The following is a 54,997-nucleotide window of genomic DNA, read 5'->3' on the forward strand; positions in this document are numbered from 1 at the left end:
CCGGGTCCGGCGTCACCGGCAACGTCGTGACCGACGGCAACGGCAACTCGACGGTCTATCTGAACAAGGGCACCGTCGCCGACGTCCTGAACGCGATCGATCTCGCCACCGGCGTGCAGACCGCATCGATCGCTGCGGGCGCTGCCACCCTCAGCACGGCGACCGGTCAGACCGCGTCTTCGATCGTCGCGGGCGCGCTGAAGATCTCGACTGGCGCCAATTCGGACCTGTCGATCACCGGCTCCGGCAACGCGCTGTCGACGCTCGGTCTCACCGGCTCGACCGGCACCGGCACCGCCTTCACCGCGAGCCGTACAGCTGCGTCGGGCGGCGTCTCCGGCAAGACCTTGACCTTCACCTCCTTCAACGGCGGCACGGCGGTCAACGTCACCTTCGGCGACGGCACCGGCGGCACAGTCAAGACGCTCGATCAGTTGAACGCCAAGCTGCAGGCCAACAATCTGACGGCCACGATCGATGCCAACGGCCTGCTCACGGTATCCGTGATCAACGACTACGCGTCATCGACGATCGGCTCGGTTGCCGCAGGCGGCGCGATCGGCGGCACGATCACGTCGGCCTTGACCTGGACCAACGCGACGACGCCGACTGTCGATGCGGTCGCTCAGGCCACGCGCTCCAACCTGGTTGCGCAGTACAACAACATCATGTCGCAGATCGACACGACCTCGGTCGACTCGTCCTTTAATGGCGTGAACCTGCTCAACGGCGACCAGCTCAAGCTGGTGTTCGACGAGACCGGCAAGTCGAGCCTGAACATCACCGGCGTGACCTTCAACTCGAAGGGCCTGGGCTTGGCCGCGCTGGTGCAGGGCACCGACTTCATCGACAACGCCGCGACCAACCGCGTGCTCACCAGCCTGAATGCGGCCTCGAGCACGCTGCGCTCGGAAGCTTCGACCCTGGGTTCGAATCTCTCGGTGGTGCAGGTTCGTCAGGACTTCAACAAGAACCTGATCAACGTGCTCCAGACCGGCTCGTCCAACCTGACACTGGCCGACACCAACGAGGAAGCGGCCAACAGCCAGGCACTGTCGACCCGCCAGTCGATCGCGGTGTCCGCGCTGTCGCTGGCCAATACCTCGCAGCAGAGCGTGCTCCAGCTGCTCCGCTAATAAGCGGCTGAAATCACGAGACAAAATAGGGCGGCGGGGCTTCGGCCCCGTCGCCTTTTTTGTTGTCTGGACAGCCCGCGAGCCGCTAACCCCGCATTAACCCTGTCCCTTAAGTCGCCGTTAACCATACTTTAAAGGACAGCCCCTAAGACTTAGCCAAAGCCCGCTTTTGAGATCGGCGAGCCCGATTCGTATCCGGTTCAAGAGGAAGACCGCCAATGTCCAACATCGTTCTCTCGGCGTCAGTTCGTCAGAACCTGTTGTCGCTGCAATCAACGGCCGACCTGCTCGCCACGACCCAGTCGCGTCTGTCGACAGGCAAGAAGGTCAATACGGCGCTGGACAATCCGACCAACTTCTTCACCGCGCAGGGGCTGGATAACCGGGCGAGCGACATCAGCAACCTGCTCGACGGCATCAATAATGGTGTGCAGGTGCTGCAGGCCGCCAACACCGGTATCACGTCGCTGTCGAAGCTGATCGACAGCGCCAAGTCGATTGCAAACCAGGCGCTGCAGACCACGGTCGGGTACTCGACCAAATCGAACATCTCGACCACGATTCCCGGCGCGACGCCGGCGGATCTGCGCGGCACCACCAGCTACACCTATGCGACCGCGACCGGCAACGTCGTCACCAACGGTACCGCCGGCGGCACCACGCCGATCACCGGCGCGACCACGCTTGGAGGCATCTCGCAAGCGCTAACCGGCAATGCCGCTCCGGACGGCGCCGGCACCGCCGCCAGCCTTGCGCCGGGCCTCACCCTCCTGGGTACGCCGAGCGCCACCACCATCGCGACCAACGGCGCGCCGTCCGATGGCGATGTGCTGATCGTCGACGGAAAAACCATCACCTTCAGGGCCGGGGCTGCACCTGCGGTTGCCAACGTTCCCGCCGGCTCCGGCAAGAACAACAACGTCGTCACCGACGGCAATGGCAACTCCACTGTTTATCTCGGAACGAACGCCTCGCCGGCCGCAACCGTCCAGGACGTGATGGATGCGATCGATCTCGCAAGCGGGGTGCAGAAGGCTGCGATCGCGGGCGGCACCGCAACGCTGTCGAACTCCTCGGGCACCAACGCCGCCATCGCCGGCGGCCAGCTCACCCTCACCACCGGCACCGGCGCCGATCTCAGCATCACCGGCAAGGCTGACTTCCTCAAGGCGCTTGGTCTGACGACTGCGACCGGCTCCGGCAACGTCAACGTGACCAAGGCGCGTCTCACCAACCCAACGACGCTTGGCACGCTGGTTCAGGACGGCTCGACGCTTAACGTCGACGGCAAGACTGTCACGTTCAAGAATGCGGCGGTTCCCGCTGCCGCGCCGACCGGGTCGACCAAGATCGGCAACATCGTGACGGACAACAACGGCAACTCCGTCGTCTATCTCCAGGGCGCGACCGTTCAGGACTCGCTGAACGCGATCGACCTGGCCTCGGGGGCTGGCGTCGTCAGCGCCGGCGCCGTGGCCGCCGCGAGCGGTTCATCCCTGTCCTCCGTCGTCAACGGCGCGCTCAAGCTCAGCACCGGCACCACGGCGGATCTGTCCATCACCGGCACCGGCAACGCGCTGTCGGCGTTCGGCCTGACCGGTCCCACCGGCACCGGTACGGCCTTCACCGCGGGTCGCTCGCCGGGGGCGGGGAGCATCTCCGGCAAGACGCTGACCTTCACCTCCTTCAACGGCGGCAAGCCGGTGAACGTCACTTTCGGCGACGGCACCAACGGCACTGTCAAGACGCTCGACCAGCTCAACAACCAGCTTCAGGCCAACCATCTAACTGCGACGATCGACGCCAACGGCGTGCTCACGATCACCACCGTCAACGAATATGCGTCCTCGACGCTCGGTTCGGTGATCGCCGGCGGCGTCGTCGGCGGCACGATCACCGGCACGGTTGCCTTCACCACCGCCCAGCCGCCGGTGCAGGACCCCGTCGCGCAGACCGCGCGCTCCAACCTGGTCAACCAGTTCAACAACATCCTGGCGCAGATCGACACCACCTCGCAGGACGCCTCGTTCAATGGCGTCAACCTGCTCAACGGCGATACGCTCAAGCTCGTGTTCAACGAGACGGGCTCTTCCACGCTCAGCATCAACGGCGTGGTGTTCAACGCGGCGGGTCTTGGCCTCAGCAACCTCGTCAACGGCGTCGACTTCATCGACAATGGCGCCACCAACAAGGTGCTGGCCAGCCTGAACGCCGCCTCCAGCACGCTGCGTTCGGAAGGCTCGGCGCTCGGCTCGAATCTCTCGATCGTGCAGGTGCGACAGGACTTCTCCAAGAACCTGATCAACGTGCTGCAGACCGGCTCGTCCAACCTGACGCTGGCCGACACCAATGAGGAAGCGGCCAACAGCCAGGCGCTGTCGACGCGCCAGTCGATTGCGGTCTCCGCGCTGTCGCTGGCCAACCAGTCGCAGCAGAGCGTGCTGCAGCTGCTCCGCTAATCCGGACCACCGCTGGCCGGGAGATCGCGGCGGGGCTAATGCCCCGCCGTTCCTTTGAGGAAGTTCGCTAAGACAAAGTTAGCCGCGATCGACGCCGGAAATGCGAACCAAGTTTACAGCATGCATGCACGAATCTAACTTTGCTCGCGACGAAGAACTCCGCGCCCCGTAGTTATCCGGAGTGCCTGCAATTCGCGCACGTAAGCAAATCTTAAGCGCTGCTGCCTAGGGTTGGGAAACAAATCCTTAAGCCCCGTACACGGGCGAGGTAACTTCCAGGGTGATCAATGTCGAGTTCTGCTGCTTCAGCCTATGCGCGTGTAGCCACGGCCACTGCGTCTCCTCGTGACGTTGAAGCACAGACTCTGCTCAAGGCGGCCAACAAGCTCCAGGACGCGATGAACAGCGCCGATCCGCTCAGCGAGCAGACCATGCAAGCGCTGATGTTCAACCGCAAGCTCTGGACGATCTTCCTGAGCGAAGCGATGCGCGATACCAATCCGCAGCCGCTCGATGTCAGACAGAAGATCGCGAATATCAGCGTGTTCGTGTTGAGCCAGACTGCCGCTCTGCAGCTCGCTCCGAAGTTCGAGCACTTCCGTCCGCTGATCGAGATCAACCGCAACATCGCCGCCGGTCTGTCCGGCAGGTCCTAAGCGGAGACACGCCGTGGCCGACGTCCTGAGCATCCTGTCGAGCTCGTACAAAGCGGCCGGCATGTCGATTCCCAGCAAGACGAAGTACGTCGCGGTCGACCCGACGCTCTATCAGGGCACATGGACCGGCAAATATTCGGACGGCAAGAAGTTCTCGATTACCGTCTCGCAGATCGACGGCTTTCGCGCCCAGGTCCATTACGAGAGCGGCAGTACGTCACAGTACCAGCAGGTGCTGATCAAGGATTCTTCGTTTCGTTTCGGCAACACAAAATTCACGCTAACCCGGGCCGGTCAGGCGCAAGTGAAGAACGTCGTCAACGATCCTGCGACCGGATCAACGTATCTAGACACCGCCGTCGCCAAGCGCGCCACGTGAGCGTCAGGCGCTGAGATCCGTGCTGAGCGGACGCGAGGGCTCGGACTTCATGTCCAGCGCATGGAAATAGGCGCGCCGGCGCAGCATCGCCTCGTCCGGGAACTGGTTCACCACCGTGTCGGTCTTGTCGTTGACGACCTGAAAGACGAAGGACGCGGCCGCCTGGTCGAACACGACCTGGCGCGAGATGTTCTCGTGGCTCGGCAGGTCGTTGCGTATAGGCGCGCTGGTATCGGCTGCGGCCACCGTCTGGCTCACCGGAAGATCGGTCTGCACGGCCTCGTTCGCCGCCGCGCTGGACGTCGTCACGATCTGAACGGGGGCCGGGATCCCCACCGGCCTGATGCTGAAATCTGTACTCATGGCAGCCTCCTGGTTGCCTTACGTGAGTCAAATCCCAACCCCTCTAATCGCGCAAGCATGGAACACCAGGGCTGAACACCCGGTAAGGAAACGTGCCTAACCGCGCGACGCCATCGCCGCGCGGTTTTTCCTAAAATTGTCGGTTGTTCTCGTGCTGCTCAGAGCGAGCGGCTGACCGCCAGCGGCGTGATATGGCGCGGACCGGGCGCTGCGCGGCGCCCGGCAGCCGTATAGGTGTTCGGCACGTTGCGCTTCTGGATCTCGGCGTTGACGCCGCGCACGACGCTTTCGGAAACCGCGTGCGCGGTCGCGAGCACGGTGAGATTGACCTGGAGCATGGCGCGGAATGCATCGTGGTGGCGATGCAGCGTCGAGAGCAGCTCAGGCGCGGACTTCGCGAGCTGCGGCTGGTTGGCCTTCAACTGGCTGACGGCGGCGACGTAATTGCGCGACAGCTCCTGCTTCTTGCCCTCGAGCGTCATCGCCTCACGGACCTTGCCGGCGCGGACGAGCTCGGTCTCGCGCTCGATCAATCCGAGCAGCGCGCTCATCGCATCCATCAGGTCTTCGGCAACCTTGCGCGCCTCGCTGCTGACGGGTGCGCTGCCCGGACGCCGGTGGGCCTCCATCGGCTGACGTGAGGCGTTGAAATGGTTCATCTCGTTTGACCTTATGCCGTGCGGATCGTTTTCGCCTGCTGCAGGATGAGGGTACGGTAGACGTCGCTGGCGACGCCGACGCCGCCGGCCTTGGCGAAGTTCTTGGAATATTGCTCGGTCAGCATCGAGCGCCACACGCCGGTGCCGGGCGTATCGCCGAACGGGCCTTCGCCCTTCAGGCCCGAGGTCATCTGCGCGAACATGCTGTTGAGGAACATCGCTTCGAAGTCGGTGGCGGTCTTCTGCGCCTTGGCCTGTTGCTGCGGCGAGACCTTTTGCAGCGCGGCGGCGAGCTCGAAGTCCGGCCGGCCGTTGCGGCTCTCGACCGAGAAGGCCGAAGTGTTGGCGAGGCGAGGGGTGTTGATCGCGCTGGTCTGCATCACATCACCTCGATATCGGCTTCGATGGCGCCGGCGGCCTTGATCGCCTGCAGGATGCTGATCATGTCACGGGGGCCGATGCCGAGGCCGTTGAGGCCGTCGACGAGCTGCTGGAGCGAGACGCCGTCCTTGACGAGCGCCAGCTTCTTGCCGTCCTCGGTGACGGTGACGCTGCTGCGCGGCGCGACCACCGTGCGGCCGCGCGACAGCGGATTGGGCTGGCTCACCTGCGGGCTCTCGGAGATCGTGACCGTGAGGTTGCCCTGTGCCACCGCGACGGTGGCGACGCGGACGTCGCGGCCCATCACGATGATGCCGCTGCGCTCGTCGATGACGATCTTGGCGGCGAGATCAGGGTCGACCTGGAGCTGCTCGATCTCGGTGAGGAAAGCGACCACGTTGCCCTTGAACTCGGGCGGGATCGACAGCTGCACCGTCGAAGGATCGATCGGTTCGGCAGTCTTGACGCCGAGATAGTCGTTGACCGCGGCCGCGATGCGCTTGGCAGTGGTGAAGTCGGCGTTGCGCAGCGCCAGGCGGACGTTCGGCAGCCGGTTGAGCGCGAACTCGATCTCGCGCTCGATGATGGCGCCGTTGGCGATGCGCCCCACGGTCGGGACGCCGCGCACGATCTTGGCTGCCTCCCCCTCGGCCTGGAAGCCGGAGATCGCGAGCGAGCCCTGCGCCACCGCGTAGACGTTGCCGTCGGCGCCGAGCAGGGGTGTGACCAGCAGGGTGCCGCCCTGGAGATTCTTGGCATCGCCGAGCGCGGAGACGGTGACGTCCATGCGCGTGCCCTGGGTGGCGAAGGCCGGCAGGTTGCCGGTGACCATCACGGCGGCGACGTTGCCGGTGCGGATGGTGGCGCCGCGGATGTTGACGCCCATGCGCTCGAGCATCGCCTGCAGCGACTGCTTGGTGAAGGGGATGTTGTTGAGCGTGTCGCCGGTGCCGTTGAGGCCGACGACGAGGCCGTAGCCGATGAGCTGGTTCTGCCGCACGCCCTCGATATTGGCGAGGTCCTTGATGCGCGAGGTCGCCGCCGCCGACGTGACCGACAGCGAAAGCGCCGACAGCGCGGCGCAGGCCAACCCAACAATCCTCACCCAACGAACGCCTGGCATCTCTGCTCCCCAAAGCCCCTCGGAAAGTGCTCCCAAATCGGACAGGACTTGCACGACACTCCCATGACGAGCTGGTCCGGCGCTTTCCTTGCGAGCGCTGTGCCAATGCGGGGCGGTGAGGGTAGGTGGCTGAATAGGTTGAATAAATCTGTTTCGACCGGTATCAGCACTGGTTCGCTCTGAGGAGCGAAACTGCCGCTTGTCGGCAGATTTTGCCGGGGCGTTTACGCAGCGTTAACCATAAGACAGCGAAGGTGAGGCATCGATCACCCGGATTCTTTCCGATGCGCATCTACGGACCGAACGGCACCACGCTCGGCACGCCGGCCAGTCAGGCCAAGCGGACGGGCTCCGGCAGCTTCGTGCTGCCCGACACCTCATCGGCGCAGGAGACGCGGAGCGCTGCCGCACCGAAGGCGGCCGCCAACATCGATGCGCTGCTGGCGTTGCAGGGTGTCGAGGAGGATCCGGTCGAGCGCCGCAAGCGCTCGGTCGCGCGCGGCAGGACTGCGCTGGACGTGCTCGACGATCTCAAGATGGGCCTGTTGTCCGGCAATCTCGACGCCTCGACCGTGATGCGCCTGCGCGATGCCGCGGCGAACCTTAAATCGTCCTCCGGCGATGCGGGTCTCGATGCGGTGCTCTCCGAGATCGAACTGCGGGTCGAGGTCGAACTGGCGAAGGCCGGGCAGGGGTAATCAGGCAGGCAGATTGTCGTTTGGGGCGAAGCCGCGCTTCGCTTCAAACGCACCTTACGCCGCCTCTTCCTTCAGCTGCGCATCATAGCGGCGCTGGGCGGCGAGCACGTCTTTCAGATTCTGCTCGGCCCAATCGCGTAAGGGATCCACCGCCGCCGCCAGCGTCAGGCCGAGCTGGGTGATCGAATATTCCACCGTCACCGGCACGGTTGCTATGGCACGGCGCCGGATCAGGCCGTCGCGCTCGAGCGACTTGAGAACCTGGCTCAGCATCTTCTGCGAGATGCCTTCAATCGTGCGGCGCAACTGATTGAAGCGCATCGGCTCCTCGCGCAGGAGCAAGAGGATCAGCACCGCCCATTTGTCGCCAACGCGATCGAGGATTTGGCGGGTGGGGCAGTTCGCTGCGTAGACGTCGGGTTTCATCGTCAGTCCTCGGAAATCCATACCGTTGCCTGGGATCCGCGTGTCGGTTGTATGCGATCAGTTACCTCAGCGTAATCAGGTAAGCACAAAGTGCTCTCTTAACACCAGCATTCTTTGCGATATCTAGTCTCCGCTAGTTACCATAGAAGCAAAGGAGCCTTCCATGAAAATCGCAGTTGCCGGGGCCTCTGGCCGGGCCGGTTCGGAGATCACCAAGGAACTGTCCCGCCGCGGCCACACAGTCACGGCCATCGCCCGCAACCCGGAGAAGATCGCGGCCCTGCCGAACGTCACGCCGGCCAAGGGGGATGTGCTGGACCAGGCGGGCCTCGCCAAGCTGTGGGCCGGTCACGACGTCGCCGTGAGTTCCGTGCACTTTCTGGCCAGCGATCCGCTCAAGCTGATCGGTGCGGCGAAGGACTCCAAGGTCGGCCGTTACCTCGTGGTGGGCGGCGCCGGCAGCCTCGAGGTTGCCCCGGGCGTGAAGCTGGTCACGACGCCCAATTTTCCGGCTCAATACAAGGCTGAAGCGGAGGCGGGCTCGGCCTTCCTGGACCTGCTGCGACAGGAAAAGGACCTGAACTGGACCTTCATCTCGCCCTCGGCGCTGTTCGTGGAGGGGGAACGGACGGCCAAGTTCCGGCTCGGGACCGACCAGCTTCTCGCAGATGCGAACGGCAAGAGCTGGATCACCTTCGCCGACTACGCCATTGCGCTTGCCGACGAGATCGAAAGGCCGGCCCACCTGAAGCAGCGCTTCACGGTCGGCTATTGAGGCCGCGAGCCGCCTCCAAGCCCTTAAGGATAAACCTTCCTGTGCAAGGGCTTGGAGGCGAGGACCGGGTGGCGAGGGAAATATTGTCTGTCACGGGAGGCCACTATATAAGGCCCGGCTCAACGGACCCCGGTCCGTCCGCGAGTCGTTACTTAAGAAGATAGGCCTCCCTTGGAAAAGTTGAAAAACTACCGACCGACCGACAAAGAGCCTTTCATGAACGACCGGCAGAAGGAGTACTTCCGTTTGAAGCTCCTCGCCTGGAAGGATGAGATCCTCAAAGAATCCAAGCTCACCCTGCAAGCTCTGCAGGAGGAGAACGTGAACCACCCCGATCTCGCCGATCGGGCCTCGTCCGAAACCGACCGTGCCATCGAACTCCGCGCCCGCGACCGCCAGCGCAAATTGATCGCCAAGATCGATGCCGCGCTCCAGCGTATCGAGGACAACACCTACGGCTATTGCGAGGAAACCGGCGAGCCGATCTCGTTGAAGCGGCTCGAGGCCCGGCCCATCGCGACGCTCTCGGTGGAAGCACAGGAGCGCCACGAGAAACGCGAGAAGGTTTATCGCGACGAATGAGGTCCGAGCCGCAGAGATGCGGCTCTTTTGTTTTTGGACGCGGGGGCGCATTTCGCGCCATGCTCGGCATTTTGCCCGCGGCTTGCCGTCGCGCCCGCCATCGCGACAGCGCGATCGCGAAAAGTGAATCGCGATCAACGGGCTAGACTGGATTGCTCCGAGCTCACGTGAGTTTGGATGAGAAACAGCCTTCACTTCAGGTGCGGGAGGTTTTGCGAGTCGCATCAACGAGATCGACTCTGAAGTTGAGACGCTGATCCAGCTGCATCAAGCATCGCTGCAATCAGGCCTGCGGCGACGTCTCAAGACGGGCATCCCTATAAAGCCTGGAGCAGCTCAATATTTCCTTAACCGCGGGCAACAGGTGCTTGAGCAGGGGCCACCGAACCAATTTGCCGGCCCGTGCAACGAGGGGATGTTGGTCATGAGCACTGTTCTGGTCACCGGCGGGTCGGGCTTCGTCGGCATCCATGTCATCCTCCAACTTCTGGCCGCCGGACACGCCGTGCGGACGACGGTGCGCCGGCCGGAGCGTCAGGCCGATGTGCTCGCCATGCTGCGCGAGGGCGGGGCGGCGGCGCCCGAGAGCATGGCCTTCGTCACCGCCGATCTGTCCCGGGACGACGGCTGGCAGGCGGTGGTCGCGGGCTGCGACTACGTTCTCCACGTGGCGTCCCCGCTCTCGACCACCGTCCCAACGGACGAGAACGAGATGATCATTCCGGCCCGCGACGGAACGCTCCGGGTGCTCCGGGCCGCGCGCGCCGCCGGGGTCAAAAGGGTCGTCATCACCTCGTCGCTCGGCGCCATCGGCTACGGCCATCCGCCGCGCGACAAGCCGTTCGACGAGACCGAATGGACCAATCTCGCCGGTGTCGACGGCCAACCCTATGTCAAGTCCAAGACGCTGGCCGAGCGAGCCGCCTGGGACTTCGTCGCGCGCGAGGGGGATGGGCTGGAGCTGTCGGTGATCAACCCGGCCGCGATTTTCGGGCCCGTGCTGGAGCCGGACTTTTCCGGCTCGATCGAGATCGTCAGATCGTTGCTCGACGGTGCCATGCCGGCCGTGCCGCGGGTCTATTTCGGCGTGGTCGACGTCCGCGACGTCGCCAAGCTGCACCTGCGGGCGATGACGGCGCCGGAGGCGAAAGGCGAGCGTTTCATCGCGGTCTCTGGCGAGACGATGTCGATCCTCGACATCGCGCGCGTGCTGCGGCGGGAACTCGGGCCGCGGGCGCGCCGGGTTCCGCGGCTCCAGGCTCCGGATTGGCTGGTGCGGCTGGCCGCGAACCGGATTCCGCTGCTGCGGGCGGTCGTGCCGATGCTCGGAAAGGTCAGGCATTCCACCAGCGCCAAGGCCAGGTCGCTGCTCGGCTGGCAGGCGCGCTCCAATGAGGAGGCGATCCTTGCGACCGCCGAGAGCCTGATCCGGCTCGGCCTCGTCAAGGGGTGAAGGTGCAACGCCCCCTGCGCTTGTCAGGCCGGAGCGGGGATGCTGAAGTGCCGCCCTGCGACTGCGTAGCGTGGGAGGCGGCGCCGATGGACAAGATTCTCGAAGCCGCAAAGGCGATCGCGCTGGCGCGCCGCAATCATGCCCCGCTCGCGGAGCTGGAGCGGCCCCCTGCGGACGAAGCCGAGGGCTACCAGGTCCAGCGCACCCTGCACGATCTGCTGCTGCCGCATGTCGGCCCGCTCGTCGGCTACAAGATCGGCTGCACCAGCCAAGTGATGCAGGACTATATCGGCATCCCGCACCCCTGCGGCGGCGGCGTGTTCCAGAAGGGCGTCCATGACAGCGGCGCCAAGCTCGCCGCGTCCAGCTATGTCCGGGTCGGCGTCGAATGCGAGATCGCAGTGCGGCTGAAGCGGGACCTTGCCGTCGGCGAGGCGCCGTTCACGGCCGAATGGGTCGGCGAGGCGGTCGAGGCCTACCACCCCGCGATCGAGATCGTCGACGACCGCTACGTGAAATGGGAGACGATGGGCGCGCCGACCTTGATCGCCGACGATTTCTTCGCCGCCGGCTGCGTGCTGGGTCCATCGGTCCCGCGCTCGTCGGTGCCGGACCTGAAGGCGGTCAAGGGCCGCGCCATCGTCAACGGCGAGGAGGTCAGCCACGGCACCGGCGCCGACGTGCTCGGCCATCCCCACAACGCGCTCGCCTGGCTCGCCAACCATCTCGCCGCCGAGGGCAAGGCGCTGCACGCAGGGCAGCTCGTGCTCACCGGCAGCCTGGTCAAGACGTTGTGGCTCAAGGCCGGCGACAAGGTGCGGATGGAGCTGGACGGGCTCGGCGTGGTGGAGGCGGAGTTTACGTGAGGGGCGTTGCGATCTCGTGCCCCGGACGCAGCGCAGCGCCGGCCTGGCGATGCGAAGCATCGTCCAGGGAACGGTGCGCTGCAGAGCCGGGGCCCACGCTGCAATGTCTTGTAACTTTCTCGGTCCCGGCTCTGCGCCGCATCGCTGACGCGCTGCGGCTTGTCCGGGACAGGCGAGAGATGAACGTCCGGCAGACGACAATTTCGTCATTTTCCATCGAGACCGAAGTCGCGGGACAAGCCTTCGCATCCTCGCGGCAGCTTCGCCCGAGCTTTGCAACGTCTCGCCCTCCTGAAGATCAAGAAGGCGCAGGGAAGGCCGGGCGCCGGTGGCACCCGAAGTCCCGCGTGTGCTCAAAAGCGCGCACGGGGTGGACGACAGGTGATGCCGGTCGCCCGGCCTTCCCTGCGCGGATGGTTTTAACGGTGTCCTTCGTGCTCTCCCCGGGGAGCGATGCACTATTGCCCCCGTCGCCTTGCGGCTGATCGATGCGCGCGCCGGTTGGCCGCCACATCACCACATGACTTGACGCACAGACCCCGGGCGTCAGGACCACACGACTTCTCCGTCCGCGCACGTCCTCGCTGGGTCCTCCACGGCTGGCGTGCGCTCACCGTCGGGGCCATGCGAAGACGCTGTCAGCGCCGTGTCGTACCGCGCCTGTCGCTGCTCACGGTTTTCCCGCCCTGCAGCTACCATTCGCGCCAACGCCGTCGCGGCCACCGCATCCCATCCCGCGCTTCGTGACGATCGCGATACGCCCTCTTGTGGAATGGAACAAAACGAGAACATAATGAGGTGGCCGGAGCCTGTCAACTGGAATTTCTAAAATCCGAAAATTCTGAAATTGAAAATTGGTAACGTGTGTGGTACCAAATGATCAGGATCGAAGAATATATCGTCGACGATCATAGCCCTTTCCGCGAGTGGCTTGAGCGACTTGATCCGCAGGCACGTGTGATGATTGCGGTCGCGATCGAGCGGCTTGCGGATGGCAACAAGTCAAACGTCAAGTCCATCGGGGAGGGGGTTGCTGAACTCAAGATCAATCGTGGCCCTGGCTACCGGGTTTATTTCGGCTGGAAGGGCAATTCGCTGGTTATTCTGTTGGGAGGCGGCACCAAGCAGAGACAGCAAAACGATATCGATACGGCGTTACGCCGCTGGCGTGATTACAAGTCAAGAGCACGGTAGGGAGAAGGTGATGCCATTAACTCGGAGTTTTCGCGACACCGTCCGTGCGATGGCGGAGCGCGATCCCGCCTTTCGCGAGGCGCTGTTCCTGGAGGCGATGCAGGGCCTGTTGCAAGGGGACGTCGACTACGGCCGCACGGCATTACGCACTTACATCAATGCCACCATCGGTTTCGATCGGCTCAGCGAGGTGCTGGATCGTCCTCCGAAGAGCCTGATGCGGATGTTCGGACCGCGCGGCAATCCGACGGCCGAGAACCTGATGGCGGTGATCCACGCGCTTCAGAAGGAGACCGGCGTGCATCTGGAGATACGCGCAGTTGCGAATGCTGCGTGAGGGGCAGTCTCTCCACCGTCATTGCGAGGAGCCCTTCGCGACGAAGCTGTCGCAGCGTTGCAATAAGGTCGCCGATCTGCCTCGCAGTACGCAGTTTCCGATACCATCCCGACAAAGGCATCTTGCGCCCGCCGGCAAACGGGTATATGAGCCCCGTCCCATTCAACCTGCGCGTTCAGACATGAGGAGACCAGCTGTGAGTACTTTGTGGCGATCGACACGCTCCGTGCCGACGCTCTCAGTGCGTCCGGCTGACAGCCATCCAATCATGTTGAACGACAATGGCCCAGTCATTGATACAGCGCCGGCAGGAGGCCGAGCGCGCGCGGGTTGAAGCCTACGAGCTTTCGCTGCGGCACGTGTCGCAGCGGACGCGTCCTCCACCGGATTTCCAGAACGCGATCAAAGAGGCCAGGCGTGGCTTCGAGGCGGACGTGCTTCGCGAGGCTTCGGCATGGAAGCCGCAGCTGAAAACTCGCGATGCCGCGCGCCTTCGTCTTGGCGCCGCCCGCTATCTCTTTGCGCGCTATCCTGTCGCCGAGCATCTGGAGCAGATCTGGATCGACAGCACGGGACTGAGCCGCGACGAGATCATGTTGCGTAAGCGATGGTATGTCGTGGCGGCCGGCGGCGGTTCGCTCTACGGCGCCGGTGCGAGTGCGTGGCTGTCTCGCAAGGAGGTTCATGCATTCCTCAATCCCTTGGGGAACGTCGGCTTCGAGGCTGCGATGTGGCAGGCGATCGCGCGAACCTATGCGAGCGATCCCGGCGTTGCGATGCAGATCGCGCGCTCCAGGATCGCTCAGACGCGCCGCGCGGAGCATGGCTTCTGGCGTGAGGTGGTGCGCTTCTTCTGCGCGCATCCAACCACTGTCGAGGAGATGGACGATCTCCATGATTACCTCGCAGCTTGCCACCGGCGCGATCCGGCGTTCAGCCTCAAGGGGCGCTCGCTGGCCTCGCTCGGCCGGCTAATGCGCGAATGGCATCACGATCTCGAAGCGATCGCTCGCATCGAGGCTGCACGCCATCGCGCGGAGGCTGCGCAAAACCGTGAGCGTGGGGCGACAGAAGGCCCCATCGATGAGAGTTGGCCCGGCGCGGTAATCGCGGATTGGTCATGGAGCCCGTCGTCCAAGGTTCGAGGCAAGCGGGAGGAGTACGTCGTGGTCCAATTGCGTACCGCGGCCGACCTCGTGGCTGAGACGCGGAGCATGCGCCACTGCGTCGCCAGCTACGCTTCCAAGTGCATCGCCGGGCATGCGTCGATCTGGTCGCTGCGCCGCCGCGCTGCGGGTGCTCCAGATCGGTTGCTGACCATTGAGCTTGATCGACGCGCTCGGGCGGTCCAGGTCCGTGGGTTCGCAAACCGTTTACCGCATCCCGAGGAGTGCAAGATCCTCGAGCGGTGGGCGCAAGCACGCGGGATCGAACTGCTCTAGAAGAAGCCTGCGCCGCTTTGGCGGCGCAGGCAAAACACATGCGGCCTCCGGCAGGGGAGCTACCGGAGGCCGCGTCGTACATCGTCGTTCGCGCCTAGGTTTCGCGAGCACGATGTGGGAGCTCGGGAGAAGGTTAGAAGGGCAGCAGCACGTCCATGACCTGCTGGCCGTAGCGCGGCTGCTGCACGTCGGTGATCTGGCCGCGGCCACCATAGGCGATGCGGGCCTGGGCGATCTTGGTGGAATCGATGGTGTTGTCGCTCTGGATGTCCTCGGGGCGCACGATGCCGGCGACGATCAGCTCGCGAATTTCGAAGTTGACGCGGATCTCCTGCTTGCCTTCGACGACCAAATTGCCGTTCGGCAGCACCTGGGTCACCACGGCGGCGACGTTGGTCTGCAGGGCTTCCTTGCGGTCGACGCTGCCTTTGCCCTCGCTCGACGAGGTCGAGTCGGCGGTCAGGACGCGGCCCGGCAGGATCTTGTTGGCCTGGGTTATGGTGCTGGCGCCGATGAAGTTGGTGATTCCCGAATCTTCCTTGTTGGTGCGGCTGCGCGAGGTGTCGTTCTCGATGTTGGCTTTGTCGGTGATGTTCACGGTCACGGTCAGGAGATCGCCGACCTGGCGGGCGCGCTGGTCCTTGAAGAAGGCGCGGCTGCCGTTGCGCCACAGCGAGTTCGGATTGTAGGAGGCGACCTCGGGCTTGGGCATCGGCATCTGCACCGGCTTGTAGCCGGGCTGCGTCGTCGGATTGTCGATGGCCGAGAGCTTCGGCTGCTCGCCGATTTGCGACAGGCGGTCGATCGAGGAGCAGCCGCCCAGCGCGCAAGAAGCCAGCAGCAGGCCAGAGATTGCGATGCGACGAAGGCGGGAGGCCGAACTGAACGTGGACATGAATCTACTCTGACTTGGCTGGAGCTTGCGAGAGGCGAACTTGCGGAATCCGGGCTTGGGCGATCTCGGCCGTGGGCGTCTGGATCAGGCTCTGCGCTAGGGCAGCGGCCGCCGGCACGTTGTCGCGCTTGACCGACGAGGTCTGCTCGACCGCCGGCGCCATCGGCGCGGACTGGCTGGCGCCCTGGACCGTGACCTGGCCGCGGCCGGTGACGATTCCGGTCAGCGTGCGCTTGGACTGCAGATTGAGCACGCTGACGGTGTCGCCCTCGGCGCCGCTCTCGATCGCCTTGCCGCGCGTGGTGAGATAGAGGCCGGGCACCTGGTAGATGATGGTGACGGCCTGATCGCGCACCACGAAGTCCGGCCTGACGAGGTCGGCGGCGCGGATCGGCGTGCCCGCGCGCATTCCTCGACGCAGCTGCATGCCGATGCTGCGGTCGCGCGAGGCAGGCTCGCCGGCGACCTCGGCCTTCGGCCGGCGCTCCAACGACAGGTCGGAGGATTTCAGAAGCTCGGCACGGTCGATGTCGCGGGTCAGCACGGCCACCTCCACCGTCTCGATCGCGGTGCCGGTGAAGCGCAGCTTGGTCGGCGCGGCGTTGCCGTCGTTGGCGATCTCGAAGGCGATGTCGAAACGGCCGCTGCGGGCATCATAGCGGGTTGCGACCGGCTGCAGCGCGCCGCTGTTGGAGGCCTCCAGCCGCATCTCGGCGACGCTGCGGTCGAACGTGATGGTGATGTTGGCGGCCTCTCCGAGGCCGAAGCGGCGCTCGAGCGCCGCGGCGACCGCGTTTTCGATATCCTTGCTCGCGAGCGTGCGGGCGAGGCGGGTGACCTGGACCTCCTTGATGTCCCCGGTCATGACGCCGATCACCTGCTTGGCCCGCAGCACCGACAGCACCTGGCCGACGGTCAGCGTGCCGGTGGTTCCGAGATCGGGCGAGCGGTAGACCGGGATCGGCGCGGCCGATCCGGCGTTGTCGATGAGATCGCCGATCCGCACCACGTCCGAGGTCACCGTGACGCTTGCGCGCAGCGTCGGCGCCGCGATGAAGTCGTCGGCGGCCGCTGCCGGCAAGGCCAGCGCGAGAAGGGTGGAGATGGTGGCGAGGGTGGCGCGGATCATGGTCATCACCTCAGCGGAACAGCGCCGTGGTCGATTGCATCATCTGATCGGCGGCGCTGATCACCTTGGCGTTCATCTCGTAAGCGCGCTGGGCGGCGATCAGGTCGCTCATCTCCGAGACGACGTCGACGTTGGCCTGCTCGAGGCTGCCTTGCGTGATCTTGCCGTAGCCCTCGGAGTTCGCGGTGCCGTCCTGCGGCGCGCCGGACGAGGGCGTCTCGGTGAACTGGTTGTTGCCGACCGGCTGCAGGCCCGCCTTGTTGATGAAGCGCGTGATGCCGATCTGGCCGACGATCGAGGAGGTCGACGAGCCCGGCAGCGTCACCGATACCTGGCCCTGCTCGCTCACGCTGATGCCCGAGGCGTTGTTCGGGATGGTGATGGTGGGCTGCACCGGGTTGCCCTGCGCGGTGACGACGCGGCCCTGATTGTCCATCTGGAAGGTGCCGTCGCGGGTGTACTGGAAGCTGCCGTCGGGCATCAGGATCTTGAAGAAGCCCTCGCCCGAGATGGCGAGATCGAGGTCGTTGCCGGTCTGCGACAGCGTGCCTTGCGTCATGCTGCGCGGCGTGCCGACGGTCTTGACGCCGCCGCCGATGTCGACGCCGACCGGCAGGATGGTGCCCTGGTCCGACGACTGGGCGCCGACGCGGCGGACGTGCTCGTAGATCAGGTCCTGGAATGCCGCGGTCTGCTTCTTGAAGCCGGTGGTGCGGAGGTTGGCGATATTGTTGGAGATCACCTGAACGTTGAGTTCCTGCGCCGCCATTCCGGTCGCTGCGGTGTGAAGCGCCTGCATCTCAGTTCTCTCCTAATCAGGCCGGAACGTCGGCGAGCTTGTCGATCGCCGATTTGTGGAGGTCGCTCTGCTGCTGCAGCAGGTTGGCGATCGCGGTGTAGCTGCGCATCACCTCGACCATGCGGGTCATCTCGCCGACCGCATTCACGTTCGACTTCTCGATGTAGCCCTGTTGCAAGGTGGACTTGGTGTCGGCCTGCTGGTTTGCCGAGCCGGCGGCATAGAGATTGGCGCCGAGCTTGGTCAGCTTGGCCGGATCGTCGAACGAGACCATGCGGATCTTGCCGCGGATCGAGTCGGTCTTCGCCGTACCCTCGAGCACCGTGACGGTGCCGTCGGGCGCGACGTTGATGTCGTGGTCGGTCGGCTGGAAGGTGATCGGGCCGGCATTGCCGAGCACGAGATTGCCGTCGGCGGTGACGAGCTGGCCGGTGCTGTTGAGCGAGAATTTGCCATCGCGGGTATAGAGCTCGCCGCCATTGGCCTGCACCGCGAAATAGGCGCCGCCGTTGATCGCAATGTCGAGCGGATTGTTGGTCGGCTCCATCGGCCCCTGGCCGATGTCGCGGAAGGTGCCGCGGTCCTGGACATAGGAGACCTGGCGGTCGCGGCCGATGAAATTGTCCTCACGCGCGTTCGAGTTGAGATATTCCTCGAACAGCGAATGGTCGGCCTTGAAGCCGTTGGTGTTGGCATTGGCGACGTTGTTGGCGATGACATCCATCTGCCGCTCCAACGTCATCTGCCGTGACAAGCCGATCAGAAGCGCGTTCTGCATCGGAAATCTCCCCTGAGCGGATCTGCCATTTCGCTCTCCCAAGCGCCTTGGCGGACCCCGTGACCGAGACCGTCGGGCTCTCCCAAACCCTGCGGTCTCGGCCCTTTCTCAGCGAAAGCCGTGCCAATTGAAAAAATCACGTTTTTTCAATATCTTGCCCGTTTTCGAGAGGCGCGAGCGGGCGGCAGAAAGGTTCTGTTAGCCATGTTTGCCCGGCAGATTTTTCCTAGCAGAGGCCCAATCGAAAGATTCCGTTAACCATTATTACCGTAGCGTTTGCGCATCAGAGGAGCGCATTGCGCTGGGGCATTCGTATCGCGTCATTGTCTGCCAGGAGGCTTCGCTCTTTCGACCCCTTTGAGAGATGAACGGGCGCGGCAACCATGGCAGAGAACGAGGAAGGCGGCGCAGCCGCTGATGGCGCGGAAGCCGCTCCGCCGAAGAACAAGCTCAAGCTCATCATCATGGTCGTCGGCGTGCTCGCCGTGCTCGGCGGCGGTGCAGCGACCTGGTTCTTCTTCTTCCGTCAAGGCGAGAACGAGCACCATGCCGAGGCCGCACCGCCGCCGAAGCCGCCGGCCTTCGTCGACGTCCCGGACATGACGGTCAACCTTGCCGGCGCGCCGGGCGAGCGCGTGCAATATCTGCGGCTGAAGATCGTGCTGGAACTGAAGGAAGAGAAGCAGATCGAGGCGATCAAGCCGACGATGCCGCGCGTCACCGACATCTTCCAGACCTATGTGCGCGAGCTGCGCCCGTCCGACCTCAACGGTTCGGCCGGCATCTTCCGCCTCAAGGAGGAGCTGACCAAGCGCGTCAACGCGGCGGTCGCCCCGATCCAGGTCAGCGCCGTGCTGTTCAAGGAAGTCGTGGTCCAGTGAGCATGACGGACTAGGGATCATGGCGGGCAACGACCAAGTCGACCAGGATGCAATTGCCGCCCAGTGGGAGGCCTCGCTCGATTCCGAGGATCCCGCCGAGGCGGCAAAGGCTGCTGCCGAGAACGAGCTATCGGAGACCATGGCCCTGCAATGGGCCGCCATGGTCGAGGACGGCAGCCGCGATCTCGGCACTGGCAAGAACTCCGGCGAGCGGGTGCTGTCCCAGGAGGAGATCGACAATCTCCTCGGCTTCACCGTCGGCGACGTCACGCTCGACGACCATTCCGGCATCCGCGCGATCATCGATTCGGCGATGGTCTCCTACGAGCGTTTGCCGATGCTCGAAATCGTCTTCGACCGCCTGGTGCGGTTGATGACGACCTCCCTGCGCAATTTCACCTCCGACAACGTCGAAGTCTCGCTCGACCGCATCACCTCGGTGCGCTTTGGCGACTACATGAACTCGATCCCGCTGCCCGCCGTCCTCACCGTGTTCAAGGCCGAGGAGTGGGAGAATTTCGGCATGGCGACGGTCGATTCCAACCTGATCTATTCGATGATCGACGTGCTGCTCGGCGGCCGCCGCGGCACCAGCCAGCTGCGCATCGAGGGAAGGCCCTACACCACGATCGAGACCGAGCTGGTCAAGCGGCTGGTCGAGGTGGTGCTGGCCGACGCCGAGCAGGCGTTCCGGCCGCTGTCGCCGGTGACCTTCACGATCGACCGGCTCGAAACCAATCCGCGTTTCGCCGCGATCAGCCGTCCCGCCAACGCCGCGATCCTGGTGCGCCTGCGCATCGACATGGAAGACCGCGGCGGCAACATCGAGCTGCTGCTGCCTTACGCGACCATCGAGCCGATCCGGGGCGTCCTGCTCCAGATGTTCATGGGCGAAAAGTTCGGCCGCGACCCGGTCTGGGAGGGCCATTTCGCCACCGAGATCGTGCAGGCCGAGATCGCCGTCGACGCCGTGCTCTACGAGGCCGACATTCCGCTCAAGCAGCTGATGCGGCTCAAGGTCGGCGACACGCTGCCGCTCGACATGCGCGCCGACGCCAACGTCACCGTGCGTTGCGGCGACGTCACGCTGACCGAGGGGCGGATGGGGCGGGTCGGCGACCGCGTCGCGATCCGCGTGACGAAACCCTTGCGCAAGCCAAGTACGACACTTGCGATGTTCGAGAAGGTGGACGAGCAGAACAAGATGATGGAGGCCCCATGAACCACTCCCTGGGAATGGCGATCGAGACGCTGGTGGCTATCCTGCTGATGCTGACGATCGTCTACTGCGTCATGCTCAACAGGCGCCTGACGCGGCTGAAGGCGGACGAGCATTCGCTGAAGGCCGTCATCGCCGAGCTGATCACTGCGACCGAGATCGCCGAGCGCGCGATCGGCGGGCTGAAGCTCGCCGTGCGCGACGTCAACGAGAACCTCGGCAGCCAGCTCGCCGCCGCGACGCAGATGTCGGACCAGCTCTACAAGCAGCTCGGCGAGGCCGACAACGTGGTGCGGCGCCTGTCCAAGATCGCGATCGCCGCGCGCCCAGTCACCAATCCGGAGACGGTCGCCGCGCCCACAGCCGCCAAGCCGTCGACCGCGAAGGCGGTGGCGGCCGCCGCCGAAGCCTTCTCCGAGCGCCGACGATCCAAGGGTCTTGCCGCATGAAGCCTTGGTATGAAGTCCTTTCGTAACATCCGCGTCATTCCGGTCGTCCTGGTCGCCGTCGCGGGCCTCGCCACGCTGAAGGTGGCGGGCCTCGCGATCAATGGCGGCTATGTCTTCGACTACAAGCCGAACCAGACCAAGAAATCGTGGGCGCAGGAGAACCTGAACTTCCCCGGCCGCGAGGAGCCGGAAATCATCACCGGTTCGACCCATGGCGCGCCGAAGGAGGCGCCGAAGCCTGCCGCGCCCGAGACCAAGCCCGAGGGCACCGTGGTCAAGGTGGAGGAAGGCCAGCCGCAGGTCTCGGCCTCCGAGCGCGCGATCCTGGAAAGGTTGCAGGCGAGGCGGCAGGAGATCGAGGCCCGCCAGCGCGAGATCGACATCCGCGAAAGCCTGCTCAAATCGGCCGAGAAGCGCATCGAGACCAAGGTCGAGGAGATGAAGGCGGTGGAAACCCGCATCTCCGCAACGCAGGCCGAGCAGAAGGCCGCCGAAGCCCAGCGCATGAAGGGCCTCGTGACCATGTACGAGGGCATGAAGCCCAAGGACGCCGCGCGGGTGTTCGACCGGCTCGAGATGGGCGTGCTGATCGAGATCGCCTCGGCCATCGCGCCGCGCAAGATGTCGGACATCCTGGGACTGATGTCCTCCGAGGCCGCCGAGCGGCTGACAGTCGAGATGGCCCGCCGCGCCAATGGCGGCGGCGATCAGTCCGCCTCGGCCGGCGATCTGCCCAAGATCGACGGCAAGCCGACGCAAAAGCCGAATTGAGGTCTCGACGCGAAGCGCGCTTTCGATCCGCGCGCGCCTCGCGCGGCGGTTCGACTGGAGCCCAGCGAAACGCCTCGTGCGCTTAATTCGCGAAGGCCTGTTGCACCCTGTGAACAGGCGGGCGCAACTGCTGCTCCACCCGAGCGAGGATATTGACCTGCTGCTTGATCAGCGCCGCCTTCGAGACGCGGGTCACGAGCTGCAGGGTGCTGTGGCAACAGGGGCACTCATATGTCTTCAGGGCATATCCTCTGGCGATCGGAACGATCGCGACGACTGCTCTTGCCCTGCTACACACAATGCAACCGGCTTCTCCGCTCATTGATTACCCCCCAGAGCCAACCAATGCGATTTGCATCGCCGAGAATCACATTTGATTCAGAGTCGCGCGCGCACCGCAACGAGCCGAAGGTTGTGAGTGCGCGCGCTCAGCAACTCGTCAACGTGGAAAATCAGCCTCCCGTGGCGGATGCAGCCGAGGCAGGCGGCATCCTCCGGGACTGCGATGAGTTGACGCGCGCAGGTGTGAAGTGGCGTACAGTGGAGCTCAAGGCGCCGTCCTACGCTTCGGCCATTCGCGGTCGGCAGCGCAGGAGGAGGCCATGAACTACTCGTCCGCAGCAGAACGCGTCATCGAGGCCGTCAACCGGCTGCTCTTAGCGGCGATGACATTCGCATGGACGTCCGCGCTGAGCCACCAGCATGCGGCGCCGCCGGAAGGCGAGGCCGGCAACGATGATGAATCTTCTCTTGGCGAAGCGAGCTCCTCGGCGCCCGATGGCGTCGGGAAGCAACACTGAAGACGCCATCGGCGCGGGGGCGTTACACGATCAGATCGTGCAAGCCGTGGCCGTGAGCTGCAACTGGCCCATGAGGCGGATCAACATCGGGCGGAGATGGTTCAGGCGTGAACGACAGTTCGGACCCCGCGAGTCCTCCTGCGTGGTCGTGATGACCGGCAAGGTCTGTGAGACGATCCGGCATCACGCTGTGCTGTGAGCCCTGCGAAGCATCATCCTTGAACCGGAATGAGTCGCCGAGCTGCTGCGTCTCGCTTGCAAGCGAGTGGCCGGCGCCTCCGGTCGACGACTTCGAAAGGCTTGGGTTGAGCGCCGTGTCCGCCGTTTCATCGCCGGTACGTCCGTGAGCATGAGCCGCCTGGTCGGCGCTTTCCTGGGGCGAGACGCCGTGATGTCCAGCATCGTTCCCCAGCGCAAGCCCGCGGCCGGCGTGCTGTTCGGCGGCAATATGATCAAAACTCAGCGCGGCGATGGCAATGTCAGCCATCTGGCCACTTTCAATCGCGCCATTCTTGCCAGCCGCCGCGGCTGTGTCGAAGTCCGTGAAGTGGAAGACAAAGCTGGCCTGCGTCGGTGCGGCGACGGATTGCAACGTGGTAGACGGTCCGCTGGCCGAAGGTGCTACCGCATCAGTGTGGGACGTTTCGGTCGGTTGCGTCGGATCCGAACTGGAGAGGCTGGAATATTCAGATCGTCCGATCTGATCCCAGGTTGAATCCAGGTTGTAGGTCGGTTGGCTTGACTGGATTTCCGGACTCCCGTCCGCGAGGAGCGTGCCGTCGCCGCTTCCGGAATCGGACGAGATCTCGGAGGTGGTCGTCATTGCCGCAGCCGCATCACTCTGCAGGGGTGCGGTGAGGTCGATGAGTTCGCTGGCAGCCGTCATCACAGGTGCGGCCGCCGGCGCCAGGATGAAGTCCGAGGCGTCGATGGTTGCAATCCCCTGTAGATGGATTTCGACCAGACTGGAATCGCCGATGTGCAGGGTCTGGTCCGTTGGATTGACGTACACGACGGTTTCGTTCGCCGCACTGTCATAGAGCCAGGCGATCGTATGTGCCGGCACCGTCGTGCTGGTGGAGCTCAACGCCAGGATGGCAAACCCAAGCGCGCCAAGAGCGGTCAGGTCGATCTTGTCGGATCCCGAGGCGAAGTCGGTGATGGTATCGAACTGGCCTGCGTTGGAATCGGCGACGAACAAATATGCGAAACGGTCGTTCCCGTTGCTGCCGGTGAGTTGGTCCGCACCAAATCCACCAGTTATGGTGTCGCTGCCGTTGTTGCCGTTGATCGTATCGTTTCCCGAGCCGCCGTAGATGACGTCATCGCCGTCGTTGCCTTTGATCGTGTCATTGCCGGAGCCGCTGTAGAGAACGTCCGCTTTGCCGGTCCCGTTGACCGTATCGCTGCCGGCCCCGGCATAGATGACCTGCCCTATGTCGCCGCCGCCGGCAATGGTTTCGCTGCCCGGCGTTCCGTACACGTTCGGGGGATCGGTTATCACGATGGATCCGGTAGCCAGGTTGTCAAAATCGTTTGGATCTGCATCGCTGGCGCCATGAATGGCGACGGTCACCGTCTGCTGCGTACCGTCGATTGAGGTTACCGTGAATGTGTCGGTCAAGGTGTCGCCGACATCGAGCGCCTGAACCACGCTGTTGTTGTTGTCAAGGGTGTAAGTCCATACGCCGGCTGCGGTCATCGTGAAAGTGCCATATCCGCCGTTACTCGCCGTCGGCGAAGGGACCGCGGTGAACGTATTCGGCGCGTTGTCGACGTCCGTATCGGTCAGCGTGCCGGTCGCGATGGGAGCGCCGGGCGAGAAGGTTCCTGCCTCGGTCACCGAGCCGGTCGTGGTGCCGGAAATCACGGCTGCGTCGTTGCTGCCGAAGATGGTGATCGTCACCGTCTGCGGCGTGCCGTCGAGGCTAGTGACAGTGAAGCTGTCGGTGAGTGTATCGCCGACATTGAGCGCCTGCACCGCGCCGCTCGCATTGTCGAGTGTGTAGGTCCACACGCCGGCCGCGGTGATCGTATAGGCACCATAAGCGGCCGTGCTCGCCTTGGGCGAACTCACTGCTATGAAAGTATTGGATGCATTGTCGACGTCGGCGGCAACGAGCGTGCCCGTTGCGCGCGGCGCGCCGGGCGTCGAGTTGGCAACGCCTCCGGCCTCAGTCACCGATCCGGCGGTTGTGCCGGAAATCACGGCAGCATCGTTGCTGCCGCGGATGGTGATCGTCACCACTTGGGCCGTTCCGTCCAGAGTGGTCACCGTAAAGCTGTCGGTCAGTGTCTCGCCGGCATTGAGCGCCTGCACCGCGCTGTTGGCGTTGTCGAGCGTGTAGGTCCACACGCCCGCTACCGTCATGGTGAACGTGCCGTAGCCGGAAGCGCTCGCCGTTGGCGAGACGACTGCCGTGAATGCATTTGCGGCCGTGTCGACGTCGGTGTCGGTGAGGGTGCCGGTCGCGACAGGCGTGCCGGGGTTCGCATTGGCGACGGCGCCAGCCTCGATGACGGCGCCGGTCGTGTCGCCGGAGATGACCGCTGCATCACTGGCTCCCTGGATGGTGATCGTCACCACCTGGGGGGTGCCTCCGATCGTGGTCACCGTGAAGCTGTCGATCAGCGTTTCTCCGGCATTGAGCCTCTGCACAGCCGGGTTGGCATCGTCCAGAGTGTAGGTCCAGACGCCGGACGCCGTCATGGTGAAGGTGCCGTAGCCACCGGCGCTCGCTGTTGGCGAGCTCACCGGGGTGAACGTATTGGGCGGATCGTCGACGTCCGTGTCCGTGAGGGTGCCGGTCGCAACCGGCATGCCAGGCGTTCCGTTGGCGGTGCCGCCAGCCTCGATAGTGGACCCAGCCGTGGTGCCGGAGATGATTGCGGCGTCGTTGACACCGTTGATGGCGATCGTGAAGGTCTGGCTGACAGAGGTAACTCCGTTGGAGGCGGTGATAACGAAGCTGTCGGTCGTGGGCGCCTTCAGTGCGTTGATTGCGGCATCGTCAGGCTCGAACCTGTAGGCGCCGGTCGTGCTGTTGACGTAGAGCACCCCATAGGGGCTCGTCTTCCACAAATCGTATGTCACTCCGCCCAGGACTGTATTGCCGGAATTCGCCCCGACGACGCCAAAGCTCAGCTTGCCGCCACCGGTGCCGCTGCTGGCACTGAAGGTTCCTGTTGTTGCAGCGAATGTATCAAACACCACCGTGTCGAGCTCGGTTGGCCCAGCTCCGGTGCTGAGACTCGGTGGTACCGGTTCAAGAGGCGCCGGAGTGATGAATGGCAGCGTACTCGGCGTAATCTGCAGCGCAGGCGCATCCGGCTGAATGAAATTGATCGGCTGCAGTGACTGGGATTTGACGAAGGGAGGCGTGCTTGAACCATGCGGCCCCTGTCCTTCGAGATTGGCGAGCACGTCCTGTTGCGCGGCACGCAACTCGTCCATTCGGGCGGACGTGTTCGTGACCTGATTGACACTGATGGTGGAGCCCACCTTCTTGAGCACGATCGTCTCGCCGGGATCTTCGACGATGATACGCCGGGGGATCCGCTCCTTGGTCACGAGCTCGAATGCGCCATGCGCAAGGTCCTTGTAAGTGATGGAATCGTCATCCAGGAGCGTGACGTCCGGGTCCGCGGCTTCGGCATTTCGTCCGAGCGAGAAAGTCAATGCTGCAAGCGTCAGCATTCCTGAGCCGCCCGCGTGACTCCGGGCACGAATGCCTGCAACTGGCGTATTCAGCTGGAGAGGCCGGGTTTCTGCCAGCCGGCCTTGTGAGGAAGTGTAGCTTCCTCGGGCCACGTCGAACAGGGCTGCAGGTGGTTCGCCCTTGAACACGAATGCGCTCAGCGAGACGCGAGCGCCGCAGGAGATGTTGAAGAAAGTACCGTCGATGAGGCGAACTGTGATCTGTCCGTCGGCATCGGTCTCTATCACGTCAGTCCGGTAGACAGGCGCGCCAGCTACGGCATGTGTGGCGATGCCGCTGGCTCGCGTGAGCGTGCCGCAACCGATCACTGTCTGAATATGGCCGATGATTTGGACGGGCAAGGCCATTGCGGGCCCGGTACCAACCTGGATGTCGGATGCTGACATGGCTCGACCTCGCCTGGGTGATCGATACAGGCTCGGCGTGCTGTCATGGTTTTTCGGGTGGCCCTCGCCAAGGGACAAATATCCAGGGCGCTGGCAGCCGAAGGCTTGCCCGCCGAAATCATCAAGCTATCGAGAAGATGCATTGCACGGCGACGGTGACGCGTACCGTCATTCGCGCATTCCTCCCGCCAAAGTGATTAAATTGACAAACGAGACGTATTTAATTTGTAGCATTTACGTAGTGCCGCGATAAATTAGGCGTGTTAACCAAATTAAACAAGAATTATATTTGCTGTGGCTGTGCGTCGGGGTTCAAAAAATGAGCCGCCGACGGCGGCAGGATCTCTCGAGAAAGGGGGGATCATGTGCAGATCTAAGATAGCCGCTATGGCGGCGGGCCTGGTCCTGGCGCTTTTGAATTTCTTGCCGAGTGCGGCTCAAGCGCAAGTCGATTCCGCCGGGCCCGCCGTCGCCAGCTCGTCTTCCAAACCGATTGGGAAGGTGGTGGTGGCCACAGGCTCCGTCACGATCCAACATGCGGGCGCAGTGATCGTTCAAGCGAATGTCTCGAGTGAGCCCGGTCGGGCCAAGACGGGTGATCCCGTATATCTTGGTGACGTGGTGGTGACCGGAGACGACAGCCGAGTCGGAATAAACTTCAGCGACGGCAGCTCGTTCAATCTATCGAGCAACGCCCGCATTGTGCTGGATCAGTATGTGTATGAGCCGGCCGGCAAGTCCAATGCGACCCTGTTCAGCCTCGCCAAGGGAACGTTCACCTTCGTTGCGGGCAATGTTGCGAAGACCGGCGACATGAAGGTCGATACGCCCGTCGCCACGTTGGGGATCCGGGGGACGACACCGCACATCGAGATTTCGGATGATGGATCAGTCAAATTCTCGACGTTGATCGAAGAGGGCCAAAGCAAGCTCCTGAAGAAGCCGCCGGCAGGCGCGGCGCCGGAGTCCGATCGAAGCGCCAATCGCAAGCTCATTATCTGCCGGGGGTGCTGAGACGTTTGCCGGCCGAAGTCGCCGTGATGCCGGCGTAAGGGCCGGCCCGGCAGAGAGCAGGATGAGTGCTTCGTTCGCTGGGATTTGACGCCTGGTGTGAAAATGACCGCACGAGCCAGTGTCATCAGGGCAGTGATGCTCATTCTCGTCCTCGGACTGTTCGGTTCGTCGGGCTTGGCGCAGACGCCGAAGAAGGGCAGCTCACTCAAGAATATCGAACTGTGTAACGGGTCAGATCGCGTCTCGCCCGAAGCTCGGATCGATGCCTGCACGGCGTTTATCGATGCTGCCGAGGGAAGCGCAAACGGCTTCGCCGTCGCCCACAACAACAGGGGCAATGCCCGTAGCGCCAAAGCCGACTACGGAGGCGCGATCAAGGATTTTCTTGAAGCGACCCGGCTCAACCCGAATTATGCGAAAGCCTTCAACAACCTCGGCGTGGCCTATCTGAGGACGGGCTCGCACGACCTCGCTCTTGGCGCTTTTCAGCAGGCGCTGAAGCTCAACCCCGACTATGCCACGGCTTTTGCCAACCGTGCGGCAGCGTACCTGAAGAGAAATGCGTACGACCGCGCCGCGCAGGACTATGACGAAGCAATTCGCCTCGATCCGAAGCTGGAGGCGGCGTGGAGCGGACGCTGTTGGGCCCGAGCCGTCCTCGGCGCCTTGCAGGCTGCGATGGAGGACTGCGACATGGTGCTTCGATCGGGAGCGGGCAACGCCGCGACATACGATTCGCGAGCCCTGATATATCTGAAAATGGGACAACTCTCCGCGGCTGTCGACGACTACAACGCGGCGCTACGGTACGCGCCCAAGCTGGCGAGCGCGCTGTACGGTCGCGGGGTAGCCCGATTCAAGCTGGGCGACACAGATGGCGGCAATAGCGATATCTCGGCGGCCATAAGGATCGAGGCCGGGATCGCCGAAGACTTTGTCCGCTATGGGGTGCCGCAAAGGGACTGACCAGCCGCGACGGCGCCGTCGTGCAGCCGTTAACAACTGCTTAACCGCCTGCGTCTCAAATTCAAACTGGCGGATCGGTCCCCCGCTCGATCGGGCACGGGCGCGCTGTTCCAAGCGCAAATCAAGATATAGCATTAACAAGTCCTTAATTGGCGAGACACTACAGTCGACGGCACCGCCGGCGCCGTGCCGGCATGACCGCCGAACCGGAAGAAATGCCGCCAATGGCGCGAGAGGCTGCCGCTGGATTTGTGTCGCGAGCCCGCGCGTCTGCGCGGAGCTTGTCGCGCCATGTCCGCGCGGCGGCCTTGCTGGCGGCCTGTCTCCTGCTTGGCCTTGCGACGCCCGGCTGGGCGGCCGATCCGATCAGGGGCGAGGCGACGTTTTCAGCCGGTGGCGGCTTTGCCCGGCTCGTCATCAAGCTCGGCGAGGACGTTCCCTCCGAGGTGACGACCGCGGGCTCGATCCTCGTCATCCGCTTCGACCGACCCGTCGATGTTCCCGTCGACCGCATTCCGGAAGGCGCGCCCGACTACGTCAACTCCGCCCGCCGCGACCCTGACGGCGGCGCCATCCGCCTGTCGCTGGCGCGGCGCGTCACCGTCAACACCATGAACGCCGGCGAGCGCACCTTCATCGACCTGCTGCCCGACGGCTGGAAGGGGCCGCCGCCGAGCCTGCCCATGGACGTGGTCAAGGAGCTTGCCGAGCGGGCACGCGCCGCCGAGCGTGCGTTGCGCGCCCAGCGCGCCGCCGCGGAGGCCAAGAAGCGTCCGCCGATCCGCGTGCGCGCCTCGGTGCAGCCGACTTTCGTGCGCTTCGTGTTCGAGATGCCCGACGGGGTCGGCGTCTCCTCCGTGCTCAATGAGCAGAAACTGACGCTCGTCTTCAACGCCAATCTCAATTTCGATTTGGCGGACGCGGTCCTCGCCGCGCCGCCGAACGTCGCCTCGATCAAGCAGAAGTCCGATATCGACCAGACCAATGTCGAGATCGCGCTGATCGGCGATTCCGACGTGCATTCGTTCCGCGACGAGAAGAACTACGTCGTCGACGTCTCCTTCCAGCCCGACAAAGGCAAGTCGGCGGCAACGCCCGAGGCGACGATCGCGCAGATGAAGCCGGCCGTTCGCGGGCCGGCAGCTAGCCCTGCGCCCGCACCGGAAAAGCCCGCCGCCGGGAAGAAGGACGCCCATCGCGAGATCCCGCCGCCGACCTCCGAGACGATCGCGCGCGAAGCCAAGATCGACATCAAGCCCGAGGTGAAGGTGGAAGCGCCCGCCGCGCTGCCGCCCGCCGAAGCGCCGAAACCGGCAGTACCTCCCGCGGCCGAAGCGGCGCAACCTCCGGAAGGGCCCAAGGAGGCCCCCAAGGAAGCTGCGAAGCCGGCGCCGCCTGCGCCGGCGGCTGCTTCTGTCGAAGCGCCCAAGGAGATGGCAAAGGAACCGGTCAAGGATGCCGCCAAGGATTCGGCCAAAGATTCCGTAAAGGCTGCGCCGGCCGATGCGCCGGTCGCGCCAACGATTGCCAGCGTCGATGCGCGCCGCGACAGCGACGGCTTGCGCGTGACGTTCCCGCTTCAGATCGTAACGCCGGCGGCGGCGTTCCGCCGCGGCGACACCGTGTGGCTGGTGTTCGATACGCCCAAGCCCGTCGATGTCGAGGCGATCCGCACCAAGGGCGGCGCGATGATCGGCGAGGTCGGCCGCGTCCTGCTCGACAAGGGGCAGGCGGTGCGCATTCGTCTCACGCGCCCGCTGGTCTATTCGCTGACGAGCGAGGAGGTCGGCAAGGAGACCAACTGGATGTTGACGCTCGCCGACAAGATCCAGGCATCGCCGCTGCCGCTGATGATGTCGCGCAACATCACCGATCCCGCGCTCGCCAACATCGCGATCCCCTTCGCCAATCCGGGCCTGCTGCACAAGCTCACCGATCCCGATGCCGGCGACACGCTCTATGTCATCACCGCGCAGCGGCCGGTGCGCGGCTTCATCAAGCGGCAGGACCTCGTCGATCTCTCGCTGCTGGAATCCGCGCACGGCATCGCGATCCGGCCGAACTCCGATGAGGTCGGCGTCGAGGTCGGCTCCGACAAGGTGATTCTCGGCAAGAAGGGTGGCTTGACGCTGTCGCCGGTCGACATCTCGGCCGAACGGGCGCCGACCGCGGTGCGCCCGATCTTCAGTCCCGAAGGCTGGCGCAAGGGCCAGTCGGAAAACTTCATGGAGCGCCAGAGCGAGCTGATGACGGCGATCTCGGCGGTCGAGCCCGCGCTGCGTTCGCTGCCGCGGCTCGATCTTGCGCAATTCTACATGTCGCGCGCCATGTATCACGAGGCCAAGGCCGTGACCGACGTGATGCTGAGCGATCCCCTCAACAAGGAGGAGAGCGGCGCGCTGATCATGCATGCGATCGCCAGCATCCTGATCGGCCGGCCGGCGCAGGGATTGAAGGATCTCGCCAGTCCTGCGATCGGGAACAGCCACGATTCCCAGCTCTGGAAGGCGCTCGCCTATGCGCGCCAGGGCAAATGGGCCGATGCGCGCGAGAAGTTCAAGAACGTCGAATTCGCCATCGCCTCGCTGCCGCTCGACATCCAGCGCATCGTGACGATGGACGCGATGCGCGCATCGCTCGAGGTGAAGGACTATGCCGGCGCCTCCAAGCGCCGCAGCGAGATCGAGGTGGTCGGGGTCCCGCCCGAGGCTGCGCCAGGCTTCGCCGTGCTGCGCGGCCGGCTCGCCGAGGCGCTCGGCCACGACAAGGACGCGCTCGACGATTACAAGTTCGCGGTCGCCTCGAACGACCGTCCGGCTGCGGCCGAGGCCAAGCAGCTCGAAGTCGCGCTGCGTCAGAAGCGCGACGAGATCGGCAAGGAAGAGGCGCTGCGCGAGCTCGAGACGCTGTCGATGACCTGGCGTGGCGACGCGATCGAGGTCAAGACGCTGCAGATGCTGTCGCGCCTCTATGCGGAGAACGGGCGCTACCGCGATGCGCTCACCGCCGCGCGCACCGCGACCAGGCTGCAGCCGAACGCCGAAGCCTCGCGTCAGGCCCAGGATCTCGCCTCCGAGCTGTTCGCGCAGATCTTCCTCGGGCCGAAGGGCGACGAGCTGCCGCCGGTCGAGGCGCTCGGGATGTTCTACGAATTCCGCGAGCTGACGCCGATCGGCCGCCGCGGCGACGAGCTGATCCGCCGGCTCGCCGACCGTCTCGCCTCGATCGATCTGCTCGATCAGGCCGCCGAGCTCCTGCAATACCAGGTCGATCATCGCCTCGAAGGCGCGGCGCGCGCCCAGGTCGCCGCGCGCCTTGCCATGATCTATCTCGCCAACCGCAAGCCCGACATGGCCATCACCGCGCTGCGGGCAAGCCGAATCAGCGATCTCTCCGGCGAGCTCAGGCAGCAGCGCCTGCTGCTGGAGGCGCGCGCGCAGAGCGACGTCGGCCGTCACGATCTCGCGCTCGACATCGTCTCCAACGTCGCCGGGCGGGAAGTGCTCCGCCTGCGCTCCGACATCTTCTGGGCGGCGCGGCGCTGGCGCGAGTCCGCCGAGCAGATCGAGCTCTATTACGGCGAGCGCTTCCGCGACTTCAAGCCGCTCAATGCGGTCGAGAAGAGCGACATCATCCGTGCCGCCGTCGGCTACGCACTGGCCGACGACTCCATCGGCCTGTCGCGCTTTCGCGAGAAATACGCCCCGCTGATGAGCGAGAGCGCCGACCGTCTCGCCTTCGACATTGCGAGCAAGCCGGCTGCAGCGTCGAGCGCCGAATTCGCCGAGATCGCCAAGCTCGCTGCCAGCGTCGACACGCTCGACGGCTTCCTGCGCGAGATGAAGCAGCGCTTCCCCGCCGCCACCGCGCGCGCACCTAGCGCGCCGCCGGCCAAGGACGCCAGCGACCACACCGGCTCCTTGCCCACGATTCCGGTCGTGCGGCAGATCAAGATGACGCGATAGGGCTTGGTGCCGCCACATGCTCCGTTATTGCGAGCGGAGCGACTTGTCCGCCGGAGCCTTGGCGAAGGCGGAAGCAATCCAGACTCTTTCCGCGGAGGCAGTCTGGATTGCTTCATCGCAAGGGCTCCTTGCTGATCTAGCCGCGGCCGCTCCGTGGGCTGTGAGGGCAAGCCACCGGCTGGGTCCGCCGTCATTGCGAGCGCAGCGAAGCAATCCAGGAAATTATCCGCGGAGGCGGTCTGGATTGCTTCGTCGCAAGGGCTCCTCGCAATGACGGGGAGAGGGCGGTGGGTATTAAGAGGGAGCGGAGAGGATGCGTCTGCGATGCGATCCCCGAGCCCGGCCGTCACCCTCCGTAACTCTGCACCAGGCTCCCCGCCACCAGCGACCAGCCGTCGACCAGCACGAAGAAGATCAGCTTGAACGGCAGCGAGATCGTCGCCGGCGGCAGCATCATCATGCCCATCGACATCAGCACGGAGGCGACGACGAGGTCGATGATCAGGAAGGGCAGGAACAACAAGAAGCCGATCTCGAAGGCGCGCTTCAGCTCGGAGATCATGAAGGCAGGGACGAGAATGCGCAGTGCGAGATCGTCGGGCGTGGCCGGCGGCGGCTCGCCGGAGATATCCAGGAACAGCTTCAGGTCCTTCTCGCGCACGTTCTTCTGCATGAAGCCGCGCAAGGGCACGGAGGCGCGCTGGAGCGCATCCTCGACACCGATCTGGTTGGCGACGAGCGGGCGGATGCCCTCGTCATAGGATTTCTGCAGCACCGGGCCCATCACGAAGAAGGTGAGGAACATCGCGAGCGCGATGATCACCGAGTTCGGCGGGGCGGTCGCGGTGCCCATCGCGGTGCGCAGCAGCGACAGCACCACCACGATGCGCGTGAACGACGTCATCATGATCAGGATCGACGGCGCGATCGAGAGCACCGTGAGCAGTGCGATCAGCTGGATCGCGCGCTCCGTGACGCCGCCGCCACCGGCGCCGCCGCCGAGATTGATGCTGATGTCCTGGGCATGCGAGGGCATCGCGAGCGAAGCCGCACCGACCAGGACAGACAGGAAAAGAACTCTACGCGGAAGGACCGGCAACCTCACGAAGACGGCTTCGGACGGCCGAGCAGGGAGGCCATCTCGTCTTCGAGATTTTCAAAGCTGGTCTTTTCCGCGGCCGGCTTCGCCGGCGCGGCGGGCGGTGCCGGCGGCTCGCTGCGAGCGGCGCGCGGTGAAGCGGGCGGCGGCTCCGGCGCAACCGGAGGGGCGACCGTTTCCGCGGCCGGGCGGCGCAGGGCAGCCTCCAAACGCTGCGCCATTTCGGCGAGATTCTGCTCGGCGCTCGAGGGCGCGGCAGCCGGTGCCGGCGGCGGAACGGGCTGCGGCGCAGGCGGAGGAGGCGGTGGTGCGGCGGCGCGCTCGGCCCGCACCGGCGGCATCTTCATCGGCTCACTGCCGCGCGGCGGACGCGGCATCAGCGGCGGCTCGCCACGGGCGATGCGCGGCGGCAGCGGCTCGGGTCGGGGTTCGCGCTCGGGACGTGGCGCGATCGGCTCCGGCGGAAAGCCCCCCAGGGCCGGCTCGCTGCGGCGTTCGGCCAGCGCAGGCGCAGGCCGGCGCACTTCGTCGGCGAAGGAGGGGCGCGCGGGCCGCGGCGGCGGTTCGGGCATTTGCGGCTCGGGATGATCGAGCAGCTCGGGCCGCGGCGCCTCGTCGGCCCAGCCGCCGGCATCGGGCAGGGGAGCAAGACGCGGCGGTTCGGCGGCATTCGGACGTTGCGGGATCTGGTCGCGGCTGGGCGCGGCGCGAACGATGTTGGGCTCGACGACGATGTCGGTCGGGCCGCCGATCATCAGCAGATGCTCGACATTGTCGCGCCGGACCAGCACCAGCCGGCGCCGGCCGTCGACCGCGGCGGCGTCGATCACGGCGAGGCGGGGCATCCGGCCGCGCTGGGTGTTGGCACCGATGCGGCTACCGGCGAATCGGCGAACCAGCCATGCAGCGACCCCGATCAACGCCAGAACGACGATGAACGCGACGATGAAGGTGATAGGGCTGCCTTGCATACTTGTCCCCGACAAATGGCGCTTTTCTCGTGCCCATGGTCAGTCGAGCCGACCACAGGCGGACGATGCCCCAAACTGCGATTTCTTAACGTTCCACGGCAAGTTTTGCCGTCCCCAGCTCTTAATAACCCATGAATCGCCCGATCCAAAACGACTTCTTGCCCTGTGCACGTCTCGCCAAGCGGTTGGGGTTAATGCCACTTTTCGCGCCGTCGATTCGCGGGGCGCTGGAAACGGCTTCGGCCGGGGACATGCATCGCGCGCCGTTCTTAACCAGCTGTTAACCATACAGGCGGCAAATTCTGCCTAGCGGCGGTCCCTGGGATCCGCCCGGGCGGAGGGAACCGCGACGATGTCCATCAACGACCTTCCGGTGCTGTCGGCGCTTCGCACCAAGATGCAGTGGCATCAGGAGCGCCAGCGCGTCCTGTCCGAGAACGTCTCCAATTCCGACACGCCGAAATTCCGGCCGCGCGACCTGGTGGAACCCAAGCTCGACAAGGCCGGCGCCGTCACGGGGTCCATGGGGCCTTTGGCCCTGACCCGGACCAGCGCCTCGCACTTGACGCCGTCGGGGGCGGCTTCCGCCTTCGACCAGAACAGGAACGTCGGTTTCGAGACCCGCCCTGCGGGCAATGCCGTCAATCTCGAGGAGGAGATGATGAAGGCCGCCAGCAACCAGATGGATTACGCCGCGGCGACCTCGCTCTATTCGAAGAGCCTGCGCCTGCTCAAGACCGCAATCGGCAAAGGTTAGGCCTGAAGGAGGCGGATCATGGCAAATGACAGCAGCGACTTCGCCCGTTCCATGGCAATCGCGACCTCGGGCCTGCGTGCGCAGGCCGGCCGCATGCGGGTGATCTCGGAGAACATCGCGAATGCGGATTCGACGGCGCAGACCGCCGGCGGCGATCCCTACCGGCGCAAGGTGCCGACCTTCTCCTCCGCGCTGGACCGCACGCTCGACGCGCAGGTCGTCACCCTCGGCAGGATCAAGCCCGACCAGTCCGCCTTCCGCGTCAGATACGAACCGAACAATCCGGCGGCGGATGCGAGCGGCAACGTCAAATATCCCAACGTGAACTCGGTGGTCGAGATGACCGACATGCGCGACGCGCAGCGGTCCTACGAAGCCAACCTCAACATCATCAGTGCGACGCGCCGGATGATCCAGCGCACGCTCGACATCCTCAAGAGCTGAACAGGACATTTGAGCCATGGCATCACCGACAATCGCCGCCAATGCTTACGCCAACCTCGCCCGCGTGCTGGAGAACAGCGGCGCCGGCAAGGGCAGCGAACCGAGCGGGCAATCCTTCGCCGCGCTGCTGAAGGACGCCGTCGGCAGCGTCATGGAATCCGGCCGCAAGTCCGACGCGCAGACGGTGGCAATGGCCGCCGGCAAGGCCAACGTGATGGACGTGGTCACGGCGGTCGCCGACACCGATGTCGCGGTGTCCACGCTGGTCTCGGTCCGCGACCGCGTCATCGCGGCCTATGAAGACATCATGAAGATGCCGATCTGAGCGGGGAGTGGCGAATGGCGAATGGAGCAGCTTCCATTCGCCATTCGCAACTCGCCATTCGCTTTCTTGACGCGGCGGCAACCAACAGTGAGCAGCAAGCAATGACTGGACCCGAGACCCTCGACGTCGCGCGCGATGCGATCTGGACCATCGTGATCGTGTCGTCACCGCTGATGGTGGTCGGCCTCGTGGTCGGCGTCATCGTGTCGCTGTTCCAGGCACTGACGCAGATCCAGGAGCAGACGCTGATCTACGTGCCGAAGATCCTCGCCATCTTTGCCACGATGCTGCTGGCGCTGCCGTTCATGGCCGACTCGCTCCACGCCCACATGCTGCGGATCTCGTCGCGAATCATCGGTGGCTGAGGCACAATGCGTCGTGCGGTGGATTTGACATTCGCCCTGGGGGCTCCACGAGTCGCGTTGGCGAATGTCAAATCCAATAGCCGCACGACTATGGATATTTGCGAATGCCTCTTTGGCTCCAACATTCGCAAAAGTGCCTGCCGCGATGGCATGCGAATGTTGGAGCCGAGGCATTCGGCTATGCGCATCGACGTCTCGCTGCTGCCGGCGCTCGCCGCTTCCTTCATGCTCGCCTTCGCCCGGGTCGGCGCGATGGTGATGCTGCTGCCCGGCCTCGGCGAGACCAACATCCCGACGCGGATCAAGCTGTCGATCGCGCTGCTGCTCACGCTCATCATCCTGCCGCTGCATCGCAACGCCTATCAGGTCGACATGGGCTCGCTGGCGCCGCTGCTGGTCTTGATGCTGCATGAGATCGCGATCGGCATCGTCTTGGGCGCGACCGCGCGTGTGACGTTGTCGGCGCTCCAGGTTGCGGGATCCGTGATCGCGCAGCAGATGGGGCTCGGGTTCGTCACTTCGGTCGATCCGACGCAGGGTCAGCAGGGCGTGCTGGTCGGCAATTTCCTGACCATGCTGGGCGTGACGTTGCTGTTTGCCACCGACAGCCACCATCTGGTGATCGCAGCGCTGAACGACAGCTACACGATCTTCTCGCCGGGCGAGACCGTGTCGAGCGGCGACATCGCTTCGCTCGCGACGCGCGCCTTCGCCGCCGCGTTCCGCCTCGGCCTGCAGCTCTCGGGTCCGTTCCTGGTGTTCGGCCTCGTTTTCAACATCGGACTGGGCGTGCTGGCGCGGCTGATGCCGCAGATGCAGGTCTATTTCGTCGGCGTGCCGCTGTCGATCTTCGCGGGCTTTCTGGTGCTCGCCGTGGTGCTCACCGCGATGATGGGCACCTTTCTCGACTATTTCATCGGTGTCATGCACCAGATGATGCCGCTCAAGTGACGGGGATCGATCGATGGCGGAAGACAACGATCCCGAAAGTCAAACAGAAGACCCGACGCAAAAGCGCCTCGACGATGCGCTTCAACGCGGCGACGTCGCCAAGAGCCAGGAGATCAACACCTGGTTCATGATGGCAGGCGGCACGCTCGTCGTCTCCACCTTCTCGGGCTCGGTCGGCAGCGGGCTGCTGACGCCGATGCGCAACCTGCTCGCCAATTCCAGGATGATCAAGACCGACGGCAAGGCGCTGCTCGCGCTGACGCAGCAGATCGAGCTCGCCGTGCTTGCCGCGGTCGGCGTGCCCCTGTTGATGCTGGTGCTGGCGGCCATCGCCGGCAACATGCTGCAGCACCGGCTGGTGTGGTCGGCCGAGTCCCTGAAGCCCAAATTCAACAAGATTTCGCCCGGCGCCGGCTTCAAACGCATCTTCGGCAAGCAGGCGGCCGCCAATTTTCTCAAAGGCATCGGCAAGCTGGCCGCTCTCAGCGTGGTCATGACCATGATCCTGTGGCCGGAGCGGCACCGCATGGAGGCGATGGTCAGGCTCGATCCGGCCGCCATGCTTGGCGCCAGCACCAGCATGACCATCCATCTGCTCGGCGCGGTGGTCGCCGCGCTCGCGATCGTCGCCATCGCCGATTACTTCTTCCAGTACCGCAGCTGGTTCCAGCGGCAGAAGATGTCGCTCCAGGAGATCAAGGAAGAATTCAAGCAGTCGGAAGGCGACCCCCACATCAAGGGCAAGATCCGGCAATTGCGGCAGCAGCGCGCCAAGAAGCGCATGATGGCGGCGGTTCCCAAGGCCTCCGTGATCATCACCAACCCGACCCACTATTCGGTGGCGCTGTCCTACGAGCGCGGCATGACCGCACCGATCTGCGTCGCCAAGGGCGTCGACAATCTCGCCTTCAAGATCCGGGAGATCGCGCGCGAGCACGACATCCCGATCGTGGAGAACGTGCCGCTGGCCCGCGCGCTCTACGCGACCGTGGACATCGACCAGGAAATCCCGACCGAGCACTACCATGCCGTCGCCGAAGTCATCGGTTACGTCATGCGCCTGAAGCGCGGATTCAGTGCCGGGCGGGGATAAGATGCCCGAAAAGTACCGGAAATGGCCGTAATCTGGGAATCAGCTTACCTTTCGCCGCTGCTGCCCTTGCACCTCAGGGTCCGATTCAGGCAGGGAGGACCCCACGCGCCCGGTGGCGCGTTGATTCTCTGCCGACAGGCTGCGCCAGCTCGAGAATGACCGCCGAGACCGACCACGACCTCACACGCGAGCCCGTTGCGGCGCACGAGCCGTCGCCGCGCTCGGGCAGCATTGCGCTGGTGCTGCTCGTGGCCGCCGGCCTCATCGCCGTGGCCGTCGGGCTGATGACGCTGGGGCGCGTGCAGGCGCAGCCCTATATCCTCGGCATCCTCGCGGTGCTGGCGATGGTCGGCCTGTTCAACCTGTTCGCCTTCGCCGCCGGCATCATCCGCTTCGCCGACCGCAATCTCGACGATCCCATCATCGGCCGCATCTCCGATCACGCCTTCGACGGGCTCGCGGTCACCGACGCGCGCGGACACGTGGTCTATTCCAATGCCGCCTATCTGACGCTGACCGGCGCCACCGGCCCGCAGGACGTGCGCCCCGTCGAGCGCGTCTTCATCGGCAACCCCGACGTCTCGGAAGCGGTGTTCCGCCTGCTCAAGGCCGCCCGCGAGGGCAAGCGGCAGCAGGAAGAGGTGCGTATCTCCGGCCATGACGGCAACCAGGGCCGCTGGCTGCGCATGCGGGTGCGCCCGCTCGGCACCGGCAAGCGCGAGGCGAAATACGCGGTGTGGTCGATCGCCGACATCACCCGCGACCGCGAGCGCCAGGAGGACGTGTTCCAGGAGCTCCAGCACGCGATCGAATATCTCGATCACGCCCCGTGCGGCTTCTTCTCGGTCAACCCGGCCGGCGAGCTCGCCTATGTCAACGCGACGTTGGCGAACTGGCTCGACTACGACCTCGCCGAGATCGGCTCGGGCGGCCTGAAGCTCACCGACATCGTCTCCGGCGACGGCGCTTCGCTCTTGACCTCGATCGTGGCGGTGCCGGGTGAGGTGAAGACCGAGGTGTTCGACATCGACCTGCGCATGCGCACCGGCAAGACCATGCCGGTGCGGCTCTATCACAAGCTCGCCTTCGGCGCCGACGGCGCGCCGGGGCCCTCGCGCACGCTCGTGATCAGCCGCGCCCGCGACGAGCGCAGCGACCCCGATCGTGCCGCCGAAGTGCGGTTCATGCGCTTCTTCGACCACACGCCGATGGCGATCGCGACCGTCGATCGCGCCGGCAACGTGGTGCGCGCCAATGCCCGCTACGCCAAGCTCAGTCAGGCGCTGGGGCTGGACACCTCCTCCAAGTCGATCTTCCGCGCGGTCAATTCGCGCGACCGCCACCTCTTGATTGCGGCCATCAACCAGGCCGCCGAAGGCAAGGCCGACATCGCCCCGGTCGAGGTGGCGCTGGAAGGGACCAGGGAACGCTGGGGCCAGTTCTTCGTGACCCCGGTCGATGCGGCCGAGACCGAGGCGGAAGCCGCCATCGTGCACATGCTCGAGACCACCGAGCGGCGCGCGCTGGAGAACCAGATCAACCAGTCGCAGAAGATGGAGACGGTCGGCCAGCTCGCCGGCGGCATCGCCCACGACTTCAACAACGTGCTGTCCGCCATTATGATGGCGAACGACTTCCTGCTGAACGCGCACAAGCCGACCGACCCGTCGTTCCAGGACATCATGCAGATCAAGCAGAACGCAACGCGCGCCGCCACGCTGGTGCGGCAGCTGCTGGCGTTCTCGCGCCGACAGACGCTGCGGCCGCAGGTGCTCGATCTCGGCGACGCCCTGTCCGATCTCACCATGCTGCTGCGCCGGCTGATCGGCGAGAAGGTCAAGCTCGACCTCGTGCACGGTCGCGACCTCTGGCCGGTGAAGGTCGACGTCTCCCAGTTCGAGCAGGTGATCGTCAATCTTGCGGTGAACGCGCGCGACGCCATGCCCGACGGCGGCAAGCTGATCATCCGCACCGCCAACGTCACCAGCGAGGACGCGGGCAAGCTCGCCTACAAGGGCATGCCGGCTGCAGATTATGTGCGGATCGAGGTCGCCGACACCGGCACCGGCATCCCGGCCGACATCCGCGACAAGATTTTCGAACCGTTCTTCTCGACGAAAGAGGTCGGGAAGGGCACCGGCCTCGGGCTCTCTACCGTCTACGGCATCGTCAAGCAGACTGGCGGTTTCATCTATGTCGATTCCGAGCCGGGGCAGGGCACCTCGTTCCACATCTTCCTGCCACGCCACATCGCCGAACCGGAGGTGCAGGTCGAGCAACCAGCTGCGGCCAGCGCGACCAGCGGTGCCGCGAAGGAAGCCGCGCCCGCCGCGGCGGCAGAGGCCAAGCCGCGCACCGATCTCACCGGGCAGGGCACCATCCTGCTGGTCGAGGACGAGGAGGGCCTGCGCGCGCTGAACGCTCGCGGCCTGCGCTCGCGCGGCTACACCGTGGTCGAGGCCGAGAACGGCGTCGAGGCCATGGAGGTGCTGGACGAGCAGAGCGGCGCGATCGATCTCGTCGTTTCCGACGTCGTGATGCCGGAAATGGACGGGCCGACGCTGCTCAAGGCCATGCGCGAGAAGAACCCCGACATCAAGTTCATCTTCGTCTCCGGCTATGCCGAGGATGCCTTCGAGAAGAGCCTGCCGGAAGGCCAGCAGTTCGACTTCCTGCCAAAGCCCTTCACGCTCAGCCAGCTGGTGGCGGCGGTGAAGGAGACGATGACGAAGCAGGGGTGAGGTACAAGCGGCGCTGCGCCGTTCCCGCGCCTCCAATGACAAGGAAAAAGCGGAATTCTTGCCCCAAACCCACCGGTAACGGGCGACCGCGGTTGCCCGCGCACCTTCGCCAAACCCCCGCCAAATATGGGCTTTTGCCACATCCCCGCGACTGAGGGCCGCAGCCATGGGTTCCGAAACCGGCTTCACTTTTCGGGAAGTCTGACCATCTTAGGGGCACGTCCCCATGCCGGGGATTTGGGAAACGCACATGACTTTCTCGCAACGATCCCGCACTCTCTTCAAGACGATCGCCGTCGTGCTGGCGCTTGCGCTGCCGACCGCGCTGGCGATCTCGTCCGCCGACGCGCGCGTCGGTGGCGGCATGTCGTCGGGTTCGCGCGGCTCGCGCACCTATTCGGCGCCGCCGTCGACCACGACCGCGCCGGGCTCGACCTCGCAGTTCAACCGGACCTACACCCAGCCGGGTGCAGGCATGAACTCGGCCGCTTCCGCGCCCGCGCGCGGCGGCCTGTTCGGCCGCGCCGGCGGGTTCATGGGCGGCCTTGCGGCCGGCTTCCTCGGCGCCGGCCTGCTCGGCATGCTGTTCGGTGGTGGCCTGTTCGGCGGCCTCGGCGGCCTGTCCTCGATCCTCGGCCTGATCATCCAGATCGCGCTGGTGGTGCTCGTGGTCCGGCTGGCGATGTCGTGGTGGCAGCGTCGTCACGCCCCGCGGGCGGCTTACGCCAATGCTGACGCCGGCGCAGCGCCCGGACCGCAGACGAACTATCGCAGCGGTCTTGGTGGTGGCCTTGGCGGTGGACTCGGTGGCTTCGGTTTCGGCGCCAACAACGCGCCGCTCGAGATCAAGCCAGATGACTATGAGGCGTTCGAGCGTCTGCTCGGCGAGATCCAGGCGGCCTGGTCGAACGAGGACGTGGCCAAGCTGCATACGCTCGCGACGCCCGAGATGGTCTCCTACTTCGAGCAGGACCTCGCCCAGAACCGCGCCCGCAACGTGGTCAACAAGGTCACGAATGTGAAGCTGTTGCAGGGCGACCTCGCGGAAGCCTGGCGCGAAGGCGAGACCGACTACGCCACGGTGGCGCTGCGCTTTGCGCTCACCGACAAGACGGTGGATCGCAACACCGGCGCGATCGTCGCCGGCAGCGAGCAGCCGGGCGAGGCGACCGAGATCTGGACCTTCGCCCGCCGGCCGGGCACCGGTTGGGAACTCTCGGCGATCCAGCAGACCAACTGATCGCCCGCCACGTGAGAAACCAGGGCGTCGTGCTTTCCGCACGGCGCCTTTTTCTTTGAGTGTCTCGCCTCGCTCATCGGAATAAGCGGGCGCGCGTCGGGTTGAGATGAGGCGGCCGACAACAATTGTGACGGGAGGACAACATGATCCGCATCGAGAGATCTGCGACAATCTTAGGCCTCGCACTCGCGATGGCCTTGCTGGCGCCGCCATCAGCGCAGGCGCAGTCGACCGACATGACGTTCTTCGTGACCTCCACTGGCCTCGGTAAGGGCGCCGACCTCGGTGGCCTCGAGGGCGCGGACGCGCACTGTCAGAAGCTTGCACAAGCCGCCGGCGCCGGCACCAAGACCTGGCGCGCCTATCTCTCGACGCAGGCCGCCGACGGCAAGCCGGCCATCAACGCCAAGGATCGCATCGGCAAGGGACCATGGCAGAACGCCAAGGGCACGGTGATCGCCAAGGATGTCGCCGAGCTGCACGGCGCGAACAATCTCACCAAGCAGACCGCGCTCAGCGAGAAGGGTGAGGTCATCAACGGCCGTGGCGACACGCCGAACCGGCATGACATCCTCACGGGATCGCAGCCCGACGGCACCGCCTTCGCCGCGGGCGACGACAAGACCTGCAAGAACTGGACATCGAGCACGCAAGGCGCCGCGGTCGTCGGTCATTCCGATCGGCAGGGCCTACGCGATGATGAGCCTTCGAAGTCATGGAACAGCTCCCACACCTCGCGCGGTCCCGACGGCGGCTGCTCGCAGGCCGATCTGAAGAGCACCGGCGGCGACGGGCTGCTGTACTGCTTCGCTTCGAATTGAGAGAGGCGTAACTCTCTCACCCGTCATTGCGAGGAGCTCTTGCGACGAAGCAATCCAGACTATTTCCGCAGAGGCAGTCTGGATTGCTTCCGCCTTCGCCGAAGGCTTCGGCGGACAAGTCGCTTTCGCTCGCAATGACGGAGTATCTTGAACCGCCGTTCCGCCTCACGCTGACGGAACCTCCGGCCGCATGCTACATTGGTCCGGTCGCCTTCACGCTCACGGACCTCTCCCATGAAATACGAGCTCTATTACTGGCCCGAGATCCAGGGCCGCGGCGAATATGTGCGATTGGCCCTGGAGGAGGCGGGTGCCGCTTACGTCGATGTTGCGCGCGGGCCGCGCGGGACGGCTGCGATGATGAAGATGATGGACGCGCAGCAGGGCACGCCGCCCTTTGCGCCGCCATTCCTGAAAGCGGGCAAGCTCGTCATCGGCCAGACCGCCAACATCCTGCTCTATCTCGGCGCCCGCCATGGGCTTGCGCCGAAGACGGAAGCCGGCAGACTCTGGGTGCACCAGCTCCAGCTCACGATCACGGACTTTGTCGTCGAGATCCACGATACGCATCATCCGCTCGGGCCCTCGCTTTATTATGAGGACCAGAAGGCGCCGGCGAAGAAGCGCACGGCCGAGTTCTGGGACGAGCGGGTGCCGAAATATCTCGGCTATTTCGAGCAGCTTCTCGTCGCAAACGGCGGCACCTATGTCACCGGTCGCCGCCCGACCTATGTCGACCTCTCGCTGTTCCAGATCGTCGAGGGCCTGCGTTATGCCTTCCCCAAACGCATGAAGGCGTTCGAGAACAATGTCCCGGGCCTCGTCGGCCTGCACGGTCGCATCGCCGCGCGGCCCAACATCGAGGCCTATCTCGCAAGCGAGCGCCGCATTCCCTTCAACGAGCAGGGCATCTTCCGCCGCTATCGCGAGCTGGATCGATAGCCGGTTTGGTGCAGGACGCCAGGCGCGTTCACCAGACGCCGGGGATGAGGCGATAGCGCACCCGCGCCGCATAATCGGTATAGCCCGGCAGGCCCTCGCGCAACGTGCGCTCCTCGATCGGGATGCGGACCGCGAACAGGGCGATGAAGAGCGGCATCATCGCAAGTCCCCACCACGACCCCAGCAGCAACGGCACGCCGGTGAAGAACAGGACCATGCCGCTATACATGGGATGGCGGACATAGGCGTAGGGACCGGTCGAGATCACGTGCTGCGCGCGCTCGGTTTGCAGCTTGACCACGGGCGCGGCGAACGAGTTCTCGCGGAAGACCCACATGACGAACAGTGTCGAGGCCAGGAACAGCCCGAGGCCGAGCGCCTGCAACGCGGTCGGAATGTCGGAGGATCGAACGCGGCGGTCGAGCCCCATCACGGCAAGCCAGGCCAGCATGGTGACGACGAAGAGGACGATGAACATCTTGTCGGCCGCGGGCTGATCCTTTTGCAGCACCGGCCGCAGGCGTTCGGCGAGCAGCGCCGGATCGATCCGGTAGAGCCACCAGCCGCAGAGCGGGCCGAGGAGGGCGGAGGTGGCGAGGAACGCCCACGCCGACGGCCAATGCAGCGTCCCGGCGGACGCAAACAGCAGCGCGCCCATGCCGACGACGAACACCGTGTTCTGCAACAGCAGCCGTGCGATCATGCGCAGGTCCTAAGGTGAACGGCGCGCGATCCTGGTCCAGCTATCCGGCAAAGATGCGGCCGGACACGCCAAAAGCCCGATCGACCGGATCGGGCGCTTCGGCTTTGGCAAGCCTGATCAGGCGAGCTGATCGATCCGCGTGCCCTGACCCGGCGGCAGCGGCGCCGGCGGCTGCGGCTTGAAGGTCGGATCCTCGTCCTTGACCTTGGTCTGATCGTCCTGCGGCTTGGTCGTGTCGTAGTTCGGAACCACGATCGCGATCGGCGGGGGCGCAACGGTGGAAACCTTCATCCGCAAATCCTCACACATGGAAACAACCGAGCCTGCCCTGCGAGGAGCGAAATTTCCTTCAAGCCAATCGCTAAAATGCGAGGGAATTGGTGCGGTGTGGGCCCTCTATGCGGGGCGCGACGCAGCTGACCACGTACTCCGTCATTGCGAGCGGAGCGAAGCAATCCAGAGATCTCTCCACGGAGACAGTCTGGATTACTTCGTCGCGAGGGCTCCTCGCAATGACTGGGAGAGGCCCTCGTCGTCTCGGTTTGCACCGCGCGGACGAGACACATGTCCGTAGCGAAAAAGGAGCTCCGCCCTATTCGTCCTTGCCGCGGGTGATCGCGATCGACGCTTCCGTCTTGGTGCGGGTGCATTCCATGTTGAGCCGCCGGTAGCGCATGGTGACCTTGTCGCCGCGGAGCAGACCCATCCGCTTCAGGCAGCGCGTCGCGCCCGTCGTGGTGTCGTCCTTGGTCACGGTGAAGACGATCGCCGCCGTCGATCCGACCAGGGCATAGAACTCCGGCTTCGGCTTGCGGTCGCCCTTGGCATAGAGCTCGATGGAATATTTGTCGCCGCGGCAGCCGACCGACAGCTCCTTGGCCGCCGGGTGCGTGAGATAGACGACGTTGGCGGCGCGGAAATTCACCTTGAGACGGTCGATCTGGTTCGCCAGCTCCTTGGCGCTGTCGTCGCAGCGATCGGCGCGGGCAGGCGAAGCGAGAGCAACAAGGCCGGTGATGGCGGCGGCGACCAGAATCGCGCCGCGGACGTTCAAGTTCAATGTCATGATGAAAAGCCCCTTAGGGCGCGCATTCAAGCGTCGGCGGACGCGAAGCGCAAGGGTGGGGTTTTCCTTGTTGGCAGGCGCGTGATATAAAGAGCACATGAGCAAGGAGCAGGTAAAAGCGATATTGGACCGCGTTCTGACCTGGCCGCCCGAACGCCAGGAGGACGCAGCGAAGATGCTGATGCTCATGGAGTCGCAGGACGAGAGCGTCTATCGGCTGACCGACGAGCAGGTCGAGGAGGTTCGCCGCCGTCGGTCGGATCCGGATGCGCAGCGGCTCACGCTCGACGAGTTCAAGGAGCGCCTCAAGCAGCGCCTCGGCGAATGAAGGTCGTCATTCACGAGTCGGCGGCTCGTGATCTCGATGAGATTATTGACTGGATTTCCCGGGACAATCCCATCGCAGCGGCCCGCGTAGTCGGCCGCATCCTCGCGAAGATCGAGCGTCTTGCCGCGTCAGGCCTTCCCAACATCGGTCGTCCGGGTCTGCTTGAAGGGACGCGGGAGCTTGTAGAGGCTCCCTACATCATCGTCTACGCGGTCGATCAATCAGACCAGGTGATCGAGGTGCTGGCCGTCCTGCACGGGGCGAAGGATCAAAGTCTAGGCCTCCCCATGAGCCGAACGGGCTTTCGGGGCGCTTCCCTTTGCGGCAAAAAAGCTTAGAACGCTTCTATGCTGAGAGGCCCGCCAGGGCCACAAAACCCCGAGATTTGCCCCATGAACGCTCCCACCGCCTTCCCCGACCAGTCCAAGCCCGTTCCGCCCTACAAGCACACCCCGCTGTTCCCGCTGGGCAAGGACGAGACGCCCTACAAGAAGATTTCGTCCGAAGGCGTCAGGGTCGAGAAGGTGCTCGGCAAGGACATGCTGGTGGTGTCGCGCGAGGCGCTGCGGGCGCTGTCGGAGGCGGCCTTTGGCGACATCAACCATTACCTGCGCCCCGGCCACCTGAAGCAACTGCGCTCGATCCTGGAGGACAGCGAGGCCAGCCCGAACGACAAGTTCGTCGCGCTGGACTTCCTCAAGAACGCCAATATCGCGGCGGGCGGCGTGCTGCCGATGTGTCAGGACACCGGCACCGCGATCATCATGGGCAAGAAGGGCTGCAACGTCATCACCGACGGCGACGACGAGGCGGCGCTGTCGGAAGGCGCGCGCGATGCTTACCTGCGCCGCAATCTGCGCTACTCGCAGGTCGCGCCGCTCTCGATGTTTGAAGAGAAGAACACCGCCAACAACATGCCGGCGCAGTGCGAGATCTACGCCGAGGGCGACGACGCCTACAAGTTCATGTTCATGGCCAAGGGCGGCGGCTCCGCCAACAAGAGCTTCCTGTTCCAGGCCACGCCCTCGGTGCTGACCAAGGACCGGCTGCTCGCGTTCCTCAAGGAAAAGATCCTCACGCTCGGCACCGCCGCGTGCCCGCCCTATCACCTCGCCATCGTGATCGGTGGCACCTCGGCCGAGCTGTGCATGAAGACGGTGAAGCTTGCCTCCGCGCGCTATCTCGATGCGCTGCCGACGCACGGCTCGCCCGACGGCAACGCCTTCCGCGACCTCGAGATGGAGAAGGAAATCCACAAGATGACGCAATCGCTCGGCGTCGGTGCGCAGTTCGGCGGCAAGTACTTCTGCCACGACGTGCGCGTGATCCGCATGCCGCGCCACGGCGCCTCGCTCCCGATCGGGCTCGGCGTGTCCTGCTCGGCCGACCGCCAGGTGCTCGGCAAGATCACCAGGGACGGCGTCTATCTCGAGGAGCTCGAGCACAATCCGGCGCAATACCTGCCGCAGGTCGAGCAGTCGCTCGGCGGCGAGGTCGTCAAGATCGACCTCAACCAGCCGATGAAGGACATTCTGGCGACGTTCTCGAAATATCCGATCAGGACGCGGGTCTCGATGACCGGCACCATGATCGTCGCGCGCGACAGCGCGCATGCCAAGCTGCGCGAGCGGCTGGAGAAGGGCGAGCCGCTGCCGGACTACTTCAAGAACCATCCGGTTTACTACGCCGGTCCCGCCAAGACGCCCGAAGGCTACGCCTCCGGCGCGTTCGGTCCGACCACCGCGGGCCGCATGGATTCCTTCGTCGACCAGTTCCAGGCCGCCGGCGGCTCCATGGTGATGGTGGCCAAGGGCAACCGCGCGCCGGCCGTGCGCGAGGCCTGCAGGAAATACGGCGGCTTTTATCTCGGCTCGATCGGCGGCGCCGCGGCGAACCTCGCCGAGCACTGCATCAAGAAGGTCGAGGTGCTCGAATATCCCGAGCTCGGCATGGAAGCGATCTGGCGCATCGAGGTCGTCGATTTCCCGGCGTTCATCATCATCGACGACAAGGGCAACGACTTCTTCAAGGAGCTGAATTTGGGCTGAGACCGTCATGGCCGGGCTTGACCCGGCCATCCATCGCGCTTCGAAGAAGATGGATACGCGGGTCAAGCCCGCGTATGACGATTTGAGCTGGCGGCGAAGTCTCGATGCGCGTCAGCTGCAATTGGTGACCTGGTTGGAGCACAGCGCGCGCCACCAGCCGCGCACGCCGTCGTGGCTCTCGACCAGGCCCCAGAGCCCGCTGCAGGCGAAGATGCGCTTCGGGCCGCCGTCGGTGTCGAGCGCACCGCCGAGCTCGCGCTGGGCCGGCATCCATTTGGCATCGATGAAGGGCGCCTGAAACAGCCCGCCCGCCCGTGTAGCGCCATTGGCGTAACTCGCGCCGACCTTGTTCGAGGCGACCCAGCCGCGTCCGGCATAGGGCTTCGGCGCGTTGCGCGGATATCGCTTCTCGTCCTCGTAATCCTTGCCCGGCGGCTTCGCGCCTTCGATCAGGAACCAGCCGTCCCTGAAACCGATGATGCGGAATTCGGTGAGCCAGCCGCCCTCGGGCGTGTTCTCAGCGCCGCCGAGCTTGAGCCGGTAGGGCGGTGGCAAGGTGCCGAGCACGCGCGCTTTCACCGAGGGCTCGGCACGCACGTTGAGACCGTTCGGATCCTTGTCGATCGACCAGGCGCCGAGATCGCAGGGCTCGGTGCCGGCAGGCAGCGTCGAGCGCTTGGCGGCCACCTCGGCGTGCAGCTTGGCGAAATCATTGTCGTCGTCGGGATCCGGCCCGGTGCGTGGCTTGATCTCGGCCGACACCGCACGCGTCGCGTCCGGCGTCAGCGTGACGACCAGGACCTGACGCGCGGCGAACACGCTGGCCGGCGTCTTCGGATCGTTCGACGTCGCCGGATAGACCGCGAGATAGCCGGTCGCACCTTCGGTGCGGTAGGCGAGGCCGGCGACATAGCCCGCCGGCACCATGGCGAGCGCGCTTGCGCGCCACGCCGGTTCGGTGTCATCCGCGCGCGCCGCTTGTGTCGCAACACATAGGATCGTTGCCGCGAGGAGGCGGAGCACGCGCATCGGTGCAGCTCGGGCTTTATGCGCGCGCGCCCGCGAACGGGAAGCTGCCCATCGGGCCGATGCCCATCTCGCCGCTGATGCTGTCGCCGGAGACCGTGCCGGTGAATTCGAGCGTGAGCGGCATCGGCTTGTCGATCGAGACCTTCCAGGAGACGTTGTCGCCGGAGGCGATGCCGTCGAAGATCTCGGCGGTATTGCCTGCCGCGCCCAGCGTGCCCGTGAGCGTGCCGTCCGCGGCCTTCAGGCTCAGCATCGCCTGCTGTTCGCCCATCGGCGTCGTCATGGTCAGATTCCAGTTGCCGTCTACGGCCATTCCCGTCTCCCGAACAAATCTCGGCGGTCCGCGACGATCCGCGGCCGTCCCGAGCGAGCCTATAGCGCAACTCGCAGGTCCTGCCTAACCCTGCGATCGGGCCATCAGGCGCGGGCGGCGGCGCGCCGGCGGCTGGTGACGATGAGCCGCAGCACCACATACTGCACGGCGAAGGCCAGGATCTTGGCGCCGCCCGCGACCACCGTGATGTAGAACGCCCACAGCTTCAGATCGCCGGTGGCGGCGACCGCGATCATCCCGGCGCCGATCACGAACATCAGCGCCGCCCAGGCATAGCCCGCGGCCGTCACATATTCCGGAACGGTCTCGGCGACGATTGGCGGCATGTAGCGCAGCATCCAGCCGCGCTTGAGCATGATGAGGCCGATCGCGAAATGCGCGATCGAGGGTTTGGCCAGCATGAAGCGCGGATCGTGGGTCAGGAGCGTGATCGCGCCCAGCACGACGACGAGCGCAAGGCTCGCATAGGTCATGTAGTTGAGCGCCTGCCCCTTGAGGCGGGCGTAGATCACCTGCGCGATTGCAGCGGCGATCGCCACCGATGTCGCCAGGATGATGCTGTCGGTGATGAGATAGATGGCCAGGAAGATGATGGCGGAGAGGAAGTCGGAGGCGAGGCGGGCGAATACGTCCTTCATCGTCGATCCTGTTCAGCGGGCGTCTGGGAGGGCGCGGGCGGGCGTACCGTACTTGATCTGGCGATACTCGGGATACCACTTTGTGAAGTAGATCGCACTGTTGCGGGCGGCAAAGGCCACCGCAAGGCTGGACCAGAGCGGCAGGCCGGGGACGTACAGCAGCACGAGATTGGCAGCCGCCATCAACAATGCGGCGGCGGTCCAGGCGCCGGTGATGATGTAATTGGCGCGAAGAAAGCCGGGCATCGCCGCGGTCTCGGCCGGCACCGCTTCAAGCGCATATTGCAGCGTGAAGGGACGGCGGAGCAGCATCGAGCCCAGCGAGATGACGAAGATTCCGACATCGACCGACAGCTTGACCCCGAGGGTGCCGAGCGCGGGGTCGATCAGCGCGAGGTAAAGGCCGATTGCGGCGAATACAATCGCGGAGCCCGCGGCCAGGATCTTCACCGAGCGGCCACGCGCGACATCAATCGCGACGGTCGCGAGGCAGATCGCCGATGCCGCAAACACGCTGAGCACGGCCGACGTGACCAGCATCAGGAAGGCGAAGGCGCCGTAGGGCGCGAGGATCAGGAAAATCGCCATGGGCCGCCTCGGTCGGGTCAATCTTTACAATGTAAAGATAAGTAGCGCGCCGGCGATGCCAGGTCAAGCAAGATCTTTACAGCATCAAAATGACGTAGGTGACCTCCAAAATGCGAAGCGCAGCAACAGCTTGGTCCAATGCCTCCTCGGCCAATTCGGCCCAGGGCAGGAGCGGCAGTGCAGCGGCAGCCAACAGACCGAGGCAGAGCAGGATGCCGCCGTCGAACACGGTATGGCGGCTTCGTCGCAGCCGGATCATCTGGAACGCGAGTGCGGTACCGGTCAGGGCGAGGAGGACAAGAGCGCCTGCACTGATCGAGGGCATGTACATCGAAAACTCCTTTTTCGTCGCGCCGGGTTCGCGCCAAGTGGCGCGCCTCGAGGGCTACGCTGCGCCGACCCAATTGCCGTGGAAGCCGTCGGGCACGCGGTGGCCGAGCTGCACCAAGGCGGCGGGACCGGCTTCGATGTCGGTGGCATTGAACACGGCGAGATCGCTGCGGTTCTCCCGCGCGCGCCAGACCACGGCGAGCAGCCAGCCGTCGCCTTCGGCGGCATCCTTGGATCGCTCGACGAAAACGGGCTCGGAGATGGTGTCGCCGGCCGGCAGCAGGTATTGGCCGAGCCGCCTGCCGTTGCCGTCGACGTGGACGATGCCCGAAAGCGCGCCGAACATCGGCAGCTTCGGATTGGCGCAGGCGTACCAGCCGTGACGGCTCTTCAGCCCGGCGCGGCGATCGTCGATGCGCGGGAATTCGCCGGTGAGATCGTCGAGGTAGGTCTGCTGGAAGCGGTCGGTATTCCCGGCGAGATCGAAGGTCCAGCGGCAGTGGCGGGCGCGCGATTTCTCGGGATCGGTGGGTCGGCCGTCCGGATGCGGAAACAGCGGCGCTTCCTCGAACTGCATGACGTCGGCGACGATGCGGCTCTCGTCCTCCCACGCATTCATGACATGGAAGACGTAGCAGGCTTCGGCACGAAACCAGACGATGTCCTTGGCCGTGCCGCTGCGCTTCATCACCCCGACATAGGCGCCCTTGTCCGGCTCCCAGGCATAGGGCGGTCGTCCGCTCATCGCGCGCTCCATGCTGCCTGATATCGGCAGGATCGGAAACAGCACATGGTTCGCGGTGACGATGAAGTCGTGCACCATGCTGGCATAGGGCGCCTCGAACCGCTCGAAGCGCGTCGCCTTGCCGGAGGCGTCGATAGACCCGTAGGAGAGGGCTGGCGTCAGCGGGCCCGCCGCGTTGTAGCCGAAGAACACCAGTTCGCCGGTGACGGGATCGATCTTCGGATGCGCGGTGAAACTGCCGGCGACGCGGCCCTGGTAGTTGTGATAGCCGCGCGTCGCCAGCGTGCCCGGCTCGATCTCCGTCGGCAGATGCGCTTCTTCCAGCGCCAGCAGCTTGCCGGCGTGGAAGATGATGTTGGTGTTGGCGACACCGCCATCGGTCAGATTTGCCGGCGCATCCGGCAGCTTGCGGCCGAAGCCGCCGAACAGCGCGCGGCCGGCGTCGTGCTCGGCGAGCCATTTCGGCGTGCGGACCCAGCGGTTGCGGTAGCTGGCGCGGCCGTTCTCGAGATGAAAGGCGTGCAGCATCCCGTCGCCGACGAACCAGTGCGCGCCGGGCGAATCGAACTGCGGATTGGGGCCGTTGCGGTAAAGCGTGCCGTTCAGCTCGCGCGGCAATTCGCCGACGATCGTCAGGAAGGGCGCATCGGCCTCGAACGGGATCGGCGCGATATTGTTGCGGCGCTCGGCCATGGCGTCCTGCTGCACGGCGAATCCTCCCCTATCTTTACATCGTAAAGATTGGATAAACCCGATCGCAACTTTCGTCAAGTGAAATCTTTACACTGTCAATATTGCGTCATATAGCTTGCAAATGGCCAAGATCGACACCAAGGGCGAAGCGGCGCGAAGCCCGCGAGCCCCGAGAAAAACCACCGCGACCGCGCCACCGCGCACCTCGCGTCGGGCGAGAAGCGCCAAGACCGAGACGCCGTATCATCACGGCGCGCTGCGCGAAGCGCTGCTCCAGGCCGCCGAACGGGTGCTGGAGCGCGACGGGCTTGCCGGCCTGACATTGCGCGCGGTGGCCCGCGAGGCCGGCGTCTCGCATGCCGCGCCGACCCATCATTTCGGCGACCTGACGGGCCTGCTCAGCGAGCTCGCAGCCGTCGGCTTCCGCCAGTTCAACGTGGCAATGGCCGCTTCCTGCGATGCCGCCACCACGCCGCTCGAAGCCGCGCTGGCGCGGCCGAAAGCCTACGTCGCCTATGCGCAGGCCCACCCCGGCATGTACGGCATCATGTTCCGCACCGAGCGGCTGGATTATTCGAGGCCGTCGCTGCACGAGGCGGCCGAGGCGTCTTTCGCCGGACTTGCCAATGCGGTCGGCATGATGCGGCAGGAGCAGATCAGCGGCGATTCGCTGACGCTGAACCAGGGCGCCGCGATCGCGCGGGCCTGGTCCCTGGTGCACGGCTTCACCATGCTGCTGCTCGACGGACGGCTGAAGGATATCCTCGCGCGGCTGCCGGAGGGAACGACCGCCGAGCGGCTGCTCGAGGCCATGCTGACGGCGCCTGTGACGGCGAAGCTACCCGGCTGCTGAACCGCGAAGGCTAGCGCATGGTCGCGAGTTCAACGGCGCGGCCGCGCGTGCCGACGATCTTGACCTCGTCCTTGCCGCAAGAGAAGCCGCGGGCGAGATCGTCGGCGGCCTTGCGCGCGAGCTCGTTGGCGTTCGGGTTGGCGATCGCATCGACATAGGCGACGTGGCAGACCGGGCCCGGCGGCAGCCGGGTCACGACCAGCATGGCCTTGGTGCTCGGCCGCCCCTGCTTGTCGGGACCGGAATTGTCGGCGATATGCCAGCGCTGGATGATCGCAAACGGCTTTGCGCCGGCCGCGCGCCATTCGATGGTGGTCTCGGATGAATTGAACGGTGCGAACCAGGCTGCTGCCGCCGGTTCCTCGCTTGCTGCCTTGCGGCTGCGCCCGACCGACACGATCTCGCGAAGATCGTCCTCGGCGACCAGCACCAGCAGGCCGCCCTTGCCCGGACAAACCCGCGTGCTGCTGCCGTCGAGCGCGCTGGGCTTGCCGATCTGCCGGCAATCCTTTGCAGCTGTCGAGGTGTAGCTGCTGCCCACGGATTGAGCGTCGGCGCTGCTCAGGCCTATGCAAGTCATCAGCACGGCGAAGCCTATAGTTGTGATACGTTTCATGACAGGCTTTGATGGACTGGGAACTTCGTCCCATCAGACGTCTTGATTGTGGGCAAGGTTCAAACAGGGTTGGGATATACCTGACAGCAGCGCGGAATCGTTCTACAAGAGCGGCTTCGCTTCAAGCCGTGCGGCCTCGTTCGCGTTCTCATTCTTCAGATCATGCCAGCTACCTCGAACAAACCTTATCGCGTCGGCCGCTCCAAGACCGGGCTCGGCCTCTTCGCCACCAAGCCGATCAAGAAGGGGACCCGGATCATCCGCTATTTCGGACCGATCTTGGACTCGCGGATTCCCGAACATGACGAGATCGAGAACAAATATCTGTTCGAGCTCAACGGCCGCTGGACCATCGACGGCTCGGTGCGCAAGAACCTCGCGCGCTACATCAACCATTCCTGCCGCCCCAATGCGGAATCGGACGTCCGGCCGCGCGAGCGCAAGGTCTATATCCGCGCCATCAAGAACATCGAGCCGGGCGACGAGATCAACTACGATTACGGCACCGACTATTTCAAAGCGTACTTGAAACCGATCGGCTGCAAGTGCGATTTCTGCGAGAAGAGGCGCAAGAAGC

General features: G+C 64.8%; 57 protein-coding genes (1 of these 57 cut by a window edge). 35 read left to right on the forward strand and 22 right to left on the reverse strand.

Annotated features, from left to right (window positions below; translation table 11 throughout):
* The 4 genes from HZZ13_RS29495 to HZZ13_RS29510 form a co-directional block, all read left to right on the forward strand.
* Positions 1-1,136, forward strand: a 1,136-nt coding sequence (locus HZZ13_RS29495; protein ID WP_197963024.1) for a DUF1522 domain-containing protein, incomplete at its 5' end; no start/stop codon positions are given.
* A gap of 218 nt (positions 1,137-1,354) precedes the next feature.
* A complete protein-coding gene (locus tag HZZ13_RS29500; RefSeq protein ID WP_197963025.1) occupies positions 1,355-3,595 on the forward strand; it encodes a DUF1522 domain-containing protein in 2,241 nt (746 codons plus the stop codon).
* A gap of 287 nt (positions 3,596-3,882) precedes the next feature.
* Entirely contained in the window at positions 3,883-4,251 is a 369-nt protein-coding gene (flaF, locus tag HZZ13_RS29505; RefSeq protein WP_197963026.1) for a flagellar biosynthesis regulator FlaF, read from the forward strand.
* A 13-nt stretch (positions 4,252-4,264) separates the two neighbouring features.
* Positions 4,265-4,630 (forward strand): hypothetical protein, encoded by a 366-nt coding sequence (locus HZZ13_RS29510; RefSeq protein ID WP_197963027.1) that lies wholly within the window; start codon positions 4,265-4,267, stop codon positions 4,628-4,630.
* A gap of 3 nt (positions 4,631-4,633) precedes the next feature.
* Here HZZ13_RS29510 and HZZ13_RS29515 read toward each other — a convergent pair whose 3' ends face one another.
* The 4 genes from HZZ13_RS29515 to HZZ13_RS29530 all read right to left on the reverse strand — a co-directional run bounded on the left by HZZ13_RS29515 (position 4,634) and on the right by HZZ13_RS29530 (position 7,156).
* Entirely contained in the window at positions 4,634-4,993 is a 360-nt protein-coding gene (locus tag HZZ13_RS29515; protein WP_197963028.1) for a hypothetical protein, read from the reverse strand.
* A 158-nt stretch (positions 4,994-5,151) separates the two neighbouring features.
* Entirely contained in the window at positions 5,152-5,652 is a 501-nt protein-coding gene (locus HZZ13_RS29520) for a hypothetical protein (protein WP_197963029.1), read from the reverse strand.
* Between the two features lie 11 nt (positions 5,653-5,663).
* Complete coding sequence (gene flgJ / locus HZZ13_RS29525) at positions 5,664-6,032, reverse strand: flagellar assembly peptidoglycan hydrolase FlgJ (RefSeq protein ID WP_197963030.1); 369 nt, start codon at positions 6,030-6,032, stop codon at positions 5,664-5,666.
* Complete coding sequence (locus HZZ13_RS29530; RefSeq protein ID WP_197963031.1) at positions 6,032-7,156, reverse strand: flagellar basal body P-ring protein FlgI; 1,125 nt, start codon at positions 7,154-7,156, stop codon at positions 6,032-6,034. Before HZZ13_RS29530 ends, flgJ begins: the two co-directional genes overlap by 1 nt.
* A 284-nt stretch (positions 7,157-7,440) precedes the next feature.
* On the opposite strand from HZZ13_RS29530, the gene HZZ13_RS29535 reads away from it, so the two are divergent.
* Positions 7,441-7,854, forward strand: coding sequence for a flagellar assembly protein FliX (locus HZZ13_RS29535; protein ID WP_197963032.1), 414 nt, complete (start codon positions 7,441-7,443; stop codon positions 7,852-7,854).
* 54 nt (positions 7,855-7,908) lie between these two features.
* Here HZZ13_RS29535 and HZZ13_RS29540 read toward each other — a convergent pair whose 3' ends face one another.
* Complete coding sequence (locus HZZ13_RS29540) at positions 7,909-8,280, reverse strand: winged helix-turn-helix transcriptional regulator (RefSeq protein ID WP_025037390.1); 372 nt, start codon at positions 8,278-8,280, stop codon at positions 7,909-7,911.
* A gap of 163 nt (positions 8,281-8,443) precedes the next feature.
* Here HZZ13_RS29540 and HZZ13_RS29545 point away from each other — a divergent pair, with 163 nt between their 5' ends.
* From HZZ13_RS29545 to HZZ13_RS29575, 7 genes are all read left to right on the forward strand, one after another.
* Positions 8,444-9,055, forward strand: coding sequence for an NAD(P)-dependent oxidoreductase (locus tag HZZ13_RS29545; protein WP_197963033.1), 612 nt, complete (start codon positions 8,444-8,446; stop codon positions 9,053-9,055).
* Between the two features lie 216 nt (positions 9,056-9,271).
* Entirely contained in the window at positions 9,272-9,637 is a 366-nt protein-coding gene (dksA, locus tag HZZ13_RS29550) for an RNA polymerase-binding protein DksA (RefSeq protein ID WP_085966600.1), read from the forward strand.
* A 424-nt stretch (positions 9,638-10,061) separates the two neighbouring features.
* Positions 10,062-11,090, forward strand: coding sequence for an SDR family oxidoreductase (locus HZZ13_RS29555; protein WP_197963034.1), 1,029 nt, complete (start codon positions 10,062-10,064; stop codon positions 11,088-11,090).
* An 86-nt stretch (positions 11,091-11,176) separates the two neighbouring features.
* Positions 11,177-11,956 (forward strand): 2-keto-4-pentenoate hydratase, encoded by a 780-nt coding sequence (locus HZZ13_RS29560; RefSeq protein WP_197963035.1) that lies wholly within the window; start codon positions 11,177-11,179, stop codon positions 11,954-11,956.
* An 876-nt stretch (positions 11,957-12,832) separates the two neighbouring features.
* Complete coding sequence (locus HZZ13_RS29565; protein WP_197963036.1) at positions 12,833-13,150, forward strand: type II toxin-antitoxin system RelE/ParE family toxin; 318 nt, start codon at positions 12,833-12,835, stop codon at positions 13,148-13,150.
* 10 nt (positions 13,151-13,160) lie between these two features.
* A complete protein-coding gene (locus HZZ13_RS29570) occupies positions 13,161-13,487 on the forward strand; it encodes a helix-turn-helix domain-containing transcriptional regulator (protein WP_197963037.1) in 327 nt (108 codons plus the stop codon).
* Between the two features lie 281 nt (positions 13,488-13,768).
* The gene (locus tag HZZ13_RS29575) at positions 13,769-14,929 is read left to right on the forward strand and encodes a PcfJ domain-containing protein (RefSeq protein ID WP_197963038.1); all 1,161 of its coding nucleotides are present in this window, start codon (positions 13,769-13,771) and stop codon (positions 14,927-14,929) included.
* Positions 14,930-15,062: 133 nt separating this feature from the next.
* Here HZZ13_RS29575 and flgH read toward each other — a convergent pair whose 3' ends face one another.
* From flgH to flgF, 4 genes are read right to left on the reverse strand one after another with little or no spacing between them, the layout of a single operon-like run.
* Complete coding sequence (flgH, locus tag HZZ13_RS29580; RefSeq protein ID WP_197963039.1) at positions 15,063-15,824, reverse strand: flagellar basal body L-ring protein FlgH; 762 nt, start codon at positions 15,822-15,824, stop codon at positions 15,063-15,065.
* A 4-nt stretch (positions 15,825-15,828) separates the two neighbouring features.
* Positions 15,829-16,953 (reverse strand): flagellar basal body P-ring formation chaperone FlgA, encoded by a 1,125-nt coding sequence (flgA, locus tag HZZ13_RS29585; protein ID WP_197963040.1) that lies wholly within the window; start codon positions 16,951-16,953, stop codon positions 15,829-15,831.
* A 10-nt stretch (positions 16,954-16,963) separates the two neighbouring features.
* The gene (gene flgG / locus HZZ13_RS29590; RefSeq protein ID WP_197963041.1) at positions 16,964-17,752 is read right to left on the reverse strand and encodes a flagellar basal-body rod protein FlgG; all 789 of its coding nucleotides are present in this window, start codon (positions 17,750-17,752) and stop codon (positions 16,964-16,966) included.
* A gap of 16 nt (positions 17,753-17,768) precedes the next feature.
* A complete protein-coding gene (gene flgF, locus HZZ13_RS29595) occupies positions 17,769-18,530 on the reverse strand; it encodes a flagellar basal-body rod protein FlgF (protein ID WP_197963042.1) in 762 nt (253 codons plus the stop codon).
* A gap of 383 nt (positions 18,531-18,913) precedes the next feature.
* Between flgF and fliL the strand changes: the two genes are divergently transcribed.
* From fliL to HZZ13_RS29620, 5 genes are all read left to right on the forward strand, one after another.
* Complete coding sequence (gene fliL / locus HZZ13_RS29600) at positions 18,914-19,411, forward strand: flagellar basal body-associated protein FliL (RefSeq protein WP_197963043.1); 498 nt, start codon at positions 18,914-18,916, stop codon at positions 19,409-19,411.
* Positions 19,412-19,430: 19 nt separating this feature from the next.
* Complete coding sequence (gene fliM / locus HZZ13_RS29605; protein WP_061883026.1) at positions 19,431-20,633, forward strand: flagellar motor switch protein FliM; 1,203 nt, start codon at positions 19,431-19,433, stop codon at positions 20,631-20,633.
* Positions 20,630-21,079, forward strand: a complete 450-nt coding sequence (locus HZZ13_RS29610) for a DUF6468 domain-containing protein (protein WP_197963044.1) — start codon at positions 20,630-20,632, stop codon at positions 21,077-21,079. The genes fliM and HZZ13_RS29610 overlap by 4 nt, the downstream gene beginning before the upstream one ends.
* Before the next feature lie 9 nt (positions 21,080-21,088).
* The gene (locus HZZ13_RS29615) at positions 21,089-21,850 is read left to right on the forward strand and encodes a MotE family protein (protein WP_197963045.1); all 762 of its coding nucleotides are present in this window, start codon (positions 21,089-21,091) and stop codon (positions 21,848-21,850) included.
* A 602-nt stretch (positions 21,851-22,452) separates the two neighbouring features.
* A complete protein-coding gene (locus tag HZZ13_RS29620) occupies positions 22,453-22,650 on the forward strand; it encodes a hypothetical protein (RefSeq protein WP_197963046.1) in 198 nt (65 codons plus the stop codon).
* 22 nt (positions 22,651-22,672) lie between these two features.
* Here the strand turns inward: HZZ13_RS29620 and HZZ13_RS29625 are convergent, their stop codons facing one another.
* Entirely contained in the window at positions 22,673-26,755 is a 4,083-nt protein-coding gene (locus HZZ13_RS29625; RefSeq protein WP_246504598.1) for a VCBS domain-containing protein, read from the reverse strand.
* A gap of 387 nt (positions 26,756-27,142) precedes the next feature.
* Here HZZ13_RS29625 and HZZ13_RS29630 point away from each other — a divergent pair, with 387 nt between their 5' ends.
* The 3 genes from HZZ13_RS29630 to HZZ13_RS29640 all read left to right on the forward strand — a co-directional run bounded on the left by HZZ13_RS29630 (position 27,143) and on the right by HZZ13_RS29640 (position 32,700).
* Complete coding sequence (locus HZZ13_RS29630; RefSeq protein ID WP_246504600.1) at positions 27,143-27,769, forward strand: FecR family protein; 627 nt, start codon at positions 27,143-27,145, stop codon at positions 27,767-27,769.
* A gap of 135 nt (positions 27,770-27,904) precedes the next feature.
* Entirely contained in the window at positions 27,905-28,735 is an 831-nt protein-coding gene (locus HZZ13_RS29635) for a tetratricopeptide repeat protein (protein ID WP_246504601.1), read from the forward strand.
* Between the two features lie 224 nt (positions 28,736-28,959).
* Positions 28,960-32,700 (forward strand): tetratricopeptide repeat protein, encoded by a 3,741-nt coding sequence (locus tag HZZ13_RS29640; RefSeq protein ID WP_197963183.1) that lies wholly within the window; start codon positions 28,960-28,962, stop codon positions 32,698-32,700.
* A 346-nt stretch (positions 32,701-33,046) separates the two neighbouring features.
* Here HZZ13_RS29640 and fliP read toward each other — a convergent pair whose 3' ends face one another.
* Both fliP and HZZ13_RS29650 read right to left on the reverse strand, forming a co-directional pair.
* On the reverse strand, positions 33,047-33,805 hold the full coding sequence (gene fliP, locus HZZ13_RS29645; RefSeq protein ID WP_197963049.1) for a flagellar type III secretion system pore protein FliP: 759 nt from the start codon (positions 33,803-33,805) through the stop codon (positions 33,047-33,049).
* On the reverse strand, positions 33,802-34,770 hold the full coding sequence (locus tag HZZ13_RS29650; protein ID WP_197963050.1) for a flagellar biosynthetic protein FliO: 969 nt from the start codon (positions 34,768-34,770) through the stop codon (positions 33,802-33,804). Before HZZ13_RS29650 ends, fliP begins: the two co-directional genes overlap by 4 nt.
* Positions 34,771-35,122: 352 nt before the next feature.
* On the opposite strand from HZZ13_RS29650, the gene flgB reads away from it, so the two are divergent.
* The 10 genes from flgB to HZZ13_RS29700 all read left to right on the forward strand — a co-directional run bounded on the left by flgB (position 35,123) and on the right by HZZ13_RS29700 (position 44,449).
* Positions 35,123-35,527 carry a flagellar basal body rod protein FlgB gene (gene flgB, locus HZZ13_RS29655; protein WP_197963051.1) on the forward strand — a complete coding sequence of 135 codons (405 nt, stop codon included), beginning with the start codon at positions 35,123-35,125 and terminating at the stop codon, positions 35,525-35,527.
* Between the two features lie 18 nt (positions 35,528-35,545).
* On the forward strand, positions 35,546-35,971 hold the full coding sequence (flgC, locus tag HZZ13_RS29660) for a flagellar basal body rod protein FlgC (RefSeq protein WP_036013073.1): 426 nt from the start codon (positions 35,546-35,548) through the stop codon (positions 35,969-35,971).
* Between the two features lie 16 nt (positions 35,972-35,987).
* A complete protein-coding gene (gene fliE / locus HZZ13_RS29665; protein WP_197963052.1) occupies positions 35,988-36,296 on the forward strand; it encodes a flagellar hook-basal body complex protein FliE in 309 nt (102 codons plus the stop codon).
* A 101-nt stretch (positions 36,297-36,397) separates the two neighbouring features.
* Positions 36,398-36,661 carry a flagellar biosynthesis protein FliQ gene (gene fliQ, locus HZZ13_RS29670; protein WP_011088555.1) on the forward strand — a complete coding sequence of 88 codons (264 nt, stop codon included), beginning with the start codon at positions 36,398-36,400 and terminating at the stop codon, positions 36,659-36,661.
* Between the two features lie 180 nt (positions 36,662-36,841).
* The gene (gene fliR / locus HZZ13_RS29675; protein WP_197963053.1) at positions 36,842-37,612 is read left to right on the forward strand and encodes a flagellar biosynthetic protein FliR; all 771 of its coding nucleotides are present in this window, start codon (positions 36,842-36,844) and stop codon (positions 37,610-37,612) included.
* Between the two features lie 13 nt (positions 37,613-37,625).
* The gene (flhB, locus tag HZZ13_RS29680; protein WP_197963054.1) at positions 37,626-38,705 is read left to right on the forward strand and encodes a flagellar biosynthesis protein FlhB; all 1,080 of its coding nucleotides are present in this window, start codon (positions 37,626-37,628) and stop codon (positions 38,703-38,705) included.
* Positions 38,706-38,860: 155 nt separating this feature from the next.
* Positions 38,861-41,446 (forward strand): cell cycle histidine kinase CckA, encoded by a 2,586-nt coding sequence (cckA, locus tag HZZ13_RS29685; protein WP_197963055.1) that lies wholly within the window; start codon positions 38,861-38,863, stop codon positions 41,444-41,446.
* Between the two features lie 226 nt (positions 41,447-41,672).
* Complete coding sequence (locus HZZ13_RS29690; RefSeq protein WP_197963056.1) at positions 41,673-42,686, forward strand: Tim44 domain-containing protein; 1,014 nt, start codon at positions 41,673-41,675, stop codon at positions 42,684-42,686.
* A gap of 143 nt (positions 42,687-42,829) precedes the next feature.
* Positions 42,830-43,507 (forward strand): lectin, encoded by a 678-nt coding sequence (locus tag HZZ13_RS29695; RefSeq protein ID WP_197963057.1) that lies wholly within the window; start codon positions 42,830-42,832, stop codon positions 43,505-43,507.
* Between the two features lie 234 nt (positions 43,508-43,741).
* Entirely contained in the window at positions 43,742-44,449 is a 708-nt protein-coding gene (locus tag HZZ13_RS29700; RefSeq protein WP_197963058.1) for a glutathione S-transferase, read from the forward strand.
* 28 nt (positions 44,450-44,477) lie between these two features.
* Here HZZ13_RS29700 and HZZ13_RS29705 read toward each other — a convergent pair whose 3' ends face one another.
* The 3 genes from HZZ13_RS29705 to HZZ13_RS29715 all read right to left on the reverse strand — a co-directional run bounded on the left by HZZ13_RS29705 (position 44,478) and on the right by HZZ13_RS29715 (position 46,218).
* Complete coding sequence (locus HZZ13_RS29705) at positions 44,478-45,152, reverse strand: methyltransferase family protein (protein WP_197963059.1); 675 nt, start codon at positions 45,150-45,152, stop codon at positions 44,478-44,480.
* A 117-nt stretch (positions 45,153-45,269) separates the two neighbouring features.
* Entirely contained in the window at positions 45,270-45,443 is a 174-nt protein-coding gene (locus HZZ13_RS29710) for a hypothetical protein (RefSeq protein WP_172782896.1), read from the reverse strand.
* A gap of 301 nt (positions 45,444-45,744) precedes the next feature.
* Complete coding sequence (locus tag HZZ13_RS29715; protein WP_197963060.1) at positions 45,745-46,218, reverse strand: hypothetical protein; 474 nt, start codon at positions 46,216-46,218, stop codon at positions 45,745-45,747.
* Between the two features lie 97 nt (positions 46,219-46,315).
* Here HZZ13_RS29715 and HZZ13_RS29720 point away from each other — a divergent pair, with 97 nt between their 5' ends.
* The 3 genes from HZZ13_RS29720 to HZZ13_RS29730 are packed head-to-tail and all read left to right on the forward strand — an operon-like array spanning position 46,316 to position 48,594.
* A complete protein-coding gene (locus HZZ13_RS29720) occupies positions 46,316-46,546 on the forward strand; it encodes a hypothetical protein (protein ID WP_197963061.1) in 231 nt (76 codons plus the stop codon).
* Complete coding sequence (locus HZZ13_RS29725) at positions 46,543-46,884, forward strand: type II toxin-antitoxin system RelE/ParE family toxin (RefSeq protein WP_197963062.1); 342 nt, start codon at positions 46,543-46,545, stop codon at positions 46,882-46,884. Before HZZ13_RS29720 ends, HZZ13_RS29725 begins: the two co-directional genes overlap by 4 nt.
* A 54-nt stretch (positions 46,885-46,938) precedes the next feature.
* Positions 46,939-48,594, forward strand: coding sequence for a fumarate hydratase (locus HZZ13_RS29730; RefSeq protein ID WP_197963063.1), 1,656 nt, complete (start codon positions 46,939-46,941; stop codon positions 48,592-48,594).
* 111 nt (positions 48,595-48,705) lie between these two features.
* On the opposite strand, the gene HZZ13_RS29735 is transcribed toward HZZ13_RS29730, so the two are convergent.
* From HZZ13_RS29735 to HZZ13_RS29760, 6 genes are all read right to left on the reverse strand, one after another.
* Positions 48,706-49,623: an SH3 domain-containing protein gene (locus HZZ13_RS29735; protein WP_197963064.1), complete on the reverse strand. Its 918-nt coding sequence runs from the start codon at positions 49,621-49,623 to the stop codon at positions 48,706-48,708.
* A gap of 16 nt (positions 49,624-49,639) precedes the next feature.
* The gene (locus HZZ13_RS29740; protein WP_197963065.1) at positions 49,640-49,936 is read right to left on the reverse strand and encodes a hypothetical protein; all 297 of its coding nucleotides are present in this window, start codon (positions 49,934-49,936) and stop codon (positions 49,640-49,642) included.
* Positions 49,937-50,040: 104 nt separating this feature from the next.
* Positions 50,041-50,595, reverse strand: a complete 555-nt coding sequence (locus HZZ13_RS29745) for an inner membrane-spanning protein YciB (protein ID WP_197963066.1) — start codon at positions 50,593-50,595, stop codon at positions 50,041-50,043.
* 12 nt (positions 50,596-50,607) lie between these two features.
* Positions 50,608-51,183 (reverse strand): hypothetical protein, encoded by a 576-nt coding sequence (locus tag HZZ13_RS29750; RefSeq protein WP_197963067.1) that lies wholly within the window; start codon positions 51,181-51,183, stop codon positions 50,608-50,610.
* Positions 51,184-51,259: 76 nt separating this feature from the next.
* On the reverse strand, positions 51,260-51,514 hold the full coding sequence (locus tag HZZ13_RS29755) for a hypothetical protein (RefSeq protein ID WP_197963068.1): 255 nt from the start codon (positions 51,512-51,514) through the stop codon (positions 51,260-51,262).
* A gap of 54 nt (positions 51,515-51,568) precedes the next feature.
* Positions 51,569-52,966, reverse strand: coding sequence for a carotenoid oxygenase family protein (locus HZZ13_RS29760; RefSeq protein ID WP_197963069.1), 1,398 nt, complete (start codon positions 52,964-52,966; stop codon positions 51,569-51,571).
* A 106-nt stretch (positions 52,967-53,072) separates the two neighbouring features.
* Between HZZ13_RS29760 and HZZ13_RS29765 the strand changes: the two genes are divergently transcribed.
* Entirely contained in the window at positions 53,073-53,804 is a 732-nt protein-coding gene (locus HZZ13_RS29765) for a TetR/AcrR family transcriptional regulator (RefSeq protein WP_197963070.1), read from the forward strand.
* 10 nt (positions 53,805-53,814) lie between these two features.
* Here the strand turns inward: HZZ13_RS29765 and HZZ13_RS29770 are convergent, their stop codons facing one another.
* The gene (locus tag HZZ13_RS29770) at positions 53,815-54,420 is read right to left on the reverse strand and encodes a hypothetical protein (RefSeq protein WP_197963071.1); all 606 of its coding nucleotides are present in this window, start codon (positions 54,418-54,420) and stop codon (positions 53,815-53,817) included.
* 162 nt (positions 54,421-54,582) lie between these two features.
* Between HZZ13_RS29770 and HZZ13_RS29775 the strand changes: the two genes are divergently transcribed.
* On the forward strand, positions 54,583-54,997 hold the 5' portion of the coding sequence (locus HZZ13_RS29775) for an SET domain-containing protein (protein ID WP_197963072.1). It continues 146 nt past the right edge of the window; only the first 415 of its 561 coding nucleotides appear in the window; its start codon is at positions 54,583-54,585; its stop codon lies off the right edge, out of view.

Origin of the sequence: Bradyrhizobium agreste (assembly GCF_016031625.1) — a bacterium.
Lineage (GTDB): Bacteria > Pseudomonadota > Alphaproteobacteria > Rhizobiales > Xanthobacteraceae > Bradyrhizobium > Bradyrhizobium agreste.

Bases quoted from the DNA above. Each gene is read 5' to 3' on its own strand.
- HZZ13_RS29500 (WP_197963025.1), top strand. From the start codon at position 1,355: ATGTCCAACATCGTTCTCTCGGCGTCAGTTCGTCAGAACCTGTTGTCG.
- flaF (WP_197963026.1), top strand. From the start codon at position 3,883: ATGTCGAGTTCTGCTGCTTCAGCCTATGCGCGTGTAGCCACGGCCACT.
- HZZ13_RS29515 (WP_197963028.1), bottom strand. From the start codon at position 4,993: ATGAGTACAGATTTCAGCATCAGGCCGGTGGGGATCCCGGCCCCCGTT.
- HZZ13_RS29520 (WP_197963029.1), bottom strand. From the start codon at position 5,652: ATGAACCATTTCAACGCCTCACGTCAGCCGATGGAGGCCCACCGGCGT.
- flgJ (WP_197963030.1), bottom strand. From the start codon at position 6,032: ATGCAGACCAGCGCGATCAACACCCCTCGCCTCGCCAACACTTCGGCC.
- HZZ13_RS29530 (WP_197963031.1), bottom strand. From the start codon at position 7,156: ATGCCAGGCGTTCGTTGGGTGAGGATTGTTGGGTTGGCCTGCGCCGCG.
- HZZ13_RS29535 (WP_197963032.1), top strand. From the start codon at position 7,441: ATGCGCATCTACGGACCGAACGGCACCACGCTCGGCACGCCGGCCAGT.
- HZZ13_RS29540 (WP_025037390.1), bottom strand. From the start codon at position 8,280: ATGAAACCCGACGTCTACGCAGCGAACTGCCCCACCCGCCAAATCCTC.
- HZZ13_RS29545 (WP_197963033.1), top strand. From the start codon at position 8,444: ATGAAAATCGCAGTTGCCGGGGCCTCTGGCCGGGCCGGTTCGGAGATC.
- dksA (WP_085966600.1), top strand. From the start codon at position 9,272: ATGAACGACCGGCAGAAGGAGTACTTCCGTTTGAAGCTCCTCGCCTGG.
- HZZ13_RS29555 (WP_197963034.1), top strand. From the start codon at position 10,062: ATGAGCACTGTTCTGGTCACCGGCGGGTCGGGCTTCGTCGGCATCCAT.
- HZZ13_RS29560 (WP_197963035.1), top strand. From the start codon at position 11,177: ATGGACAAGATTCTCGAAGCCGCAAAGGCGATCGCGCTGGCGCGCCGC.
- HZZ13_RS29565 (WP_197963036.1), top strand. From the start codon at position 12,833: ATGATCAGGATCGAAGAATATATCGTCGACGATCATAGCCCTTTCCGC.
- HZZ13_RS29570 (WP_197963037.1), top strand. From the start codon at position 13,161: ATGCCATTAACTCGGAGTTTTCGCGACACCGTCCGTGCGATGGCGGAG.
- HZZ13_RS29575 (WP_197963038.1), top strand. From the start codon at position 13,769: ATGGCCCAGTCATTGATACAGCGCCGGCAGGAGGCCGAGCGCGCGCGG.
- flgH (WP_197963039.1), bottom strand. From the start codon at position 15,824: ATGTCCACGTTCAGTTCGGCCTCCCGCCTTCGTCGCATCGCAATCTCT.
- flgA (WP_197963040.1), bottom strand. From the start codon at position 16,953: ATGATCCGCGCCACCCTCGCCACCATCTCCACCCTTCTCGCGCTGGCC.
- flgG (WP_197963041.1), bottom strand. From the start codon at position 17,752: ATGCAGGCGCTTCACACCGCAGCGACCGGAATGGCGGCGCAGGAACTC.
- flgF (WP_197963042.1), bottom strand. From the start codon at position 18,530: ATGCAGAACGCGCTTCTGATCGGCTTGTCACGGCAGATGACGTTGGAG.
- fliL (WP_197963043.1), top strand. From the start codon at position 18,914: ATGGCAGAGAACGAGGAAGGCGGCGCAGCCGCTGATGGCGCGGAAGCC.
- fliM (WP_061883026.1), top strand. From the start codon at position 19,431: ATGGCGGGCAACGACCAAGTCGACCAGGATGCAATTGCCGCCCAGTGG.
- HZZ13_RS29610 (WP_197963044.1), top strand. From the start codon at position 20,630: ATGAACCACTCCCTGGGAATGGCGATCGAGACGCTGGTGGCTATCCTG.
- HZZ13_RS29615 (WP_197963045.1), top strand. From the start codon at position 21,089: ATGAAGTCCTTTCGTAACATCCGCGTCATTCCGGTCGTCCTGGTCGCC.
- HZZ13_RS29620 (WP_197963046.1), top strand. From the start codon at position 22,453: ATGAACTACTCGTCCGCAGCAGAACGCGTCATCGAGGCCGTCAACCGG.
- HZZ13_RS29625 (WP_246504598.1), bottom strand. From the start codon at position 26,755: ATGTCAGCATCCGACATCCAGGTTGGTACCGGGCCCGCAATGGCCTTG.
- HZZ13_RS29630 (WP_246504600.1), top strand. From the start codon at position 27,143: ATGGCGGCGGGCCTGGTCCTGGCGCTTTTGAATTTCTTGCCGAGTGCG.
- HZZ13_RS29635 (WP_246504601.1), top strand. From the start codon at position 27,905: ATGCTCATTCTCGTCCTCGGACTGTTCGGTTCGTCGGGCTTGGCGCAG.
- HZZ13_RS29640 (WP_197963183.1), top strand. From the start codon at position 28,960: ATGGCGCGAGAGGCTGCCGCTGGATTTGTGTCGCGAGCCCGCGCGTCT.
- HZZ13_RS29650 (WP_197963050.1), bottom strand. From the start codon at position 34,770: ATGCAAGGCAGCCCTATCACCTTCATCGTCGCGTTCATCGTCGTTCTG.
- flgB (WP_197963051.1), top strand. From the start codon at position 35,123: ATGTCCATCAACGACCTTCCGGTGCTGTCGGCGCTTCGCACCAAGATG.
- flgC (WP_036013073.1), top strand. From the start codon at position 35,546: ATGGCAAATGACAGCAGCGACTTCGCCCGTTCCATGGCAATCGCGACC.
- fliE (WP_197963052.1), top strand. From the start codon at position 35,988: ATGGCATCACCGACAATCGCCGCCAATGCTTACGCCAACCTCGCCCGC.
- fliQ (WP_011088555.1), top strand. From the start codon at position 36,398: ATGACTGGACCCGAGACCCTCGACGTCGCGCGCGATGCGATCTGGACC.
- fliR (WP_197963053.1), top strand. From the start codon at position 36,842: ATGCGCATCGACGTCTCGCTGCTGCCGGCGCTCGCCGCTTCCTTCATG.
- flhB (WP_197963054.1), top strand. From the start codon at position 37,626: ATGGCGGAAGACAACGATCCCGAAAGTCAAACAGAAGACCCGACGCAA.
- cckA (WP_197963055.1), top strand. From the start codon at position 38,861: ATGACCGCCGAGACCGACCACGACCTCACACGCGAGCCCGTTGCGGCG.
- HZZ13_RS29690 (WP_197963056.1), top strand. From the start codon at position 41,673: ATGCCGGGGATTTGGGAAACGCACATGACTTTCTCGCAACGATCCCGC.
- HZZ13_RS29695 (WP_197963057.1), top strand. From the start codon at position 42,830: ATGATCCGCATCGAGAGATCTGCGACAATCTTAGGCCTCGCACTCGCG.
- HZZ13_RS29700 (WP_197963058.1), top strand. From the start codon at position 43,742: ATGAAATACGAGCTCTATTACTGGCCCGAGATCCAGGGCCGCGGCGAA.
- HZZ13_RS29705 (WP_197963059.1), bottom strand. From the start codon at position 45,152: ATGATCGCACGGCTGCTGTTGCAGAACACGGTGTTCGTCGTCGGCATG.
- HZZ13_RS29710 (WP_172782896.1), bottom strand. From the start codon at position 45,443: ATGAAGGTTTCCACCGTTGCGCCCCCGCCGATCGCGATCGTGGTTCCG.
- HZZ13_RS29715 (WP_197963060.1), bottom strand. From the start codon at position 46,218: ATGACATTGAACTTGAACGTCCGCGGCGCGATTCTGGTCGCCGCCGCC.
- HZZ13_RS29720 (WP_197963061.1), top strand. From the start codon at position 46,316: ATGAGCAAGGAGCAGGTAAAAGCGATATTGGACCGCGTTCTGACCTGG.
- HZZ13_RS29725 (WP_197963062.1), top strand. From the start codon at position 46,543: ATGAAGGTCGTCATTCACGAGTCGGCGGCTCGTGATCTCGATGAGATT.
- HZZ13_RS29730 (WP_197963063.1), top strand. From the start codon at position 46,939: ATGAACGCTCCCACCGCCTTCCCCGACCAGTCCAAGCCCGTTCCGCCC.
- HZZ13_RS29735 (WP_197963064.1), bottom strand. From the start codon at position 49,623: ATGCGCGTGCTCCGCCTCCTCGCGGCAACGATCCTATGTGTTGCGACA.
- HZZ13_RS29740 (WP_197963065.1), bottom strand. From the start codon at position 49,936: ATGGCCGTAGACGGCAACTGGAATCTGACCATGACGACGCCGATGGGC.
- HZZ13_RS29745 (WP_197963066.1), bottom strand. From the start codon at position 50,595: ATGAAGGACGTATTCGCCCGCCTCGCCTCCGACTTCCTCTCCGCCATC.
- HZZ13_RS29750 (WP_197963067.1), bottom strand. From the start codon at position 51,183: ATGGCGATTTTCCTGATCCTCGCGCCCTACGGCGCCTTCGCCTTCCTG.
- HZZ13_RS29755 (WP_197963068.1), bottom strand. From the start codon at position 51,514: ATGTACATGCCCTCGATCAGTGCAGGCGCTCTTGTCCTCCTCGCCCTG.
- HZZ13_RS29765 (WP_197963070.1), top strand. From the start codon at position 53,073: ATGGCCAAGATCGACACCAAGGGCGAAGCGGCGCGAAGCCCGCGAGCC.
- HZZ13_RS29770 (WP_197963071.1), bottom strand. From the start codon at position 54,420: ATGAAACGTATCACAACTATAGGCTTCGCCGTGCTGATGACTTGCATA.